The following is a 57,671-nucleotide window of genomic DNA, read 5'->3' on the forward strand; positions in this document are numbered from 1 at the left end:
AGGTAAAATTGAAGGCCGCAGCGCAATCATCAGTGGACCAGCAGATTTACAAGGTGCAGAAGTAGCAGCTACTGACCTTCGCGCAGCAGCAGCACTAATTATTACTGGACTTGTAGCTGAAGGCAAAACAACAGTAACTGAGCTATATCACTTAGACCGCGGTTACGTGAACTTCGAAGGTAAACTAAGAAGCCTAGGCGCAGATGTTGAACGCGTAGTTGAGGAAACGGACGAAATTGAACAAGTTACAGCCGAAGTTAAAAAATCATTAGCAAAAGCTAAATAATTGATTGACCGGCAATTATCATAAATTATAAGTCATCAAGATTAATATAGAAGCGACGCCTTTATGGGCGTCGCTTTTTCTGTTTTTGGGGCTGAGTCCGCAAATGAGGTCTGCGAGTGCGCATTTAGTCTCTATAAGTCAGCATTTAGTGTTTGCGAGTCCGCAAATAACATCCGGAAGTCCGCATTTAGAGTTTGTAAGTCCGCGAATAGGTGAAAAAAGTCTGTGAATTTCCTCTGAGTGTTAGGTATTTCAGTCTGAGTGATAGATAATCTGAACTGAATGTTAAATAACTCGATCTAAGTGTTAGATTAGTTCCTATATATTTCTAAAGAGACCACACAAATTGCTATCGGTATTAACATGCTTTGGGTCATTATCTATCATTGTCAGAATTCGAATAGTAGATTGTCCACCCCGCCCTTATCGAAGTCTCTCAATTTTTTTATAAAAATATCTCTTCCTAGTTCTACTAAATTCAAAAATGAATAACTATATTTATAGAGAGGTTGATCAAGGAAAGGGAGGAATATTCTAATAATGAAAAAGCAAAGCATCCTATTTATCTCAATTCTATTAGTGACCATTACATTGTTGCCTGCATTGATAGTGATGCCGTTTGAGGAGAATGCTGAAGATCTTGCGATGGATGGCAGGATTGCTCAAGGGGCGCCGAGTGAAATTTCCGAGGGTGAGGAGACGGTGATTACTGTCTACCGGGATCAACTGGGAACGACTGAAGAAGTACCGCTTGAAGATTATGTCGTATCTGTAGTGGCTGCAGAGATTCCTGCAGATTTTGAAATGGAAGCGTTGAAAGCCCAAGCGTTAGCCGCGAGAACTTACATCGTGCAGAAGTTACAGAAAAAACAAGGTGATCAAGAGTACGATGTGACAGATACTGTCGAACACCAGGTGTATAAGAATTTTGATGAATTGCGCGACATTTGGGGTGTTGAGTTTACGCGGAAATTCGACCGGATTCAGCAGGCGGTGAAAGAGACTGAAGGGGAAATTATCACTTATGAAGATCAACCGATACAAGTTGCTTTCTTTTCAACGAGTAATGGGTTCACAGAAAATGCTGAGGATTATTGGACGAATGAAATACCTTATTTAAAGAGTGTAGCGAGTCCTTGGGATGAACAATCACCAAAATTCAAAGAGCAGCAAGTATTTTCGAATCAAGAAGTATTTAATCGACTTGGAATAGAGACTTCTCTTGAGCTGAGAGTTGAAAACGTCGTACGTACTAAGAGCGAGAGGATCGATAAGCTTCAATTGAATGGAGTGGAGTTTAGCGGCCGTGAAATACGTGAAAAGTTAGGTTTGCGTTCGAATGATTTCGAGATTGAACGTAAGGGTGATCACGTGATTTTTACAACACGAGGATATGGTCACGGAGTTGGAATGAGTCAGTATGGCGCGAATGGAATGGCGAGTGAAGGGAAGAATTATGAATATATCTTGAAGCATTATTACCAAGGTGTTGAGATCAATTCTTTAGAGGAATTTTTAACCAACAAAGATAAAATTTAAAAAGGATGTATATATTTTTTCGTTTTCGTTCAGAATGTTGCTGAGGTGATGAAGATGAATGAAAATGAAAGAAAGTACATCCATCAATCTAAATGGAAGCGGCTGACGAGACAGCGTTGGTTCTATCCGACATTGTACATTACACTCGTAGCTGTTGTGTTGACGGGAATCTTGCTCTACCAGTTCCAGACGCCTGAAACGACAAGTAACGATACGGATGGCATGAGCTGGGATGAGGAACAAGATGACTTGATGGGTATGGGTGATTCTGATGAAGGTGAAGATGCCGAACCAGTTGTCGCTCAGCAAGAAGATTTAGTAATGCCAGTGTTACTCGGGGAAAATGCAGAAATCATGACAAAATTTTATGATGTCAATGCGTCCGAGGAAGATCAGCAACAAGCCCTCATCTTTTACAATAATCAGTATTATCAGAGCAAGGGCGTTGACATAACTTCCAAAGACGGCGAGACATTTGAAGTGATTGCTGCATTAAGTGGAACCGTGACAATGGTAGATGACGATGAACTCCGCGGGCAAGTAATTGAAATCGAGCACGAAGGAGAACGAACAACCGTCTATTCGAGTTTAAGTGAAGTGAACGTATCTGAAGGTGATGAAGTCAGCCAAGGGGACGTGATTGGAACTTCTGGCGAGAATGTATACGGTGAGCCTGATGTAACTAAAGTTCATTTCGAAATGATAGAAGACGGAACTTATGTTGATCCAGGATTTCATTAAGTTTTAAACAAGTATCCCTGCTTAGGCGGGGATATTTTTTTGTTAGGCTCTGTTTAAAGCTTAGTGTTGATATTTATAAAAAACAGAACTTCCTTATAATTGGAAGTTTTGTTGGTTTTATTGTCCTCTTCAACTAACGACCTGTTACTTTAAGTACATTTTTTTACAAGGTTTATTTTCCTATAAAATAAATAGTAAACATTAAGCCATTCATTATGAATACGGTTATTGGAAATAGCGAAGAAAATAATGATATTACTATTTTTGCTTTTACACGCTCAAAATTAGCCTTGAACAAAAAGTAAAATGAAGATAAGACTAAAATAAATGTTGATAAGGTTCCAAATAACAATATATTTCTATTCATTTCTCCTGATAATCTCGCCCATTCTTCCACATTAAATACAATTATTAAACCAATTAGTGCTAAAGATATTGAGACTATAAACCATTTAGTAAATTTATTCATACACTTTGCCTCCCCCTCTAAAATGCTTATCAAATAAAACTGCTTCATTAGTTGAATAAGTTAACTTTATGCAGTGAACTCAGATAATCTAAGCATATAATAATTTTCTATATATAGAACTATTTTACCTAATTATAGAACATTTGTTCTGTGAAATCAAATATCAACAACCAACTTTAACAGAGCCTTTTGTTAGAAAACATAACCCATTCGCTCATCAATGAAACTATAGTGGGCAACTCGAACATATTTCCCACCTGATGTGAATACAATTTACCATCTACACCTTTAGAGGCAATTCCATCAGGAGGCGAGAGGTTTGCACGATTACATCAAAGAGCGAACAATCAAGATTGCCAAGTACTTACTGGAGACGAAAAAGACAGTCCGAGTCATAGCGAAAGAATTCGGCGTTTCCAAAAGCACAGTCCACAAAGATCTAACAGAGAGATTACCCACCATTAATCCCATGTTATTTAAAGAAGTAAAAAAAGTATTAGAATACCATAAGTCTATTCGACATATTAGAGGGGGAGAAGCAACCAAGCGCAAATACTTAGAAAAGAGTCATTAAAAGGCACCTGGGAAATTTGCTGGTGTCAATTGTTCAGAAACATATTTCCCGGGAAATACAATTTACGACATCAATCGAGTTTTTGGGTTGGTGTTTTTTTGTACTTTAAGAATGTTTATCTTTGTTAAAGGATTAAAGTATGTGAAAAAAAAAGCATTAGGACTTGGCGATAAGCCGAGTTTTTCTCATGATTATATGGAAAAAAATTCATAATTGATGATACAATTATTTTAATGAAAATTCAGACAAAAAGGGTGCTAATTTGATGAGAAATTTCTATAAACAAGATTCTTTACTTCAAAAATTACTCAAAAAACATCTACCTGATGATTTCTTCGATTACGCAGACCGAGAATTGACTCACTTCGGTGAACGTGTAGCGGGAGAGATCGATGAGCGTGCCACTCATACAGATCGTGAAGGACAGCCGCGCCTGATCAAGTATGACAAAATGGGGAATGACATTTCGAAAGTCTGGGTAAATGAAGGCTATCAGGCGACGATCGATGAAACGTATGAAACTGGAATCGTTGGTTATGTTCATAAAGAAATACCTGAATTAGGACGGAAGGGAAATTATTTTTACTCCTACGCTCAAGGTTATTTGCTCTCACAATCTGAACCTGGCTTTTATTGTCCGGTAACATTGACTATGGCAACGGCTTATTTGATCGATCATTATGCTGAAGAAAAGTTGCGAGCAGAGTTCTTACCACATGTGATAGCCACTGGTTACACCGAACTCTATGAGGGTGCTACCTTTTTGACTGAGCGACAGGGAGGGTCGGATGTAGGTGCCAATGAAGTAGAGGCGGTAAAAGATGGGGATCACTATCGTTTGATTGGTGAAAAATATTTTGCAAGTAACTCTGGTACTTGTGGAGTTGCGATGGTGCTTGCAAGAATGGAAGGTGCACGTCCGGGGACGAAGGGGTTAAGCCTATTCTTAGTGCCATGGGAAGCAAATCGTTCATCGAATGGACTTACCATCAGACGATTAAAAGATAAACTCGGTGTTCGAGCTGTTCCTTCTGCTGAAATTGAATTACACGGAGCTAAAGGATATTTAGTCGGAGAAGCTTCACAGGGCTTCAAGTATATGATGGAAGCTTTGAATTTATCACGAGTTTGTAACGCGGTCGCATCGATTGGAATCATGAGAAGAGCTTATGTAGAAGCACGTGACTACGCCGAAGATCGTGAAGCGTTTGGTGCGCCTCTCACTCGTTATCCTATGGTTCAGGAAACGCTTGTGAATCTTGCGGTAAAACTTGAGGTTGAAACGATGGCTATTTTCGACATGATCAAGCTTTTCGATGAGGTCACGCCCCAAGGTATGGGGGCACCCGAGCAGGACAGGACACTTCTACGTTTATACATTGCTATTTTGAAAAAAGAATCTGCAGAGCAAGCGATTGAATTTTCTCATGAGGCAATTGAAATGCATGGAGGTAACGGCTACATTGAAGACTTCGTGACGCCACGCTTATTGCGCGATGCCCAGGTATTAACGGTTTGGGAAGGCACGGCAAATATTCTCGGACTTGAGGTGTTACGGTTAATTGAAAAATTCAACGCTCACGAGCCCTATCTCTCTGAAATGAGCCGTCGGTTGAAAGAAGTACAAGGTCCGGCGAAAGACCTGAAGCAACCAGTCGAGCAAGCGTTGGACGATTTAAAGCAAGCATTGGTTCAACTCGGCACCATGAGTGATTCAGCCAAATTAATGTATCCGAAAAAAGTGGCTGAAGATATGGCTCTTATCTTAGAGGCCGTCGTAGCACTGGAAGCAGTTGAAGATGACCGTTCACATGCTGTTGCAGAAATTTATATATCAGAAAACTTTGATTCCGAAAAATACCGAGCAGAACCACTTGCTTCAAAACACTATGAGAAAATAGTCCATGGAAGTTGAGGGTAAGATCTAAATGCAAAAAAAAGCGATTCACACTCCTGGTTTTTTTATTAAGAATCAGGTTTTTTTGTTGTTTGAAGTGGATTTTTTAAATAGATTGAGCAAGAAAATTTCCCAATGGTTACTTAAAGGAAAGATTTAACATAACGGTCTGAAAAAAGTGTGACAGGCTTCCGAAAAAGTGATAAAATATTACAATAGATATGTATATTTTCGTGTAGTAAATAAAATAGATCGTTAAGAACCATATTTTTAGTCAGGGGGAGACGTTGTAAATGTTCGCTAGAGACATTGGAATTGATTTGGGAACAGCGAATGTTCTCATTCATGTAAAAGGTAAAGGAATCGTATTAAATGAGCCATCAGTTGTTGCGATGGACCGTAACACGGGGAAAGTTTTAGAAGTTGGACTGGAGGCGCGCCGTATGGTTGGCCGTACACCAGGAAACATCGAAGCGATTCGTCCATTAAAAGATGGAGTAATTGCAGATTTTGACGTAACTGAGGCGATGTTACGTTATTTCATCGAAAAGATTAACGTCCGCGGCATGTTCTCGAAGCCGAGAATACTTGTGTGCTGCCCGACTAACATAACAAAAGTAGAACAAAAAGCAATCCGTGAAGCTGCTGAAAAAAGTGGTGGGAAGAAAATCTATCTTGAGGAAGAACCGAAAGTCGCTGCAGTTGGAGCAGGAATGGATATTTTCCAACCTAGCGGAAACATGGTCATCGACATTGGTGGAGGAACAACTGATATAGCTGTTCTATCAATGGGTGACATCGTTACATCTGACTCGATCAAATTAGCAGGTGACAAATTCGATCAGGAAATTTTGCAATACATAAAACGCAAATATAAATTATTGATCGGTGATCGCACAGCTGAAGATATTAAAATCAACGTTGCCACAGCATTCCCAGGTTCACGTAATGAAACTATGGATATTCGCGGGCGCGACCTAGTTTCTGGTTTGCCTCGAACGATTACTATCCAGTCTGAAGAAATCGAGGATGCGTTGCGAGAAACGGTTGGACTGATTGTTCAATCAGCTAAATCTGTGCTCGAAAATACGCCTCCAGAATTGTCTGCTGACATTATCGACCGCGGCGTAACTTTGACAGGTGGCGGTGCGTTATTAGACGGTCTCGATCGTCTGTTAGCTGACGAATTGAAAGTACCAGTTTTCATCGCTGAAGATCCGATGACATGTGTTGCCAAAGGTACTGGCATCATGCTTGAAAACATTGATAAATTACCAAAGGAACGAGCTATCTAATAAATAAAAAAAGGAGGCGTTCAAATGCTCAGAGGATTTTATACGGCAGGTTCGGCGATGATCGCGAACCAGCGCTATCAAGATTCACTCACGAATAATATGTCGAATTCATTGACTCCAGGTTATAAGCAGGATCGTGCTGCGTTCCGTGCGTTTCCTGAAATGTTGATCAAGAACATGGAGACACATGATGTCCCTACCAAAAACGGTTTGACGCTTCCTTTTAATCAAACGGTTGGTTCGATTAATTCTGGTATGTACATGCAAGAGGACATCCCTTTATTTACTCAAGGTGATGTTCAGCCAACAGATATCCCAACTGATTTGGCGATTCAAAATGGAAACCTTCCAGATGAGACGGGTTCAATCTTTTTCACCGTTCAGAACAATGAAGGTGAGACTCGCTTGACTCGTAACGGAAACTTCACGGTAGATGCTCAAGGTTATTTGACCTCTTCTGAAGGTCACTATGTCCTTAATCAAGATGGTGACCGCATTCAAACGGGCACAGAAAACTTCGAAGTTACAGAGAATGGAGAAGTCATTTCGCCGTTTGATAATACCTTGATCGGGATAGCTTATCATCCGAATGCGAACGATTTGACGAAAGAAGGGTCAAATCTGTATGCAGTTAACGAAGAAGCTCCAGTTAATGCTCGAGCTGAAGCGGGTGTTGGTTTCCAAGTTCTTCAGGGGAATCTAGAGCGATCCAACGTTGATCCTCAGCAAGTGATGACTGAGATGATGCGTTCTTATCGTAATTTTGAAATGAACCAACAAGTAGTGCGGATGTATGATCAAAGCATGGATTTAGCTGCCAACCAGGTTGGGCGTTTACGCTAGAGGGTAAAATATTTACTCAAAGTGTTAGTCTTTGATAAAAAAGTGCGTGGGTTCAATTCGATTGAGCTCACTTAAAACTTAAGGGCACGATATTTTTTACATAAAAAAGGTGGGGTTCGTAATGCGGAGTATGCTGACTGCTGCGACGACGATGAATCAATTGCAGAGCCGGATGGATTTGCAGTCGAATAATTTGGCAAATTTGAATACATATGGTTATAAGGGTCGACAGAGTAATTTTTCATCGTTATTGTTCCAGCAAGTGGATAATATTCAGGGGAATGATGCGGATTCGCCGCGTTTGACACCTGAAGGGATTCGTCAGGGTGCGGGTTCTCGTCTTGCGCATACGAACATGAATATGAACGTAGGGACCTTACAAACTACTGAGCGTGAGTTGGATGTCGCAATCCAAGACCGTAATCGTTTCTTCGTGGTCAATGCTCAAGTAGAAAATGGCGAAACAGAGCAGCGCTTCACTCGCTCGGGTAATTTCTATTTACAGCCTATTAATGGTGGAGAGCAGTCGATGCTCACAACTAGTGAAGGGAACCCGGTCGCAGGGCAAAACGGTCCGATACTAATCGATGAAGGGTTTGATGGTATACGCCTTACAGATCAAGGTGGCGTGGAAGTTACTCGTAACGGCCAAACAGCTGTTGAAGGGAACTTGCAAGTTGTCGACATCGAACGGACACGTGGATTAGAACCTGTTGGAGCGAACAGCTATAGACTGGACTTGGAAGGTTTAGGAGTGCCAGCAGATGAGCTAGTTGCAGCGGTGGCCCCTGCAGAAGCGAATTTAGCACCGGGAGCATTGGAAGCATCTAATGTGAACTTCGGACAAGAGATGACTTCGTTAATTGAATCTCAACGTGCCTATTCATTCAACGCACAAGCGATTCGTATGGGTGACCAGATGATGGGACTCATTGGAAGTATGCGCTCTTAAGTTTATTTTCAAATTGGACAAACGTATGCAGATAGCATTTGTTTTGATAGAGAATTGAGGTTTCTATGATGGCATCAGAATCTAATAACCAATCGAGTAAAAAAATGATACCTGGAACGAAGGTGTTTTCGCCTGAAGAACAAAAGCCAGTGTCAAAGGATACTGAAGAAAATTTAACGCCGATGGCAGAAGTACCAGGCATAAAGATGTTCGAACCAACTCAAGGCAACGAAGACCCGGGTGATCCGTGGAAGAATGCCGTTCACCCTACACAATGGCCAGATTCGGAGGAAGAAACGGATACTATGCAACAAGAGGCAGTAGAAGAAAAGCAAGAACAACAAGAGCAACATGAGGAAGAACAAGAGAAAAAGCCCCAAAAAGAGGGCAAGAAAAGCAAGAAACGTAAAGAAGTAAAAGAAGAGAAAAAAGAAGAAGAGTTTAAGCATAAAAGAAAAGGATTTATTCGAATCTTCCCTGTATGGCTAAGGGTAATTGTCATCTTAGCGCTGACTGTTGGAGCATTAGTAGCCGGATTGATGGTTGGTTATGGTGTTCTGGGCGAAGGTGATGACATGAATGACGTTCTTGATCGTCAATTATGGGAAGGTATTTATGACTATATGCGAGGTGAATAAACATGCTTGATATTGAACAGATCCAGAAAATCATTCCACATCGCTATCCATTTTTGCTTGTCGATCGAGTCACTGAGCTCGATGAAGGAAAAGGAGCGGTCGGTTATAAAAATGTGACTGCAAATGAACCATACTTCCAAGGCCATTTTCCAAATTACAAAGTGATGCCAGGCGTGTTGATCGTCGAAGCATTAGCTCAGGTCGGTGCAGTTGCCATTTTGAAATTGGAAAAAAATCAAGGAAAACTCGGGATGTTTACTGGCATCGACAAATGTCGCTTTAAACGTCAAGTGAAACCTGGTGATACATTGAAACTCGAAGTTGAAATGTTGAAATTAAAAGGCCCGATCGGAAAAGCCAAAGCAATTGCTACTGTTGAAGGTGAGACTGCTTGTGAAGCAGAAATCATGTTCGCAATCGTAGATCCAGAAGAATAATAAAATTTGAGCACTGTCTTCAGAAAATGGAGGCGGTGTTTTTGTTTTAGTAAAGATGTCTGCGTTTCAACGGGCGAGTCATCGGGCGGGTTTCTCCTTCTAAAGGGTGAGTTTCCATTCCAACGGGCGAGTTTCACGGTCCAACGGGTGAGTTTCGCATTCCAACGGGTGAGTTTCCATTCCATCCGGCGAGTTTCAGGATCCAGCGGGCGAATTTTGCATTCTAACCGGCGAGTTTTCACTCCATTGGGGCATTCGCTCGTTATAATAAACAATTTACTTTTAGTGTGGCCCATTAATAAAAAACCTCTCATCTTTTTGAAATATTTTAAATCAATCTGGGTAACACTATGTGCGATGATGAAAATGATGGGAGGTAAAACAATGAAATTGCACCTATTGAAATCCTTATTAATTTCTATGATGGTTCTTGCTTTATTCACTGGTTGTGCTACTGATGGTGGCGATAATGGTGAAGATCAACAGCAAGAGGATCAACAGCAAGATGACCAGCAACAAGATGACCAGCAACAGGACGATGAAATGCAAGATGAGATGGATGAGGACATGAATGAAGACAACGGCGATGACCAATAGATAACTGATTCTCATGAAAAAAAGCTGACCTCTCTTCACACAGGTCAGCTTTTACTCATTTTAAGCTTTAAAATCTACTGAATTACCCAAGTTCGGATCGATTTGAGCAGCGTCGAGTAACTTTTCCAACCCTTCACCTTGTGTGCTCATTTGATCTTTCACCTGGCCAGCCAAGCTCACCCCAACATTTTGTTTTAATTGCGCTTGGCTCATGGCGATAGATGCTGCAGCCACGTCCATAGCTTCACCTCACATTCCCTTTTCCTTTTACATCGACAAAAAAATACATATATTAACCCTTAAAAAGGAAGCTCACTAATGCTATTCACGGAATGTTCACATTTACAATTAGGAACATTATTCCTATATAATATAAAATATTGTAAAATAAATAGGTATAAATACTATTTTTAAGGGGGACCTTTATTGGAAGATTTTATTGTGAACAATTTCTATCGAATAACGAAAAAGACGAAAATGATCAAACCGTATTTTAAACTGAACTACTGTAGTAAAATAATAGATACTGACGGAGAATACATATCAAAAGCTAAACCTATCGACATCATCGATCTCTCTTGCAAAGAAGAGTGTGCCTCTTATGATGCTCGAAAAAAAGGTGTCAATTATCTTTTCAATTTCCGAAACAAAGCCCCGATTCCGATTAACCCTAACAAGGGAATCGTATTTTTTCCCACCAAAGCACATAAAGATTCTGATAATGTTTGGGTCTCCTATTGCCAAGTTAAAGATTGGAAAATTCATGATAAAGATCCAGAGAAAACGATTATCGAATTCCAAGACGGCACGTTTGAAGCCGTCGATGTAACAGCTAGTACCTTTAGAAAGCAATATCTTCAAGCTGCACAGATTTTCGCTCATTTTACTAAAGATTCATACATTTAAATGATGAGCTACGCCAGTACTGTAGAAATACGGTGTCTGGCTTTTTTGTTCAAGGTAAACTTAAATTAGACCCATATAATGAGCAACCAATTTTCGCATCTTTCTAACCTACCCTGTGTCACCGAAAATTCACAAGTAAAATAGTTGTAGTTAGGGCTTAAGAGGGATATAGTATAAAGTGACTGACTGGTCATTCTAATGACTGGTTGAAGGAGCGGATGTTATGCAAGATAAGAAAAAAACGATCATAGAAGCGAGTATTGAGCGCTTTGCGAAGCAAGGTTTCCACGCGACCTCAGTTCAGGAAATAGTTGATAAAGCGAAAGTTGCAAAGGGATCCTTCTATAATTATTTTGACTCAAAAGAGGACCTGATCGTATCGATTTATGATTACTATTATGCATCCATCCGAAATAAGATGGAGAATGCAACTCAATCAACGACGGATCCAAGGGAATCACTCGCCAAGCAATTAGACATATATTTTCAATTCATTATCGAAAATCAATCATTGATCATCATGCTCCTCCGTGACCAAGTACCTCTCGGAAAAGATATGGAGTCTTTCATACTTAAAATGAAACAGCAGGACTTTGAATGGACGAGTGATAATGTCCGTAAAATATATGGGGAAGCTATTGAACCGTACTTGATCGATGTCGCAGTTATCCTTGATGGCATGCTTAAAAGTTACTCCAACTGGCTCGTCATTAATAGCGAATCTGTGAATATGGAGCATTTATCCTATTTTATCATCGAACGGTTGGATGACATTTCACTCTCGATGATCAACAACAAAGCAAAACCTGCTATCGCGGAAGTACCCAAATTTTTGAAAGAAAAAGAATTGATAATCAATAAAATTCGGCAGAAAATCCACAGTATGGTCAACACTGGTACTGAGAAGGCAACTGAAGCTCTGGATGTTCTGGACCAAGAACTTGCGAAAAGTGAACCACAAACAATCGTGATCGAATCGATGCTCGAGCATTTGCAACAATTCGACGCTTTAAAAGAAGATATCGATCAACTGAAGAGAAAGATCGGACAATAAAAAGGGAGTGTATGGAATGAAGAAAAAACTATGGCTATTAAGCCTTATCTCATTAGCAATGATACTTACTGCTTGTAACGGCGACTCGAGTGATAACGAAGAAGAGCAGGTTGAAACAGAAACCCCTGTTGAAGTGAGCCAAGTGGAGGTCAGAGATTTTACAACAACGAAGTCATTTACAGGACGCACAATGCCGAGTGACCAATCACCAGTCATCGCTCAAGCCCCGGGAGAAGTTGAAGAGCTTTTTGTTGAAAAAGGAGAGAGCGTCTCAGAAGGTGATGTGTTGGCTGAAATTTCATCGCCTCAACGTGGTGTTTACGAACTAGAAGCCGGAATGGACGGAATCATTCAGGAGTTGAATATGCGCGAAGGTCGTGGTGTGACTAGTGAAGAACCCGCAGCTATGATCATTTCGATTGATCCTTTATCAATGGCGTTCTCCGTAACTGCGCGTGATGCGAATAAATTTTCAGTAGATGATGAAGTGGAGTTCTCGATTTCACAGCTTGATTATGAAGGAACAGCGACAGTGACACACGTTCCAGCAACAGCAGGTGAAAATGGGATGTTCAATATAGAAGCCGAAGCTGAATTACCTGAGGATTCCGAGGTGACTGCAGGAGTGACGGCCCAATTTTACTTAGAAGAGGTTGTTGAAGCGGACGCTATGGTCGTACCGACTGAAGCGGTAGTCGATCGTGGTGGAGAGCGTTATGTTTTCAAATTGGAAGACGGCGAAGCAGTTCGTGTACCAATGGAAATCGCATCGATGCAATCGAGTGAAACTGCAATTTCGCTAACTGAGGAAGACACGTTATCTGAAGGTGATGAAGTGATTGTTCGCGGACAGTTGACGTTGTCCGATGGTCAACAGGTCCGTATTGTAGAGGAGGCTGAATAATGCGCCTCGTCAATACATCCATCAAGCGACCGGTTGGGGTGACGATGATCATCTTAGCGATTTTAGCGCTAGGGTTCGTGTCATTCAGAAACCTGTCGGTAGACTTATATCCTGAAATCGATTTACCGATTGCGGTCGTCGCCACGTCATATGATGGCGCAGCGCCGCAGGAAGTCGAGGAACTCGTGACAAGACCGATCGAGTCCTCGGTCAGTACGATTGAAGGGGTCGAAACGGTGCAAGCTCAATCCTCACCAGGAAGCTCGCTTGTCATCATGATGTTTTCGACTGATACGAATTTAGATAATGCCTTATTGAACGTGAGGGAATCGGTCGACCAGGTGAAAAGCTTTTTGCCCGACGGAGCCCAGGACCCGAATGTTCTGAGGTTCGACCCACAACAACTACCGGTCATGTGGGTTGGCTTGACTGGGGAGAATAAAGCTGATTTACAGAGTATAGCTGAAGACGATATCCAACCGATGTTAGAACGACAAGAAGGTGTCGGTTCGATTAACATCGAGGGAGGTATATCTGAGGAGATTCAAGTCGAACTTGACCAAGAAAGCTTGAATCAATATGGACTCAGCTCTCAGCAAATCTTACAAGCGATTGGCGGATCGAATCAATCGGCTTCGGCTGGCGTCATTGACCGGGGAACTCAAGAGCTCCAGCTCCGAATTCCTGGTCAATACGAATCGATTGATGAAATCCGCGAGACCCTGATCCAAACACCGAGCGAACAGTTTGTAAGGTTAGCCGATGTTGCTTCGGTAGAACGCGATACGACAGGTGAGTCCAACGTTTCACTCGTGAACGGTCAAGAAGCCGTTGTTATGAGTGTATTGAAAAAGACAGACGGAAACACAGTTGCCGTATCTGACGAAGTATTGGCTGCGATGGAAGATATCCGAGCAGAATTGCCCGAAGGCGTCGAACTGAATACCGTCTTCGATACATCGGAGTTCATCCGCATGTCGATTGACTCTGTGGTGCAAAACTTGCTTTTAGGGGCGGCTTTCGCGGTACTCATACTGTTACTATTTTTGAAGTCTTTCAGAGCTACACTAGTAATTGCGCTCTCGTTACCGATTGCCGTCATCACAACGTTTACGCTCATGTATTTTACCGGAGAAACGGTGAATATCTTGACGATGGGTGGACTCGCGCTCGGGATCGGGATGATGGTCGACAGCTCGATCGTCATACTCGAACACATCGTGACCTACCGGGAGCGGGGATACTCGATAGTAGAGGCGTCGAAGAAAGGTGCGTCTGAAATTGCGCCTGCCGTGATCGCCTCGACGACCACGACCTTGGTAGTATTCCTGCCGATTGTGTTCGTTGAGGGAATTGCGTCTGAGATCTTTACGCCACTCGCGCTTACCGTATCGTTTGCGTTAATTGCCTCGTTGGCCGCATCTGTGACACTAATTCCGATGTTGTCCTCGAAGCTATTGACCAAAGCGTTGCGAAAAGATGGACACCGTTACTGGTTCGATCGTGTCCTAAATGGAGTAGTGAAGGTTTATCATAAGATGCTCCGCTGGGTGTTGAAGTGGAGAAAAACTGCGATCTTATTGACGATTTTGACGATCGCGGCAAGTGTGCTTTTGGTACCACGACTTGGTACTGCATTCATTCCAGAAGCGGATCAAGGACAAATTGAAATTAGTGCTACGACTCCTTCAGGAACCAATTTGCAAACGACAGAAGAAGTCGCTAGAGAAATCAACGACGTCATTAACACAGATAGTGACATCGTTGAATCGAATTACGTGTCGATCGGTGGAGGCGGTGGGTTCTCCTTCGATTCGGGATCGAACGAAGCGACTTATATGGTCCAACTGGTACCGGAAGATGAACGGGATATGACGACCCAAGAAGTCATGCAAGCCTGGGATGCAGAAGTACAGGATATTGCAGGAGCTGACATCGTCGTCCGTACAATGGGCGCGAATATCAGTTCAGGAGACCCTGTGCAGATTCAAGTACGCGGACCTGATTTTGAAGTACTACAACAACTATCCGACCAGTTCGTAGAGGTTATTTCGGAGGTTGATGGTGTCTATAATCCTAGTACCTCTGCAGATGAAGGTCGACCGGAAATGCAGATCTTGATTGACAGGGAGGTCGCCAGTGGGTACGGACTGACATTCGATCAAGTCATGGGGCAGGTTACCTCGCAGTTGAACGGCCAGGTAGCTACTCAATATAGGCAATCCGGGGAAGAGCTTGATGTAAGAGTGATGCTACCAGAAGATGAGCGCTCCACAATCGAGGATATTGAAGACTTGAAAATTCAATCGCCTAACGGGGCGTCCGTGAGCTTGATGACACTTGCTGATGTCGTTCAGGACCAAGGGCCAGTGACCCTGTCTAGACAAAACCAGCAACCACAAGTCAGCGTATCCAGTGAGATCATCGACCGCGACTTAGGAAGCGTGTCAGCCGATATCCAGGAGCGCTTGGACGGACTAGACTTGCCGGACGGTTATAGCTATTCCATGGGCGGGGAAGCTCAAGACATGGCTGAAGCATTCGGAGACCTAGCGTTGGCGTTAGTGTTCTCAATCTTCCTTGTATATGCAGTCATGGCGGTACAATTTGAGAACTTCTTATATCCATTCATCATCATGTTCTCGCTGCCAGCGACAATCGTCGGTGTCATATTAGGACTATTCGTTACTGGCATGCCATTCAGTATTCCAGCCTTTATAGGGATCATCATGCTCGCCGGGATAGTCGTCAATAACGCCATCGTGCTGGTAGACTATATCAATATTTTACGCCGGAACGGCAGCGAACGTTGGGATGCAATCATGGAAGCAGGCGCGACACGTTTACGCCCGATCCTGATGACATCACTGACTACGATGCTTGGTATGATCCCGTTGTCGTTGGGCTTAGGCCAAGGCGGCGAAGCACAACAACCAATGGCAGTCGTCATCATATTCGGACTACTCGTATCCATGTTCTTCACACTACTATTGATTCCAGTAGTGTATACACTATTCGATGACTTAAGTGGAAAGATTACAAGAAGAAAACGCAAGAGGAAAGATGCAGTAGAAGCATAAGATAAGAACGTTTTCGACGAAGGTCGAAAACGCACATTCTTGAAGAATTAGAGAGGAAGCTCAACGCTCGGCGCGTTGAGTTTTCTTTATTATGTTTTTAGTTTTGGGCTTGTGTTTAATCCTCCACGTCGGGGTCTGAATCCGTCACGTGAGGCTTCAAATCCTTCACGTCGGACCCCGAACCCTCCACGTCAGAAGGCGAACCCGTCACGTGGGAACCCGAATCCTCCAAGTTAGGCTCCAAATCCTCCACGTCGAACCCTGAACCCTCCACACCACTACATCCTCCTTCTCAAATAATTAAAATCATTACCAAAGTCAAAAGTCATCTTAAAAGCACTACTTTTTCCTCTTCTTATATGTTCAGTCCCTATCTTCGTCAGCAGTCTTCGTGTAGTGCTATCGGATTCAACCCCGAGCCACCACCTCGCTTGTCTATTAGTAATCTGATCTCCAAAAATCAAATAAAAGTCCTTCAAAGATTCAACAAACGCCCAATGGCTGGCATAACCGCAGCCACAACAAACCCAATTTTTCAACTTGTAATCTCGAAACATCTTCCTAGAACACTCAGCGCACTTCACACCAGGCTCAAAATCACCGTAGTTCAACTCGAAGTATTGCAACCATTTATAATCCTTAGGAATAATACTCGACTCCAACATTTCCGCGAGATAAGCAATATTCCAATTGACCTCCACACCAGAACTATCCCTCTTAATCTCTTGAAACGTCGCCGGAAACTTGTAGGCCGATATGATTCGATCATCCAACTTCTGGTCATCGTACCCTTTGAAATGAACATTCCGGTTCACAAATACAACCAACTGATGAATCGGCGGAAACCGAACACCCTTTTTCTTCAGAAAATACTCCAATTGCTTTGCCTGGCTATCTACCTGCAAGATCGGGTCCCGATATCTTTTCTCTTTACTGTTAATGTGCTGGAACATCCGTCCTGAACGGTGATCGATCAAGACCACTCCCGTCAAATTCTTTACCTCTGTCACTAACATAAAAGTAGGGGTTAGAATCAACAAATCAATCTCAAAGAACTTCCCCATCAAACTCAACCTGACATTCCTCAAAGCAATTAATTTCTCGTCCATTAACATATCTAAATAATAATTCATTTCATTCTCACCATGATAACCTGCAGATAATACCCCGACTTCATTACGAATAAGTGATGTTCTAGGGTGATTACCCTTCAAGTTTTTCTCGATTGCTAACAATTTCAATAACCCTGATGGGACCCCCTGAGCATCTTTCAATCAAAATCTCTCCTGTCATAATCAATTGATACTAGTAAACAACACCACTCAATCCCCGTCAAACCACCCTTTTTTCAAAAGGAGATAATCCCATTATCAATAACAGATAATCGAATTACCTCCCAGGCAAAACAAGTTTTTCAAACACTCGTAAAAATTTTTCGAAGAATATATGCGTATAACAGTGTCCATAATGGTATTAAAAAAGAGATGTGTTTACGATGAGACGATTGATCAAAAGAATCCTGTCTATTTTTTGTTCGTTAATAAAGATTAAGCCTTCTACATTTCTAATTATAGAATCATCTTTTCCGTCTGGCTCTAACACAAAAATATTGGCGGAAGAATTGTGGAAGCATTACACAGTTGATACTATCCATATTGACGAGCTCTATTACAAGAAGAGAGACTATATAAAATTCCTCAAACAGATCATTAAAATTTCCCAATATGAATTCATTGTCACGTCGCATGGCTTTAAAAAGTATAATCCGAAACAAATCGTCATTGATTTGTGGCATGGCACGCCTTTGAAAGCAATGAGGTACATGGAAAAAAATGAGCAGGTTTACGAGGAAGAGGGGTTTGATCCAGACCACCTAATCACTTCCTCAAAACTGGAGTCCTCATTACTGGCAGCTTGTATGCATGTCCATTTCTCGAAGCATGAAATACTAGGAAGCCCAAGGAACGACTATTTATTTAAGAAAACAGAGAACGAGTTTACCAATAAGCTCTCTGACTTCAATAAAGTTCTTTTATATATGCCGACTTTCAGAAGCGGTTATTTAAATCGGAAGGAGGGGGAGGTGGACCAATCATTTTTAGAGGAAAAAGAGTTCATTTCTTACCTTGAAAGTAATAACTACTTATTAATCACTAAATTTCACCCGTTAGAGGAAAAATCCATAAAGTACTCGAGTGACCATATAATGAACCTGACTTCAGAAACGTTACTAAGTCTTAATATAGATTTGTATCAAGTACTACCGCATACTGACTTGCTAATCACTGATTACTCAAGTATTTACTTTGATTACTTATTATTGGATCGACCGATCATTTTTTTGAACAAAGATATCGATCAATATCGAAAAACTCGAGGTCTTTTACTTGAACCATACGACTTCTGGACACCTGGAATCAAAGTCCAAAATGATCAGTTGATCTCCTCTGCGATTAATCAATCGTTTGATAAAGACGAATATAAAAAAAGAAGGGAAGAATTACGAAGTGTGTTTCATTTGCATCAGGATGGAAAATCAACTGAAAGAGTGGTCGACTTTATTAGTGATCTAGTTGCGAAGAGAGGACGCTGACCTTACCAAATCAACCCATCCCAATCAAAAATCTTCCTGAAAAGGTCAGCGTCAGTAGTCGTGAAATATAAATATGTAATGATGATTCCAAATAGTATGTAACCCAGACAACCTAGGGTTACTTTTTTCTGTTTATCCATCTCAACATCCCCTTTGTACTCCATTCATATTTTAAGAGAATTCCTCACTGATGTCGAGTTTCTCATGGATTTCTAATGAAACTCTAACATTGTTTAAATGGCATTCAAGTAGCAGAACATAGTATAATAAATTTGTAGAATTTAAACAAAATGAGGGATTTTATGGAGTCTAGAAAAGAACGTCGTGAACAACATACCGAAAAAAAATCACGCAAAAAGAAGATTATCGCAATTATAATTATACTCCTCTTGATTATCGGAGGACTATTGGCTTATTTATATTATAAGGTCGGCCAAACAGTTGATGAAATGCATACCCCTGTAGAAGCAATCAATCAAGAAGAAGTGAAAGATGCAATCGATAATAAAGAGACAATCAACATCCTATTACTTGGAGTTGATGAACGAGAAGGGGATGTAGGACGATCAGATACGATGGTATTGGCATCACTGAATCCACACACCAACGAAATGCTGAGATTTAATATCCCAAGAGATACCTTTGTTGAAATCCCAGGTCGAGGAATGGATAAGATCAACCATGCATATGCATTCGGAGGTTCTGATCTTTCCGTTCAGACAGTTGAGAACTTCTTAGACACTGAAGTCCACTTTTATTCACGAATCAATATGGAAGGATTACAAGATGTAGTGGATGCAATTGGTGGAGTAACAGTGACCAACGATCAAGCATTCAGTCACGGGGGTCATGATTTCCGTGAAGGTGAAATTGATTTGAATGGCGAACAGGCACTGATATTTTCAAGAATGAGAAAACAAGACCCTGAAGGTGATTTAGGTCGTAACGACCGTCAGCAACAAATCATAGACGCATTTATGGATGAAGCGGCTTCATTTGACTCTGTCGCAAGAGTGAATCCATTGTTAGATGCTGCGGGTACGAATGCTGAATCCAATGTAGAGATGGACGATATGCGCAATCTTTTCCTACATTATCGTGGGGCTCGTGATGAGACCATTAAGGAAGAAATTCAGGGATCAGGCCAGAGAATGAACGGCCTTTGGTATTACGTCGTTTCAGATGAAGAACAACAGCGTATTCGGTCGCTATTGTCCGAACATATGGAAGCTAGATAATATATTTATCTTAATAGAGGGTGTTCCAGTGGAGCACCCTCTTTTCCTATATACTCTATTCAAGAGATGATATAATCTACCTAATAACTTGAGCAAGGGTGACATAATTGATAAGAAAATATGAACTAGAAGATCAACCAAAACTGATAGACCTCATAAAAGAAAATAGCGATTACTCCGTAGAGTACATCAAATGGAAGTATTTCGGAAAACGAATGTCTCACATCTTTATATATGAAAAAAACGATCATATCGTCTCAGCCATTTTTACTTGGGAAGAAGAGATGACCGCTGTTAATGAGAAGATGAAGGTTCTCGTTAGAAATGAAGTGTTTAATTTTACTTCTGAGGAATTAACGTACTTGTTGAAAGATTGTATTAAAGAGTATGCCGAAAAGAACAAAATTGAATATATTTTAAATACAGAATCAGAGCAAGGAACAGAAATATCCACCTTTGACCGTTCTGCCATTATTTATCGACCGATCAAGCTACTAGCGAAAAAAATGTTCATTTTATGGCCTCTGACACCATTTGACCGAATATTTGTCCGTCACAAACGTATCCAAGCAGAAGCTGTTCAACCAAAAGACGACACCTATCAACTCAAGAACATAGATCAATTCGATAGCGAGGCAGATAATCTTCAAGAGAACCCCGAAGAAATAAGAATAAAAAAAGACCATCATTATCTCAATTGGCGTTACATGAATCATCCTACTCAAAAATATGAAGCCTCAGGGATCTATGAAGATAGTAAATTGAAAGGGTACGCGATCATACAAATCAATAACAAAAAAGTAACGATTGTGGATTATCAAGCCGTTCCTGAAGAGGATATATTACTTAGCCTGCTTACTAATATAGTTATTCAATATAAGAAATATGATTATCTCCAGGCGAAGATATCATCCAATCCAGATATCAACGAACAGCTATTCAAAGTGGGATTCATAGTCAAAGATCAGCCATCACAGCTTTTTGATGAACTGGCTAATTCTGCGACGAATAAAACTTCTAACTGGTTCATAAACTTAGGTGATATTTACTTCTAAAATAAGTACAAAAATTTCCACATTCTCTACTTAAATTAATTGTCGTTTGTTGTATAATAGATTTATTACACATTTAAACATGTTTTTTTATAGAGAGGGAAATTAAATGGGATCGAGAAAAGAACTAAGAAAACAAAAAAGCGGGAAGAAAAAATGGCTATGGATCATCCTTAGTCTGCTTGGGCTAATCATATTAGCTTTAGGTATTTACTTCATTTATTTATACGATAAAGTTGGAGACACTGTAGAAACGATGTATACACCTTTGGAATCTGATTTAGAGAAAAAGGATGAAATTGACACGCGTTTAGACAATGAAGATCCGATAAACATCCTATTACTTGGCGTAGATGAGCGAGAAGGAGATGTTGGTCGATCAGATACGATGATATTAGTTTCTCTGAATCCAAACACTGATAAGATGTTGATGTTCAATATTCCTAGAGATACTTATGTAGAGATTCCAGGTAGAGGAATGGATAAAATTAACCACTCATATGCATTCGGTGGCTCAGAACTATCCGTAGAGACAGTAGAACAGTTTTTAGATACTACCGTACACTTTTATTCCAGAATTAATATGGAAGGCTTACAAGACGGAGTAGACGCTTTAGGAGGCGTTACCGTCAACAACGATCAGGCTTTCAGTCATGGAGGTCACGATTTTCCGACTGGAGAAATTACTTTAAATGGTGAGCAGGCACTGATCTATTCCCGAATGAGAAAAGAAGACCCTCGGGGGGATCTTGGACGTAACTCAAGGCAACAGGAAATCATCGATGCCATGATTGATGAAGGTACTTCATTCGATTCGTTTACCAAAGTAGATAACATGTTAGACGCAGTAGGGTCGAATGTACAGACAAATATGCAGATGCCTGAAATGCGAAAAATGTTTTCAGACTATCGAGATACTAGAAATGAAACCATCAAAGAAGAAATAGATGGCTCGGGGCAGATGATGGATGGTGTTTGGTACTACATGGTTCCTGATGAAGAAGTGAACAGAATCAGAACATTACTAGATGAACATATGAAAGAATAATTGAAAAAGGAAGTAGAACTGAAAATCAGTTGCTACTTCCTTTTTTATAGATTTCACTTATTAATTTTTGAGAAGCATGCCCGTCGTTATACTGATTCCACTTATCTGAGAAGTGTCGAAGCTCCTCCAAGTCGAAATCATTCTCTTTGATTAGACGTATGATATCGTCAGTGTTATCTGCAATGGGCCCAGGTACAAGAAGGTCATAGTCCTCCCAAAATCCTCTGGACTGTTTGTATTCATCTAAATCGTATGGGTAGAAAATCATTGGCTTCTCTAACAGTGAGAATTCAAAAGGAATAGATGAATAGTCCGTAATTAAATAATCCGTTATAAATAATAAATGATTCGCATCCGGATATTCTGATACATCAATGATAAAATCAGGATAATTGTTATTGTAACCTTTTAAAATGGCTGGATGAAGCCGAATGAGTAGAACGTGATCTTCCTTAAGTTCTTGGTAAATCTTCTTAATGTCAAGTTTTATTGAATGCTTCTTGAGCTGTTGATCTCTAAAGGTGGGAGCGTATAAAATCACTTTATTGCCTGAAATCATTGGATATTTTTCATTTAACTCTTCACTAATTTTCTCTTTCAAAGGTTCATCATAAAAAATATCAGTTCTAGGTATACCTGTTTTCAGCATTACTTCTTTTTCTACATAAAAAGCTTCTCTGAAAATGTCTTCCATTCTGTCCGACCCCACGGTAATATAATCGAATCTTTTGTATACGCTGCGAAACCTCTTGTAAGCCTTCTCACTTCGAAATCGAATGGAAGGATCCTTTAACCCAAACCGTTTAATGGCTCCATTAGCATGCCACAATTGAATACACTTTACATTTTCTTTGAATGGAGTAGCAGCTAATAAACCATAGTAGTTATCAATAAATACAACTTTGCAAGTGGCTAAATGATAGACCCCCTTGATGAAGCCTCTGAAGTTCTTTGCAAAATCAAATTTAATTACTGAAGTACGCCTATCCTCTTCAAATTCACCCTTGGTTCCAGGCAATTGTAAAATTACAGTTTCATGATCTGTTTCTCTTAATACTTTTTCCCAAACGAAAAAAACATTATCCCCAAAAGAAGAAATGAAGACAGTCTTCTTCCTCTGAGGGGATAATTTAAATAGTATAAACGTTATTTTCACTGAAAAAAGATATAAGATTATAGCTAACTCTCTAACCATTGTTCACCTTATTATTTAAGTCATCTTTTATTTTAGTAGTAGAAATTCCGTCAGTACGTGGTAGATAGATAACTTCACAATGTTCTTTAAGGAAGTCGAATTTCCCCTCCCAGTCATGTCCCATTACAAACAAGTCAATATTGTGTTTACGGACGTCATCAATCTTTTGCTCCCAGTTATGTTCAGGGATGACTTCGTCCACATATTGCACTGCTTCAAGAATAGTTTTTCGATCTTCAAATGAGTAGTAAGCTTCTTTGTTTTTAAGAGCGTTGAATTCGTCTGATGAAACTGCGACGACAAGGTAATCTCCAAGCTCTTTAGCTCTTTTTAATATATTTATGTGACCTACGTGTAATAAGTCAAACGTTCCGTAGGTAATTACCTTCTTCATTAAGACTTCCTCCTAGGATAATGGAAATATTTTTGTTAATCTTATTCTAATCATTTTACATTGGTTTAGCAAATTACACACGAGTTTTTCACGCATTAAAATTATAAATTCATCAAAAAAGGAGTGGATATATATCCACTCCAAAAATTATCTAGTAAACTATTTAACTATATTCACAAATTCCCCTGCTACCCAAACAGTTTCATTTTTGTATTGAATTTTGTACCAAGTATATTCAGTTCCGCTTAATTCAGCTTTTTCAGTGATGAAATTATTATCAGAATCTAGTTCTGCAACTACCAAATCACCATCAGAAAGTTTTTCCCCTGTTTTTTCACCAGCTGGGGCATTTCTGACAGTTAAAGTAGGATCAACATCTACCTCAAGTAGATTCATAATCTCTACGTAATTTCCATGTACCCAACCTTCAGTGCCATCATAAACGATTTTTAACCAGCTACCTCCATTATCACCAATTATAGAGATATTTGATCCATTAGGAATTTTACCAATAGGGTCTTTCGTTGTATTTGTTTCAGACCTTATGTTTAAATTACCATCGGTATTGGTTACACCAAACGTGTTTTTAGGGTATTCAGTCTGTAACGTGTCACTTTCGCTACTGCTATCACCACTACCTGAAGACGGTTGACTTGGCTCACTTCCTCCGTCAGGTTGACTTGCGTATTTTGGTACATCGTAAATTTGAACATAATCGTTCAAAATTTTGTAATAGTCAGCAATTAAATCAGTTTGAAGTTCCGCCCAGCGAACATGTGTTGCATATTGATGAACTCCGGGGTTATCAGGGTTCCATCTCATTTTATAAAGAGTGTCTTGCCCGCGGTGAATCCAATTTTGACCAATAAATTTCGCGCCACCAATAATTGCTTGTTGTGGAGTGAACCAACCTTCGTTGTAGGCTTTTTCGGATCCGCAAGACAATGGACAAGAATCAAAAGCATGAATCCCGTACATGTTATATACGGTTTTGCCTTTGTATTCCACACCTTGAGCCAGTTTTGATGTACCATTGCCGGTCTCATGTACCGCATGAGCTATTAAATACAATTCGTTAACCCCGTAGTCTTTCGCCCCTTGGATGAATGCTGAACCGGTGCTATCTAAAGTTCCTTTATTAGCTAGGATTTTTTGGTTAAGTTCATTTGCATTTACGCCTGTCGGTTGTGAAAGGACGAGGAATTGCAAGTATTCATCAGTTCCTCGTTCAAAGTTTGATGGATTTGAATAATATTCAACTTGTTCACGTGTGGCACTTATTGTTCCTGAACCATTTGCTTTTGGAGTGCGTGTCATTTGAATATCAACCATATTATTAAAAGTAATATCGTAATTAGTAGTCTGGTATAAAATATCAGTGTTTATATCATCGTGGTGAAAATAAGCCTTGCGTTTCTTCCCACCAGTAATCACATCAGCTTCATACCAGCTTTCAGAAAAAGTCTTAATTCTTAAAGCAGAACCTTTGTCATAGGTTTTTAATGCTTTTGAATTTCTTGATGCTCTAGGATAAGCATTTGTTGGTTGTTTCAGTGAGATGCCATTCAAGCTTTTCTGTTCTTTAAAGGCATTTTCAACTTGATCCCTGTGAATGTATACCTTTTTACTTTTTCCATTGACTATATTAATTGCTTCATTCCAATTTGTACTTAATGACTTGTATATTAATACGGTACCTTCACTATAAGTTTTTACCTTATTTGAATCTAATGAAGGGCTCTCATAAGTGCTTGTCTTACCATTTACAGCGATACCTCTTAGACTTTCAGGTTCACTTACTAGATCGTCTACGGCGTTTACTGGTAAATACCCAGTACGAGGCTTGCCATTCAAATACACTATCGCTTTATGCCAACTATTACTATAAGTCTCGTATTTGAGAATAGTACCACCTGAATAAGATTTAAGGGCATTCGAACTTTCGTTTGGTTGAGCAAAAACGGAAGTACGTTTTTTTGCAACACCTTCTAACTTAGTCGGTGATTTTAATAGTCGGTCGACATCATTCTTACTAATATAACCTGTTCGAGGTTTGTTATTAAGAATTACGGTTGCTTTATACCAGCCAGAAGTATAGGATTGGAACTTCAGTACACTCCCCGAATCATAGGATTTGAGTGGCCTTGACTCTTTAGATGCTTCCGAAAATACTTTAGTACTGGTTTTAAGTGCAACACCTTCGTAATCTGACGGTTCTTGTGTAGCATTTTCTACATGTGATTTATGTATATATCCAGTACGAGCTTTATTATTTAGGATAACGGTCGCTTTGTACCAGTCAGATGAGAAGGTTTCATATTTTAATATAGTGCCTTTATCGTAAGATTTAAGGGCATTAGAGTTTGTGGATGCTCTCGAGAAGACGCTTGTTGTGCTTTGAAGTGCAACACCTTCTAAGCTTTCAGACTCAGCGTTGGCATTCTCTACATCACTTTTATTGATGTAACCAGTAACTCTATTATTATTAATAATTACTGTCGCTTTATACCAATCTGAAGAATGAGATTCGTATTTTAGGATAGTGCCTTCCTCATAATCCTTTAATACACTAGAATTTCTAGATGTATCTTCGTAAACATTGGTCTTGTCCTTTGAAGCTATTCCTTGATAATTTTCTGTATCCGCAGCTGTTGGCATAACGATCATGATTGTTGATAATAGGGTGAATAAGAAAGCTACACACATTGTAACGGACACTCTTGAAAATTTATTCACTTTAAAATCCTCCTAAGTTGTTTTGTATGGGTTTTAGGAATTTTTTAAAATGTGAATATAATAGTTAACTAGTTTTATTCTGTTTTATAAATGACCGACTACTAAGTAAAGGTTGGCAGTTCCAAAAAACACCTCCAATTGATTTATTTACTTATCCTAATTCAGATTATAATAGCATAATTATTCGACGTTTCATACCAATTTTAGCTAAAATATGCCAATAGTCTAGGAATTTTTAATACTTGTACTAACCCCTATTGAAATAAGGAACCAGTGCAAAAGGCCAATGGATGGCATGTTAAAAAACAACGAAATTTCAGTATTTTGATAAACTAATAGTCCTAGAAAGATGAAGGCGGACCATTGAACTATTTGCAAGTGGATATTTTTCAATAGATATCGCCATATAACGATAATAAGAAAGATAAATAATGCTAAACCTATAAATCCACTCTCTAAAAAGATTTGCAAATATTGATTGTGTACATGAACATAGTGACTTTCAGGGAGAAAATCTTGTGGTGAAACTCCCACGCCATGCCCGAAAAAAGGAGATTCCAAACCATATTCAATGGCTTTATTCCAAATGGTTTCTCTTCCTGAAAAGAAGTTCTTATTAAAATATTCTCTTGATAGTTCATTCAGGTAATTTGCTTGTTCAGAATTAGCTAATAGACCATAGCCATATAAAAATACAAGATTGAATAACAATACTATATAAATAAGGTAGGGAAACAGTTTCCTTGAAAGTTTGAACAGTACCCAAGATGCTATAATAGTTAATATAGCAAGTAACACTGTTCTGCTTGAAGTTACATAGGCGAGCAATAAACTCATCAGTATCCCTGCAATAAAAACTATTTTCAGAACTATAGATTTACGGTTAACAGCATATATTTGAAAGCAGAGAAGGGTGAAAAAATAGACTCCTGCCAAATTTGTGTTTGTAAACAGTCCGCTATATTTAATCATTGGCTGGCCATTAATCGACCAATGATAAATATACAAACAGTTCATAATGAAAGTGACGAATCCAATTCCAGTAATTAATTTTTGGTTCCATTTCAAATGAATAATTGCTAACATAAAACATAGTGTAAGTATAAAAAGTAGTAAGTCTTGATTATGTGCGAAATTATTATTTATGAAATGAGATAGCACGTATAAAAGGACAAATAACGAAATACATAAATATAAAAAATTATATTTATTCCAAACATCCTTGTTGATGTAAACCAAAGTCATTAAGATGAAGAATGAGATATAAAGGGTCCAATGATCCGTTATTCTCCCGTAACCTCTGAAAGGCTCTGCAGTCATCAACCCTAGGGTGTTGAAAAATAAGATTAATATAATGAAAATAGCTATCAAATAAGTAATATTTAATTTATAGTTTTGATTCATATAGGTTCTCCTTAATCGCTTTATTCAAATAATATTATTATATCAAAAGATAGGATTGATTTAATGAATTTCCTAAAGAAAAAAATTTTCAATTTTCTCAGAAGTAAACGAGCATTAAAATATTTTAAGTTAGTTTTTAAAACAGTAGGGAAGTTACCTAAAAAGAAAGACTTAGTTGTGTTCGAAAGTTTCCATGGGAAACAGTATAGCGATAGTCCACGGGCAATTTATGAATATATGAGGGAATACAATAAAGAAGCAATACTTATTTGGAGCGTTGATAGGAGGAGTTTGAAACTATTCGAGGAATTGGGCTTACCTCATGTTCGCCGTTTTTCTATCAAATGGTTCTTAACTATGCCAAGAGCGAAGTATTGGGTTAACAATGTAAGACTTCCGAACTGGTTACCAAAACCTAATGATACGATTTATGTACAGACTTGGCACGGGACGCCTCTAAAAAGATTAGGGATCGATATTGAGGAAGTGCATATGCCCGGTACGAATACTGATAAATATAAAAGGAATTTCACGAATGAGTCTAAGAATTGGAACTACTTGATATCTCCCAACAGGTATTCTACTGAAATTTTCAAACGAGCTTTTGACTACAGTGGGAAGGTTATTGAAAGTGGTTACCCAAGAAATGACTTTCTTTCGAACCATACTGACCAAGACATTTATGAAATAAAAAGTAACTTGGGTATCTTCGAAGATAAAAAAGTTATTTTATACGCCCCTACATGGAGAGATGACCAATTTTATAGTAAAGGTAAATACCGTTTTGATATAAAATTAGATTTGTCGTTACTTCAAAAGGAATTAGGTAATGATTATGTAGTGTTATTGAGAATGCATTATCTTATTGCTGAAAATTTAGACTTAGCTGATTTTGAAGGTTTTGCATTCGATGTATCCAAACACCTAGATATAAGAGAGCTATTTGTCATTTCAGACCTATTGATCACAGATTATTCTTCGGTATTTTTTGATTTTGCGAATCTAAGAAGACCGATTTTGTTTTATGTATATGACTTGGAAAGATACGAGAACACTTTGAGAGGGTTCTACTTTGACTTTAAAAATGAAGCTCCTGGTCCGTTAACAATGACCACACGGGAAACTATTGATGCAATAAAAGGTTATGAAGCAAATGGTTTTGAGCTGGAAACTCATTTCGAGGAATTTTATAAACGTTTTTGTTACTTAGAAGATGGAAAAGCGACTGAACGTGTAGTTCAAGAATTTTATCAGTACTAAAATCACTTGAAAAAGCTTTGAAAATGTTAGATAATACAGTTTGCTAAACTTATGAAATGTTTTATATGCGAGAAAGAAGGAGTTTTAATGCGTTCAGCAATAACAGTCTTTTCCGAACAGATCAAGTACTTTTATTTAGTGAGAAGGTTATCTGCATACGAGCTTAAAAGTAATAATTCAAGTAATTATTTAGGAATTTCTTGGGAGATAATACAACCAGCTATTCAAATAGCAATATTCTGGTTTGTTTTTGGGTACGGTATCAGGCAAAGAGCCGATGTAGGAGACGTTCCATTCTTCCAGTGGATGCTTGCGGGTATTGTAGTTTGGTTTCTGATTAGCCAAGGAATATTGAAAGGTACGAAATCGATCCATCAAAAGGTTAAAGTTCTATCTAAGATGAACTTTCCAATGAGTGTTATTCCTAATTATGTAATATTTGCTCAATTTTATCCACACCTTCTTTTACTAGTAATTGTGTTGATACTAATGCAGTTCATCGGTTATCCGATTAGTATATATTATTTGCAATTGCCTATATATACATTTGGTGTGATAGCAATTTTATTCAGTGTTACGTTAATTACCTCTACACTGGCGACAATTGCTCAAGATGTTCAAATGTTCATTCAATCTATAATGAGAATGCTTCTTTACTTATCACCGATTCTATGGCCACCTCAGGTTTTACCAGATTGGTTATTAACAGTTATGAAAATCAATCCATTCTTTTATGTTGTAGAAGGGTATAGACAATCCATATTAGGTGGGGAATGGTATTTCATCACTAATTGGGAGTATTCGATTTATTTTTGGTCCATGGTAATAGTTCTCTTTATAATGGGCTCATATTTACACGTGAAGTTCAGAAAACATTTCGTGGATTTCTTATAAGAAAATAGGTGTAAGCATGTCAAAAGCAGTTATAGTGGAAAATATATCAAAGAAATATAAGTTATATGGAAGAAAGTTGCATAGGTTATTAGATTTAATTATCCCTGGTAAATCTTATGGTGACGATTTTTATGCGCTTAGGGACGTATCCTTCGACGTAGATAAAGGTGATATAGTTGGTTTTATAGGTGTGAATGGATCTGGTAAATCAACTTTATCTAATATAATCGCTGGAGTAGTGCCACAAACATCAGGGGAACTTACAGTTAATGGCCAAACAGCTTTGATAGCTGTGAATGTAGGCCTCGATCGTAAGTTGACTGGTAGGGAAAATATTGAGCTTAAGCTTCTGATGCTAGGTTTCAGCATGAAAGAAGTAAAGCAGATGCAAGACTATATTATTGAGTTCTCTGAACTAGGAAAATTCATTGATCAACCAGTAAAGACATACTCTAGTGGTATGAAATCGCGTTTGGGATTCTCAATATCTGTAAGTATCGATCCTGATATATTAATCATCGACGAGGCATTATCGGTTGGAGATAAAGCTTTTTCAGAAAAAAGCTTTGCCAAAATGAGAGAATTTAAAGAGGCTGGTAAGACGATGTTCTTTGTCAGTCACTCGATGGGACAGATGAAAAAGTTCTGTGAGAAAATTGTGTGGCTCGAATTTGGTAAAATCAAAATGTACGGAGATGCCTCAGAAGTATTACCAAAGTACGAAGCTTTCTTAGATGACTATAAAAATATGAGTAAAAAAGAGAAAAAAAAGTATAGAAAGAAAGCCGAAAATTAAATTGATTGCATTTAGATTCTAATTTCTAATGAGAGAAATGAGTGTAGTGAAAATGAGGAAAACAATTTATCTGCATTTGGGATATCATAAAACTGCAACGACCTTTTTACAGAAAAAGATATTCTCCAAATTAAAAGAAGTTAGATATATTAAGCATAAGCCAATCAAACAAGAGCTTTATGATTTAAGAGTGAGAAAACTAAGTGAAGATCGAGTAAAAGAAATACGAAATAAGTTTGACTCTTTAGGCAAAGAAAATCGCCCTACCTTAATTTCTTATGAGGGGTGGTCTGGAAGTCCCTTTAAAAGAGCAAAACCCAAAAAAAGCGTTAAAATATTAAAAGATCTAAGAAGAGTTTTCCCTGAAGATTTATATGATGTCAGAATCATTATAGGTATCAGAGAACAAGTCCAGTTAATTACATCTTTATATATCCAACACTTGCACATGGGTGGAACACAGAAAGTAGAAGATTATATCCAGAAACTAGAAGATCATGAGGTGTTGGACCAATATAAATATAACGAATACTTGAATAGTGTTGAAAAGGTATTTGGTATGAAGCCTTATGTACTCATATATGAAAATCTAAGAAAAGATGAAAATGAGTATCTACTGCAGCTCCTTAATTATATGGGTGTCAATAAAATACCCAAATATACTCAGGATGAAGTGAATAAAAGTTATGGTGTTCTGCAGGCAAAGCTAGCAAGAAGACTGAACAAAGTTTTCAAAACTAAACAAAATCCGGATGGGAAAATTAGAGTAAAAAAATCTAAGCGCTTTGGCAAAAAAATCTCTCCTAGGACTTTGTTGCAAAATAAGATCAGTTTTAAAATCCATTATAAAAGATATACACTTCCAAAAGAAATACAAGGAGATTTAAAAGCTAGATACTTGGAAGATAACCTTAAGCTTAACGAGAGAGATGAGATAAGTTTACCGGGAAATTACTTTCATAATTGAAAGGTGTGAAAGAACCAGTTAGATTACTGGTTCTTTTTGTATGCGAATAAATATTCCTCAGCCACTTTTTCAACGGTATGATTAGATAATACATGTTCATATGCATTGTGAGTTAATTTTTCCCTCAGTTCTTGATCATTCAATATTGAACGGATATGAACAGCCAACTCTACAATGTTTCTGTCTGAGAATAGCAGGCCATTCTCATTGTGAGTTATTAACTCCTTCAACCCTCCGACAGCTCCCGCAATTACTGGAGTTTTTGAAAGCATCCCTTCTAGTGCTGAGATCGATGTGGCTTCCTCTACACCCTTTGAATGTATGCTCGGCACTACCACGATGTTTGATAATTGGTATAGACTGGGCATTAATTGATGAGGGACGGAGCCTAGTAAACGTACTTGTTGTTTTAAATCCAACTGGAAAGTTAGTTGTTTAAGTTTATCCATCATTTCACCTGTACCAGCATAGACTAGCAATATATCCGGGTATTCGGTAATCAACTTTTCTAATGCTAGTAACGGGTAAATCACCCCGTTCTTTTCAGTCAATCTTCTCGGTACAAGAATGATTTTTTTGTTGTCAGGGAGGTTGTATTCGACCCTTAATTTGTTTGTTACATTGTTAGTTGATGTAAAACCTGATGGATCTATGAAGTTCTTTATTACGGTTGGTTCAATCTTAGTATTTCTTTTAACATGCTCCTTGAGTCTGTTGTCTACACAGATAATTTCACCAGCTGATTCATAGGCTTCTTTTTCATAGTCGATTGCTTTCTTGAAAAATGGACTTCCTTCTTTCAGTGCCCCTCTGCTCGTTGCTTCATACGAGTAATACCCGTGAAGAGTCAGCACGACATTGTCATGAATTCTTTGCGCAGCAATTGTCGCGAAGATATCTTGAGTGTTAATCACATCATAGCTTCCAGCGATTTTTCTCAAGGCAAGTTTCAAGGCATTCATTCTGCCTAGGTCTCCATATAGTTGACCTGCACCAACAGACAGTCTGTTCATAAGATAACCACAGCCTTTAATAGAGGTTTGAATAACCTTATTTATGTCACTCGAAGATAAGACAGTTACCTGATGGCCGGATTTTTCCAATCCCTTTTTTAACATGGAAATATGCGTGGACATTCCACCTTCATGTGGATACTGGAAAATAGTGGTTAATAATATTTTCATTATTATATACCTCTCAATTCATGGATAGTGTTATGAATTTCATTCTTGAATGTGAGATAAAAAAAGGCTGATATAGCTATTCCTGTCAAAATAATGGAATAGTAGGCTGGAAATGAGATCATCGCTTTTAATCCGGTTAAAGTCACCGTTACAGAAAGAGTATATACACAAACCTTCAAGAAGAACCTATGACGGTAAAACGTCAAAAAATGGGTTGTGCTAAAGAAGTAGTAAATAACTTGAATAGCCATTGAAACTGATGTTGCCAATGCTACTCCTTTAATAGCAAAAAATTGTGCTAACGTTATACTTAATATCAGATTAGAAATCAGACCCAAAACACACCCAGCCAATAGAACTTTGTAAAGTTTGTATGCATAGAAATGCTGGGTAAAAAATTCTCTCAAAGCAATGAATACAATTCCGAACGCATAGTAGAACAATGCTTTACTTGTAAGTGTTGTGGCATCAGTATCAAAGCTTCCTCTTTCATAAATGAGAGTAACTAAAGGGGTCGCTTCAATCAGTAAGAATATTGAAGTTGGAATTGACAGAAGAACGATAAGCTTTACTCCAACTTTAATTAATTTTTTATATAATGCATTTGCCATCCGGTTTTTAGCAAGCTTAGGGAAGAATATAGTTGATATTGGTATCATCACTATACTGAGAGGTAGCCATAACAATCGATAACTATAATTCAATGCAGAGACGCTTCCTGGATCTAGTGTTGATGCAACCATCCTGTCAATGATCATATTCAGCTGAATTAATAATGCTGCTATTATAATCGGGTAGGAGGGTTTTAATAATTTAGCCACTAACTTAAAAGCATCCATATTAATTGTAGGTAAATAGCTTTTGCTTTCTATAGGTGAAAATGCTAGTTGAAATACCATTTGATTGAGCACCCCAAGTAATATTGCAAAAGGAAAGGCATAGTAACCCAAATGTGGGAAGCCCAAGATTATAAAGCAAATCACACTCAAGTTATTGATGACTAACCCAAAAGCTGGTGAAGCGAACTTCTCATTGGCGTGAAAAACTAAAGTTGATAGAGATATCCCTGTCATGAATAATATATTTGGAGCTAAAATTGCAACGATGAAGCTGGCTGTTTCCTTTTCAGTCTGGTTAAAACCAGGGGCGACCAGCTGAATAAGTGGAAGTGAAAAAACAATCAGTAATAATACAATTATTGATGATAATGAGAAGAAAAAACCTGTTAATTTACTAAGAAGCTGTTTATGTGATGAATCTTTTGTCTTATCTATATAAATAGGTAATAACCTACCGTTAATTACTGTTCCAATCAAAGTAAAAGATAATGTAGGTATGATTAAAGCGATGTAGAAAATGTCTGCAACGCTTGAGGTACCTAAGTAATTTGCTATAAGTGCTTCTCTCGCAAACCCCAAAATCTTACTTAAAATGATAAACAAAGCCATAGCTGAAAAGGATTTTAAAAACAATGGCTTACCAGTCATGGTCAGCACCTAATTGAATGAGGAAACCCAATAAGCTGTAATAAAATATCATAAAGGTTTTATCTTCCAAGGTATTATAAAAGAGCGACGAAATCAGAAGCACTATTGTGGATGAAATAAAAACATTCACATAAAGTCTAGGTAAAGTTAAAATCAATTTTTTAGTTAAACTGACTATGAACCAAATTAAAAGAAAGTAACCGATGACACCAGTAGAAACAAGTAAGTAAATATACTGGTTATCAGCATATACCTTTTCGGGAATACCATACTTTTCATATATAGGAGAAGAATATTTTAACGTAGCGGCATCACCGAAAGTAGCAAGTCCAACGCCAGTTAGTGGATGATCTTTGAAGATCTCAATTCCTTTTAAGATGATATAAATTCTACCCCATTCAGTACTATCACTTATAGTTTCTTCATCAATGGCCGAACGTATTCTTTCTAGAAAGCTTTTATTATTTGGTGAGTGTTCAGGTTCATAAGACACTTCTTCTTTACTGTCAGTCGATGCGCTTTGGTCTGCTATCATGTTGGTAGGATAGTAAATCATAACTATTGAAATAACCCCAACCAACAATACCCGTACGAGAAACTTCCAATTTTTTGATACTATGATGTATACTATTAACCCTAATAAATATGCTAAAAATGCCCCCCTAGAGTAAGTCAATAGCGCGGTTCCTAGGATGACTGTTCTTGAGATATACAGTAGAACTTTGTTAGGTTTTGTGGCATAGTGTTCAAAAGCGAAAGTCAGGAAGAAAATGAAGAGAAGATACATAGCTAGTACATTCGGGTTACCGACCATACCGTAAACTCTATCAGTGTTCACATCTGATAATTTCCAATTTGTCCAAGCATTTGGTACAAGCATAGTCCTGTGGAAGGTTTTTTCTATAATTCCGTGTAAACTAAGAATCATACCTACTATAATAGATGTAACCAATAAGTACATCTGTTCAATTCGTTCCCACTTAATCGTCAAGAATAAGAAAACCATTAATAAAAGTAATCCGAGAGAACGTAACTGAGTAACTACAGCCACTGGTCTTACTTCATTTATCAGAGCAATTATCGCACCTAGAAGGAAGACTCCTCCAAAGTAAAAGAATGGCTTCAGTTCTAGTAGAATTTTTGTGAACCTAGATTTGTTCTTCCAAATCATTATGAGTGAAGATAGTATGATGATGAGATCACCTAACCAAAGTAAAGTAGGATTTAACTCAACTATCAAAGGTCGCATAGGAAAATATAAAAATAAAAAAACAATGTTTGTTTTAAGGAAATAAAAATTCATTGTCGTAACGAATAGTATGAAAAGAAAAGAAATTAATGGGTCAGAATAGAAAAAGTTTATGATTAGTAATAAAGTATATATTGATAAAATTACAACTGAAAATCGCATTTAAACACACTCCAAACATAAATGAAGGGATTTTCTTATGGAAAAACTAAACCATGTTGAAATATTAGGTGTCCCATTCCTAAAAAGTACTAAAAATCATTTTCTAGAAAATGAAATAGTACCTGCTATCAAAAGTGATGAAAAACGTTTCATCATTACTGCTAATCCGGAAATCGTCATGCATGCATATAATGATGAGAGCTACAAAACCATTATGAATCAGGCTGATTATGTAATTGCTGATGGAATTGGTATTATTATTGCCTCAAAAATCAAAAAAAATCCCTTACCGGAGCGGATTCCTGGTTTTGAATTAATGAATGATTTGTTGATTTTCGCTAATAAGGAAAAGCTAAAAGTATACTTCTTCGGTGGAAAAGAGAAAGTTCTCAATCATTCAGTTGAAAATATAAGAAATAAATTTTCAGATCTTAAGGTGGTAGGGTCTCATCATGGATATGTAGATTTGGATGATGAAGAAGTTATAAACCAAGTAATGGATGCGAGGCCAGACATTGTTCTAGTAGCCCTGGGGTGCCCAAAGCAGGAAGAATGGATAGATCAAAACAAGGACAAACTACAAAAAGGGATTTTGATGGGAGTTGGAGGAAGTTTTGATGTTTGGGCTGGAGAAACACGAAGAGCGCCTGAATTTTGGATTAAGCTGAACTTGGAATGGTTATACAGATTGATCAAACAACCAAGTAGGATGAGGAGAGTGCTCAAACTGCCACAATTCATCATACATGTTTTAAGGGGAAAATAATTCAAAAAGGAAGACCTTAATGCGTGTATTACATTTAAATGCAGGAAATGAGACAGGAGGCGGTATGGTTCATATCCTCAACTTATTTTCTCATTTTGATCAAAGTGAAATTACATTAGGATTGTTTCAAAAAGGTGAATTTTATCAAAATGCGTTAAAAAAACAAATTCCAGTTAAATTGTTTTCGAGTAAAAACACCAAGGATTTAAAGGTGTTACACAAGCTCATTAGATATATCAATGATTCGGAATTCGATTTCATTCATACTCATGGACCAAGAGCAACTTTTTTCTTAGCTATTATTAAGCCATTCATAAATACTCCTGTAATAACTACTATTCACAGTAATCCTAGCGAAGACTTTGTGGGGAAAGGGTTTAAGGGGAAGATATACCACTCTCTACACCGTTTTTCATTTCGTTATGTAGATCATTTTGTAGTCGTGTCAGAGGAGTTTACGCGGATGATGAAGAGGAACTTCAACCTAAACGACCATCAACTTAATACTATATATAATGGTATTGATTTTGACCAACATCTTTTATCTGTTAGTAAGGAAAAATACGGGTACAATAGAGATGATTTTTTAATTATGATGCCTGCTAGGCTAGAGAAAGTGAAGCAACATCATTTAGCGATTAAAGCGGTGAAGAGTTTAGTGTTAAAGTATCCACAAGTTAAATTGCTTCTCCTAGGTGATGGAAGTGAAATGGGTAATGTTAGCCGACTTATTTCCGATTTAGGGCTATCTGAGAAAGTTCACCTTTTAGGCTATAGGGAAGATATTCAAGAATTCCTCTCATGTGCGGACCTTGTATTGTTAACATCCAAAAGTGAAAGCTTCCCTCTTGTTCTACTTGAAGCAGCAAGAGCCAAGGTCCCGATTGTTACGACAGATGTAGGTGATGTTTCTAAACTTATTCCTGATAAGAAGTTTGGATGGGTTGTAAAAGATCATTCTATAGATGGAATCGAGGCTGCAATTATCGAGGTTATAAATGAGAGCAAAAAGGGTATATATAAGCCACAGTGCATAAAATTATATGAGTATGCATCAAAACGTTTTTCGATGAAACATTTTTGTGATTCATATCGTCATATATACAGGGAACTCCACTCTCATTATAACAAGAAATTACTTTGAAAAATGTTAAGACATTGTAAAGAAATATATACAGAAATCGACATTTATTGTGATAGAATGTTCCTTAGGACTGAAAATTGAGGTGACACACATGTCCTTTTTAGATATGATCATTGCATTTATAATTACATTCATAATTACTATTATCATTACCCCCTTGATAATCAAGGCTAGTAAGAAATTTGGGGTAGTCGACAGACCTAATGATCGGAAAAAGCATAATGGTGAAATTCCTTTATTAGGAGGCTTAGCCCTAATTCTGCCGATAACCATTGGGCTTATTTGGTTACAGCCAGAACACCCTCAATTATTTGCTATTTCATTAGGCGCCTTGTTAATCATAACGATAGGTGTAGTTGATGATTTATATTCAGTTAAACCAGTTGTTAAATTATTTGCTCAGATTACAGCTTCTATAATGGTGATTGCTGCTGGGTTAAAAATTGAATTTTTAACGATCCCTTTTATGGGGAGTGTGGACTTGGGAGTCTGGAGCTACATCATTACCGTACTTTGGATTGTCGGAATCACTAATGCAATCAATTTAATAGACGGATTAGATGGTTTGGCTGGGGGAGTATCTGCAATTGCCTTCCTAAGTATGTTCGTTATGGCCATCACTGATGGTGTAACCATTGTCATAATCCTAAGTATCTTATTCATTGCTGCATTATCCGGTTTTCTAATATATAATTTTTATCCTGCAAAAATCTTTTTAGGGGATACTGGTTCTCTTTTTATAGGTTATTCGATTGCGGTAGTGTCCATGTTGGGACTATTTAAAAATGTAACGCTTTTCAGCTTCATTATTCCAATTGTTATGCTATTAATTCCGATTTGCGACACAATTTTTGCGATCATACGAAGAGCTATTAATAAACAGCATATAATGACGGCAGACAGGAAACACATTCATTACGTATTATTGGAAATGGGCTTTAGCCACCGGGCCACTGTCCTAATGATGTATGCATTTAGCGCGTTTTTTGGGGCTATGGCAATAATCTTTACCAATGCTACGATGATTCTGTCGTTATTCATCATGGCCTTTGTGATACTAGCTTTACATCTTTTGGCTGAGCTGACGGGTGTAGTCCAAGGGGGCAGGACACCAGTTCTTAACCAGCTGAAAAGGTTGCTTAACCCAAAATAAGAATAGAATTTATATTTGAATTACCCATATAATTTAGGGGCTATCTGTTTTAGTACAGATAGTCTCTTTAGGTTAAAAGGATATTTGTTAAATTAAGGAGAGAACACCATTGAATATCAAAACAATTTTGAAGAGAGTTTACAGAAAAGCCGTTGCCTTAAAAAAATCTAGAAATCAAATCTCAGTTGAAAATGTCTACCTTGAAAATGGTATATATTTTATTCAAGTCAAAAAAAATAAATTCAATGGAAAGATTTTTAAGAAGAATTCTTCACTTATTTTTTCCGACAAAGTAAAAGAGGTAGAGTTGCCGCTTATTCTAAAACACATTAAAGATAATTCATACGTACTTCCGGTCAAATTGAAAGATTTACCTGAAATAAAAAAAGACGAGACAAATTGGCATATAAAATTACTTTATCAAAAGTCTAAACCTAAGAAATTCTCATTTGTAGTAGGTAAAAAATTGAAGCGGTACTTGCATACACAAAAATTCTTTGAGGATGGACAAACCTATTCATTAAAAGCTACACGCCATAATAAATTGATGATTAATCATTTTGATCAGAAAAATACAGAAGACATCAAGCACCTAATCAACAATGTCCATAATTTGAGGGAGGAAGAGGGTTATCTATTAATAAGTGGAGACTTCATCGGGGAACAATTCCTGTTCACTCAACCATTTGACGGAATCAAACTAGTTTCTCATTCCAGAGGATCCAGAATGAAACAGGAGTATAGAGTAGAAATGATTGGTGATGCCCAGTGGACGGTAAGAATCCCTTATGAAGATTTTCCTAGTTCTAAAACTATTCTGGATTTTTATTTCCTTTTATTCAAAAATAATCAGGAATTTAGGTTCAGGGTGAAACTGATTGATGATTTTGGTGTCTCAGATAGAAAGTTCATAGTCGACCACGATAAAAAAGGAGCTATTGAATATACACCTTATCAAACAGAGCTCTACTCATTGTCCATCAAATCTGATGTTAAAACGATAAAACTTAACAGCCTCGAGGTAGATGAGAGCCCTGATTCATATATTATTACTGGGCGTATCAAGAAGAAGTACAATCTGGTTCGACCAGAAGTAGTATTTAAAAACCGCGATAGCGAAAACTTCATCAGCTTTACTGCTGAATTAAGAACTGATCAGAATTTTCATTATTTCTCTGCGGAAGTATCTAAAGAAGTACTGTTTAATGATGAATTAGTTATATATGATATATACATGTCAGATTTTGTTGAAGGGAACAGGATTAAATTCCGTTTAAAACGAAAGTCCACAAATTTAAAATGGGACACTATCAAAGAGTTTTTCGACGGCAACAACTTTTATCAATCTTTTTTCTATTCCACTGAATTCGGAAACCTTTCATATGGGATAGTGAAACCTTCAATATCTAAAAAGGTAGATCATGCAATTATAAAAGATAACAATGTAAAGATTAAAGGTGAAGCGTATATAGAACGTGAAAACGTGGAAGATATTTCTCAACAGCAGCTAATGGTAGTCTTTATGAATAGGGAATCTGAAAGAGAAATAATATGTACTCAAGAAGGAAATAAAATTGATGTCTCCTATCCATTAGAAAAGATATCTGATCTTATCGCACAACCCAAGGATATTGTTGACATTTATATAAGGGTACAAATCAACGGGTTCATGAATCAAAGAAAACTTGGCTTGGACGAGTATGATTACTTAAAGGATGATTACCTTGCAAAGGGTTTTATTGAGGGTGCTACAAACTCAATTCAAATGTTCATGACACTGACTCCCTACGGGAACGTTAAATTAGAAACTCAAAGCTATCCTAATGAGTATTTCCAATTACTCGAGCAATCATCTTTAGATGGCACATCAGGTGATATTTGGTTGATAGGGGAACGACCGGATACCGCTCAGGATACAGGTTATCATTTCTTTAAGCATTTGAGAGAACACCACCCTGAGATTGAAGCTTATTATGTAATTGAACAGGATTCTGAAGATGAAAAGAATGTTGCTCGCTTTGGTAATGTATTACACCTCGGAACTGATGAGCACATCAATAAGAGCCTTCAGGCTAGTGCGTTCTTCTGCTCGCATGACATTGAATACATTTTGCCGTTCAAGGGCAAAGACATGGTCAATTACAGAAACGGATTGAGAGTCTTCTTACAACACGGTGTCTTAGGTAGAAAGAATGTTGAGTATCATAAAATTTATTATAAATACCCTTTTAATATGGTGTGCGTCAGCTCGGAACCTGAGAAAGACCTTGTAGTCGAAAAATTGAAATATGAAGAAGAAGAAGTTGTTGTAACTGGATTGTCAAGATTCGACAACTTATTTGAAACCACTGAAGAGAATAGAATTCTTTTGATTCCGACATGGAGGCAGTGGCTTAATACCACTGAGACATTCAAAGAATCGGAGTACTGGTCAAGATATCTTTCGCTATTAGCGAATGAGAGGTTGTTATCACTGTTAGAGAAACATGATTTAATTCTTGATTTTTACCCTCACTACCGAATGCAACAATTCATTGAGGAGAGTAACATAGTTCTCGATTCCAAAATTAATTTAATAAGATTGGGTGAGGTTAATGTTCAAGATCTATTAAAGCGGAGTGAACTAATGATTACTGACTTTTCTAGTGTGTCATTTGATTTTAATTTCATGCACAAACCTGTCATGTTCTATCATTTTGACTTCAGAAGGTTTTTCGCAAGAGGGATTCTTCGTCCTAAAAATGAAACATTTCTAGGGGATATTGCTACTTCAGAGGAAGAGTTAGTGGACCGAATTCAAGAGAGTATTGAAAAAGGTTTCCAGGAAAAAGAAGAAGTTGAAACAAAAAGGGATCAGATTCTTGCGCATACAGATAATGAAAACAGTGAAAGAATATTTCGAGCAGCAAACAAATATTTATAATCACAGATTTTATATGCTCCTCTTTGAGTAGCCAGATTAAAACTAAGATCTGTTACTTAAGGGGAGTATTTTTTTATTTTCGGCTCTAGAATAATTGTTGGGGTAAGGTCGTTTTCTGACAATAAAAAACACGCAAACTCCTACTTTTGTTAAACTTCATTTGGAGTTGGAACGTCAACCTCATCACTGTCCTTCTTGTGGGACATTGACAACGAAGGTTCATGATTATCGACAACAGAAAATCCGACATATTCAGATTTTTGGTCTCGAAACAAAGACTTTTTATTGAAAACGACGCTATATATGCATTGATAGTGACTGAGGTAAACGCTTCTATGAAGGGAATCGGTTGGTGGAAAGGTACCAACGGCAGTCAAGAGAGTTTAACCAAGCTGTTGGGATCGGTCTAATTATTGGAAGAATTTTGAATGTGAGGCTACTATATTTGTTACTTCTTCTGCCACCGTGATACGCGAGTTTGATGAAGTTTCTTCGAAAAAATTAATGCAAGCCAAGGAATTACTAGAGGTGCCTGCCATTTATCAATACAATGGTGATGAAGGGGGAGAAAAAAGTATCAGACTGTTATTGCAGATCCGGTGAATCGTCAACCTTTAGATGTTTTTAAGGGCCTTAAGAAAGAGTATTTACGCAAGCATGGTTCGAAGGTCTAGACTGTCGTCATGGATATGAGCCAATCATTTAAAGCAGCAATGAATCAAGCCTTAAGGCGACCCATTGTCGTAGCCGATCGTTTTCATTTTTGTCGTTTATACTTACTGAGCCCTTGAAAAGGTTCGACGCTCTGTACAAAACGAATTTGATAACTATGATCGTCAATTAAAAGAAGCCTACCGAAATGGTTTGAGTCTACTAAACAAACTGGTCCAGAGGACCTTGATGATACAAGGAATCGTTTATATGGCTACTATGAGTTAGTTCAATCATCAGGAATCCATGAATTTGCAGCAGCGATTAAAACGTTTAAAAACTGGCAAAAAAATATCATGAGCAGCTTTGAATTTGACTTACACAATGGCTATGTAGAAGGCATCAATAACCATGGAATTGATTATCGACAAATAACACATTTATAGATGAATTACTCTTAAAAGAAATTGTAATAAAGAGGGAAAAGTATTATAATTGACAACAGAGTTCAGAGATGGGGAGGCATATAATGACACAAACAATCAAAGCTCACGGTGGCTCATTAGTTAACCGTGAAGTAAAAGGAACTAAGAGAGATAAAGCATTAAATGATGCTAAGAATCTTAAATCATTAACAATTTCAAACTGGGCAATCTCAGATTTGGAATTAATCGGTATAGGCGGGTTTAGTCCACTTGAAGGTTTTATGGGAGAGAGAGACTACAAAAGCGTAGTCAATAACATTCGTCTTGCAGATGGTTCTGTATGGAGTGTTCCTATTACATTATCCGTAACAAATGAGCAGGCTAAAGAATATGGTCTAGGCGAAGAAATCTCACTTAAAGGTGAAGATGGGATAACATACGGTACTATGGTTGTCGAAGAAAAATATACTTATGACAAAAAATTAGAAGCAAATAATGTGTACGGAACTACAGATGAAGCTCATCCCGGTGTGAAGAAATTGTATGAGCGTGGAGACATTTATCTAGGGGGACCTATCACATTATTGAACCGTCCAGACCATGGGGATTTTGATGAGTTTTACATGGACCCAGAAGAAACACGAAATATGTTCAAGGATCTTGGGTGGAAAACGGTTGTAGGTTTCCAAACGCGTAATCCGGTTCACCGTGCCCATGAACATATTCAGAAAACGGCTTTAGAAGCGGTAGATGGCTTACTTCTTAACCCATTAGTGGGGGAAACTAAATCTGATGATATCCCGGCTGACGTTCGCATGGAAAGCTATCAGGTTATTTTAGATAACTATTATGTTAAAGACCGTGTACGCTTAGTAATCTACCCTGCAGCGATGCGTTATGCCGGGCCTCGTGAAGCGATTCTACATGCGATTGTGCGCAAGAATTATGGTTGTACACACTTCATTGTTGGTCGTGACCATGCTGGTGTGGGCGATTACTATGGAACATATGATGCACAAGATCTGATTGCTCAGTTTGAAGAGGAATTAAATATGACGATTTTTAAATTTGAACATGCTTTTTACTGCACAGTTTGTGAGAACATGGCTTCAGCTAAGACATGCCCACATGATAAAGAGAATCACGTTCACCTGAGTGGTACAAAAGTTCGTGAATTACTACGTAATGGAGAGCGTCCACCGAAAGAATTTTCTCGCCCAGAAGTGGCTGATGTTTTAATTAAAGGTATGGAACAAAACTAAAGGGGATTCTCCCATGACTTTCGAGATGGTATTCGTATCAATCATCATACTAACCATGTTAGTCGGGCTGCTGTTAGAGGTTGCCCGACCTGACATGGTTGTTTTTTCAGCATTGACATTATTTTTGCTAACTGGAATTTTAACACCTGAGCAAGCCCTTAAAGGTTTTTCTAATGAAGGGATGCTGACGATCGCACTATTGTTCATAGTTGCTGGAGCAGTTCAAAAGAGTGGAATGGTGGACCGGTTGATGAAGAATTGGCTGGTGAATACAAAGTCAATTAAGGGCATGACTGGTAGGTTTTTTGCGCCGGTTTCAATGTTTTCAGCATTTTTGAATAACACACCGATTGTTGTGACATTCACTCCGATTATTAGAGATTGGTGCGAGGAAAAGGGAATAGCTCCTTCAAAGTTTCTCATTCCTTTATCTTATGTGACTATACTAGGTGGAACGATCACTTTAATGGGGACCTCAACGAACTTGGTCGTCCATGGCATGTTAAAAGACTATGGATTTGAAGGTTTTGCATTTTTTCAGTTAGCTATAGTAGGAGTCCCGATTACACTTGTGGGTTTAGTCTACTTATCTACAATTGGCTATAAGTTGTTGCCATCGTATAAAGGTTTTCATGAAAGAGTGAAAGAGGATTCTAGAAAATATATAGCAGAGCTAACTGTGGAAGATGATTTTCCCTACCTGAATCAATCTGTAAAAAAAGCGGGATTAAGAGATTTAAAAGGCTTGTACTTAATTGAAATTATGCGATCAAACGAAATTGTTTCTCCTGTCAGATCAACAACAATCATTCAATCTGGAGATCGATTAATTTTCACCGGTCTAATTTCAACAATTGCAGACCTAGAAAAAATCAGAGGTCTTCATTTAGAAACTGGCTCACATTTGAAATTAGAAGATTTGAAGAATGGTAATGGGGAAACGCAATTGGTTGAAGCAGTGGTCTCCCATCAATCATCCTTACTAAGTAAAACGATTAAAGAATCCAAGTTTCGATCAAAGTTTGATGCAGGGGTTATAGCTGTGCATCGAAATAATGAGCGAATCAAAAGTAAGATCGGTGATATTCGGTTAAGACCTGGCGACACACTTTTACTGTTAACAGGGGCGGATTTTGTAGCTAAAAACCAACAATCAAATGATTTTTATGTGATATCTTCTCTTGATACTCCCAAAGAGTTGAATGAAGACCCCCTTAAAGGTTGGCTTGCAATAGGCGTCCTCATTAGTATGATTTTGTTAGTGACGCTTGGTTTCTTGAGCATGTTCAAAGCGATGGTCTTAGCAGTTTTGATTCTTTTAGTTGGTAAGATTATAAGTCCTGAAGAAGCGAAGGGCTACATCCAATTTCACGTCTTATTACTGATTGCAAGTGCAATAGGTGTTGGAGCTGCAATAACTAGTACTGGATTAGCAGACTTCGTAGCTGAGAATGTTTTATCTTTTGTCCAACCACTAGGGATATTAGCTGTTATTCTTGTCGTATATTTCTTGACGAATATCTTTACTGAAATGATTACAAACGTTGCAGCTGCAGTTTTAATGCTGCCAATAGGATTAGAAATGGCTAATCAGTTAAATGTGGACCCTATGGGTTTTGCTGTTACTATAGCCATCGCTGCTTCAGCTAGTTTCATCACTCCCATTGGCTATCAAACCAACCTAATAGTGTATGGTCCGGGAGAATATAAATTCTTAGATTACTTTAAAGTGGGGTTCCCTTTAAGTATAATAGTAATGGTAGTAACTACATTAATAATTTACCAAGTATGGTTTTAGGAGGATTAAAATGAGTAAAGCATCAAATATAGTGTGGCACGAATCAAACGTAACAAAGGAAGAAAGACAGAAAATGAAAGGTCATAGTAGTGCAGTGATTTGGTTTACAGGGCTCTCTGGGGCTGGGAAATCCACTGTATCAGTTGATTTAGAAAAAGAGCTTCATAAATTAGGGGTACATACATACCGTTTGGACGGAGATAATGTACGTCACGGATTGAACAATAACTTAGGGTTCAGTGCAGAAGACCGTGCGGAAAACATCCGTCGAGTAGGTGAAGTATCAAAACTCATGGCTGATGCCGGCCTGGTAACTCTATCTGCATTTATTTCTCCATATCGAGAAGACCGTGATAATGTTCGAAAAATGATGAACGAACAAGAATTTGTTGAAGTATACGTAAAGTGTGATTTAGGTGTCTGTGAGGACCGTGACCCTAAAGGCCTCTATAAGAAAGCACGTGCTGGTGAAATTAAAGGGTTTACAGGGATCGATGACCCATACGAAGAACCGAATAAACCCGAAATAACTGTTGAAACAGACAAGCATTCCGTAGAAGAATGTGTGAAACAAATTGTCGATTATTTAAAACAAAACGGATATTTGGGAGAATAACCATGAAAGACAGTATTCAGTTAGAGAAATTATTCCATGTTGTTTTAAAAGCAGGGCAAGAGATCATGGGGATCTATCAAAAAGATTTCAATGTGGAGTACAAAGAAGATGACTCTCCATTGACAGAAGCTGATCAAAAAGCTCATCAAGTGATTGAATCAGAGTTGAAACAACATTACCCAAGTATACCTATATTGAGCGAGGAAGGGGCCAGTGTCCCTTTTAGTGAAAGAAAAGAATGGAGTCAATTCTGGTTAGTCGATCCTTTGGATGGAACGAAAGAATTCATTAAAAAGAATGGTGAATTCACTGTAAATATTGCCCTGATTGAAGAAGGTTACCCTTCAATTGGATTTATCTATGCTCCCGCATTAGATACTGCATATTTTGGGGTGGTTGGCCGAGCTTCATTTAAACTCGAACAAGCATCTAAACATAACGTTCTTTCAGAGTTAGATTTAATTGAAAAAAGTACAAAACTACCGTCCGTTCAAAACAAAGATGAAGTCTTTGTTGTTGCTAGCCGATCACATATGTCTAAAGAAACAGAGGACTTCGTTAATCAATTAAAGGAAGAGCACCCATCAGTTAATACGATTTCATCAGGTAGTTCACTTAAATTCTGTTTAGTTGCTGAAGGGAAAGCGGATTTTTACCCAAGATACGCTCCTACGATGGAATGGGATACAGGTGCTGGCCAAGCAATAGCAGAAGCAGCTGGAAAAGAAGTTGTTCGCTATGAAGACGGAGAACGTTTTTATTACAATAGAGAAAACCTGACAAATGGTTGGTTTTTAGTGAAGTAAGAGCTAGAATCTAATGAAATTAACAAAAAGTGGCAGAATCATTTTATGCCATTTGGTACTGCACCGCAAGAGTTAGAGTAAAAAATCTAACTCTTGCGGTGTTTTTATATGGCCAAATATAGTAAAGAATTTAAATTGAAAATTGTAAAAGAATACCTGAAGGTCCCTTGGCTTCCCCATTGTTGGCTAAAAGATATGGGGTTCCCAATTACGAACAAATAAGAAGATGGGTGAATGCCTGTAAGGGCTTTGGTAAAGAAGGGTTAAAGAGAAAGCGTTTGAATCAGTTTCCCCTGTTCAATTTAAGTTATGTATTAAACTTTATGAAACAAACGGGCGCTTCTTACCGAGACACCGCAATAGAGTTTAAGTTGAATAATCCATCTCTAATTGCGACATGGAACATCACTTTTCACCAAGAAGGGATTGAAGTGCTCAAAGAAAAACCGAAAGGACGGCCCCAAATGTCTGGAAAAAGAAAATCAAAACCATCTAACCAAGAAAAAAGATGGCCCTTGTGGAACTATTAGCCCATGAAGATGAGCTACTTCGCTTAGAAAATGCTTACTTAAAAAAGTTAAAAGCTTTTCAGGAGAACCCGGATGCCTTCCTCGAAAAGCACAAGTAGTGCTGGAGTTCTAACTCAAAGAAGAGGGATTCAAATTAAAAAATGTTCTATTGATTGTAGGCATACCAGAAGCCACTTATCACTACCACATTCATCAATTGCGAAAGGATGAAGATTCTGATGCCTGATGGTGAATTAATAGAAACAACTCATGAGTTGTTTAAGAAACACGAAGGAAAATTCGGCTATCGTCGTATCCATTTAGAATTACAAAAAAGGGTAATCAAGTGAATCATAAAAAGGTTCAACTTACCATGAGGGAACAAGGTCTGAAATGCACGCAGATCCCGTTACAAATCGTATAAAGGGACTATCGAAAAGGTCGAGAAGAATCGTTTGAATCGTCGATTCAATACATCTATCCGATTACAAAAGCTGGTCACAGACCTAACGGAATTCAAGTGCGTAGGAAAAGAAAAGTTTATTTAAATACGATGTTAGACTTATATAAGGGCGAGATCATATCTTATGGTATTTCGAATAAACCAACATTAGATATGGTCCTCCAACCACTTGATCAAGTGGTTGACATAATCAAACATGAAGCCGAGTATCGAACAACCAGCCATTCGGACCAAGGGTGGCATTAACAACATCATAAATGTGTGAAAACCTTAAAAAAGAACAGAATCTTTCAAAGTATGTCTAGGAAAGCAACCTGTCTAGATAATGCAGTGATAGAGAACTTTTTTGGCATTATGAAGCAAGAAATGTATTACGGGGAACCCTTAGTATCTTACACTGAATTAAAGAAGCAAATAGAGAGGTACATAGATTATTACAATCACTAACGCATAAAAGAAAAATTGGCTGGTTTAAGTCCAGTGCAATATTGAACTCAAACCAGCCAAACAATTGCATAAATCAAAACTCTGACTTTTGGGGGTCACTACCCTTTTGCATTTTTTAACAATACTCATTTTTGTTTTATGTGACAACTAGTTAATCGAATGATTCATTTGTTGAAAAACGCTAAGGAAGTCGAACGACTCGGAGATGATATTAAAAAGTGTGAAGAAGCCCATCGGTTGGCTTCTTCACCTAAAGAACAATTAAGGGATTAGAACCGATCCAACAAATTTACTTTAAATCCTGAATGTTAAACACTTTGCGACTTATCAGCTTCTATATTCGTTTGATATTAACCTAGGTGAGTATTTGGCTCATTCCTAATCTTGACTCAAAACGAATTTACTCTAAAATAACCCTAAAAACTTTTTTTTGGTTTTTATTACTTCAGGTGGATCACCGATCACCATCTCACTGTTCATCAAAATCTCAGCGTTCTCTTTCAGCATGATAGAAAGGTAAGCACCATACTCTTTTTCAATATAATCATAAGCTTCCTGCATAAAAAAGCCTCTTGAGGTAATGTTATGGGCGTCTGAAGCTAAGAAGTGAACTAGGTTTGCTTCTAGTAACTGATGACTGACTTCTTGTACTTTTTTTCCAAATTTTCCTAACAGGCTTCCTGCAGTCAATTGTGCTAAGCAGCCGTTATTAACAAGATCAAAAAGCTTGTTGGGTTCTTCCATTATTTCTTTGTTCCGCTCAGGATGCACGATTATCGGAGTGTATCCGTTCCTTCTCAAATCAAATAGTAATTTATTGGAAAAACGTGGAATATGACTGTGAGAGAACTCTATCAACAGATACCCTCCACCATTTCCCAGTGTCATAGAGTCTCCATCATGCATCAACTCTAATAGGTCACCGTTAATTCTTAATTCTTGTCCTGCTATGACGGTGAGTGGGATATGGTTGTGTTTTAGATGTGCGTTAAGCTTCTCAACTTCATTCAAGACAAATTCTTTGTCATTTTCATAATGACCGTTCAAATGGTGAGGTGTAGCATAAATGTGGGTGATTCCTTCTTCTACAGCTTTTTCAGCCATCATTAAGCTATCTTCAATTGAACGGGCGCCGTCATCGACGTTGGGTAGAATGTGACTATGTATATCAATCACCATGATTCCTCCTTACATAAATAAACATCTCATGATGGTAGTATATCATGAGATGTTTTAATTTTTATCAATTAATTTCCGTAATAATATTCTTTGCCTTCCATGTCTTTGTCATTCAAGACAACACCTAATATATTAGCGTTCGCTTGTTCAAGTAATTCTTTCGATTTTATAGCAGATTCGTTTTCGGTTTGTTTACTTCTAACAACCAGCAAAGCACCATCCACATAATTTGATAGTACCTGGGAATCTGTCACTGCAAGTACTGGGGGTGTATCGAAAATGATTAAATCATATTTGCTTTTCGCATCCTCTAACAACCTCTTCATTTGTTTAGAACCTAGCAACTCGGATGGGTTAGGTGGAATTGGACCACATGAAAGTACATCGAGACCAGGTATTTTAACGTCTTGCACTAATTTTTCAAGCGGATGTTCACCAATCAAGTAATTACTTAGCCCGAAGGTATTATTCATCTTGAATGTGTAATGAACAGTCGGTTTTCTTAAATCAGCATCTACCAACAAGACGCTTTTTCCTTGTTGAGCGAATACTACCGCTAAATTCGCGGTGGTCAAACTCTTTCCTTCACCTGGACCAGAAGAGGTTACCAACATTGAACGCAAGTCTTTGTCCACTGATGAAAATTGTAAATTCGTACGGATCGTACGGTATTGTTCAGAAGTCGGTGACTTAGGCTGATCTCTTGTAATTAATGAACGATGCTGATTGGTGCGATTAATGGTAGATTTACGAGCCATATTGTACACCTCTCTTCGATTTAATTGTTTCCTTTTTCGGTGTAGTAGTCGAAGGCATGTCGATTGTTGCAACTACCCCCATAACGGGTAACCCTAATTGTTTATCTATGTCTTGCTCAGTTTTAATGGTTTTATCGAGAAATTCTAGCAAGAATGCTATACCAACACCGATCATCAAGCCTAGAAATAATGCAATGGCAACATTAAGCATCAAGTTCGGACTGACTGGAGATGGACTAGGTCCAACAGAAGCCGGTGATAAAATACTAACGTTATCAATGCTCATCAAGTTAGGGATTGTTTTTTCGAATACATCAAATGTTGTATTCGCAATGTTTGCTGCATGATTTGGATTCGCATCAGTAACTACTACATTTACTACTTGTGAATTTTGTGCGTTAGATACTTCTATTTGATTAGACAATTGGCCACTAGATTGATCTAATGAAAGTTCCTGAATAACTTGTTTCAAAATTGCAGGGCTTTTAATAATGACATTATATGTATTGATCATTTCTACATTCGTTCGAATACTATTGACATTATAATCAAACTCTTGAGCATCGTCTTGTTGGTTTACGATGAATTGCGTCGAAGCCTCGTACTTAGGTGTAATAAAAAAACTTGTAATAATGATACTTAATAAAACGACTGTGATGGTTATAACCGATATTATTTTCAACCGTTTTTTAAGCACTGCAAATATCTCCCGCAGCGAAATGGTATCCTCCATTTAATTCCCTCCAATTAAATTATATAAAAATATAGAAACATTATATCACAAGAAAAAATAGAATAAATAGGTAGTTCGACAAATTCCCCCCCTACAAAATCTTGTCTGAATATGGTAACATATGTACAAATACTAAAAAATATCCTTAACAAGTCTAACATAAACACTTTTGTACTTCAGCAAAGTTTGTAAAGTTTTGTTGGAAGTGTACAGATATGCCTTTATAATGTATGCAAATAAAAACATTCCAAGAAGACACCGTAGACAAAAAAAGAGGTGGATATATAGCCTCTTTTTTGTTTTCTTCAATAGAAAGGAGTGAAAAATCATAAAATATCATCAAAGATTATCTTTATTAATATTATTAGATTCAGTAATTGTACTCTCAGCTATATACATAAGCTCCTATTTACTCTACAGTTCGCCGACACTTACTACAAATATCGTTTTTTTATCATCTATTATTCTAGTTCTAGCGCATCATCTGTTTGCAATTTATCTGAAGCTCTACCAAAAAGCATGGGAATACGCAAGCATCGGTGAATTAATCACGATTTTCAATGTCGTCACTTATTCGGTGGTCCTTACAGTGATCGCTCAATACATCTCTTTCGGAATGGTCATGACAAGGGCTATGGTCATCACGTGGATGCTTCACATTTTGTTGATTGGTGGTTCAAGGTTTGCATGGAGAGTATTCCGAGACCATTATTGGAACCCGACACAAGGGAAAAAACGCACACTCATCATAGGTGCGGGTTCTGCAGGTGTCATGGTAGCGAGGCAATTATTCAATAGTATTGATACAGAATTGAAACCTATCGCATTCCTTGATGATGATCCTGCGAAAAAGAAGATGCAAATATACGGAGTGTCTGTTGCAGGTAAGATCAAACACCTTGAAAAAGTAGTCGAAGAGATGAGCATTGAACATATCATCATTGCCATCCCTTCTTTAGATAACAAAAGGCTGAAAGAAATCTTCAGTCATTGTTCAAAGACGAAAGTGAAAACACAGATCATCCCGATGTTAGAAGATATCGTCACGGGTCGGGTGTCGATGAATGAGGTTCGCGACGTGCAAGTGGAGGACCTACTTGGACGAGACCCAGTAGAACTAGATATCCAAGGCATATCCGAATATATTACGGAAAACACCGTTCTCATTACGGGTGCTGGTGGTTCGATCGGTTCTGAAATCTGTAGACAAATATCAGTTTTCGAGCCTAAACAATTGATTTTACTCGGACACGGTGAGAACAGCATTTATCAAATCGAGAGAGAGCTTCGAGGACGCTACCAGAATCGTTTCGAAATTATCCCGATTATAGCTGATGTACAAGACCGAAAGCGCATTTTCGAAGTCATGGAAACGTACCAACCACACGTCGTTTATCACGCAGCAGCACATAAACACGTTCCATTGATGGAGTACAACCCGATGGAAGCTGTAAAGAACAATATCTTTGGAACAAAGAATGTGGCAGAAGCAGCGAAAGCTATTGAAGTCAACACATTCGTGCTCGTCTCCACAGATAAAGCAGTTAACCCAACGAACGTTATGGGGGCGACTAAACGAATTGCAGAAATGGTAATACAAAGTTTGGCACAAGATTCCAAAACTAAGTTCTTAGCGGTTCGATTCGGCAACGTCCTTGGAAGTCGAGGAAGTGTAATCCCGCTGTTTAAAGAACAGATCAAGATTGGTGGCCCGGTAACGGTTACCCACCCTGAAATGACACGTTATTTCATGACTATTCCAGAAGCCAGTCGATTGGTGGTTCAGTCAGGACCCCTAGCTCGTGGAGGAGAAATATTTGTGCTTGATATGGGGGAACCAGTTAAAATAGTGGACTTGGCAACTAATCTAATTAAGTTATCAGGTCATTCGTTAGACGATATTGAAATCGAGTATTCAGGTATACGCCCTGGAGAAAAAATGTACGAGGAATTACTCGGTGACGATGAAATTATGAAGAAACAAGTCTTCCCTAAGATCCATATCGGTAAGTCTACATTCGATGAATTTCAAGGCATATTAGATGAGGTCAATTCTTTACCTAAAATAGAGCAAAATAGATTGAAAGAGCACTTATTCAAATTAATATCAACAGAACATAAACAGGCAAAAGAAACAGTATAATGAATTACTTTTGGACATCGAGGTAAACCACTTAAACATGGGGAAAGATACCTTTATCAAAAAAGGAAGTTCGATAATTTGAAACACGTACAACAATCTTCTGATATAAGCGTCCATTACATTTGTCAGAAAGAACCAGAAGGGTTAGGGCATGCAGTATGGTGCCCACGTAAATTCATCGGGGGGACACCGTTCCGTTTGCGGTATTACTTGGTGATGATATTCTAAGAGCGGATAAACCGGACCTTAAACAATTAATTGAATAGTATGAACGACACGGGGAAATTGTCGTTAGTGTGCAATCGGTTGCGAAGGGAGAAACGGACCGTTATAGAATCATAGATCCATTGAGCAGGATGGCGTGTTTTGTAAGATAAAAATTTTTGTTGAAATGCCAAAGCTAATCAAGCCATTATGGAATGATATGTTTTTAACTCTGAAATCATGGTTTAGAGTACCAGAAAATTGGTACAAGATATAAATTCGGTTCAAGGATGCATTTCAAATGTTGAGCGGTATACAAGAAGTCTTTGAGTATGACTTTGAAGGTCGCTGTTATGATGTAGGAGGATATAAAACCAACGCTTGAAATGGTTTTGTAATGAGAAGACTTACTAAGCGACATGCTGGAGTACATGAGAACTATTTTAGAAAAAGAAGTGATACGTTTGCTTCAAAATTTAATATAATAATGAGGATTTAATTGGGGAAGGAATTTTAATAATGGCAGATCGAATTTTTCTTTCATCGCCACATATGAGTGATGAAGGTTATGAAATGGAATATGTTAAAGAAGCTTTTGATACGAACTGGATTGCCCCACTTGGGGAAAACGTAAATGGGTTCGAAAGAGAATTATCAGAAAAGGTTGGTTCTAAGGCAGCGGCAGCGCTTTCTTCCGGAACAGCAGCAATCCATCTAGCATTGAGAGCCGCAGGAGTTAGTGATAACGACCAAGTATTCTGCCCAACCCTTACATTCTCAGCTACAGCTAACCCAATCATTTACCAGAATGCTAAACCTGTTTTTATAGATAGTGATTATGAAACGTGGAACATGTGCCCTAAAGCTTTAGAAAAAGCGTTTCAATTGTATCCAGAAGTTAAGGCAGTAATTGTGGTACACCTCTATGGTTTGTCAGCTGATATGGATAAAATAGTAGAACTCTGTAAGAAGTATAATGTTGTTTTAATAGAGGATGCTGCAGAAAGTTTGGGTACTTACTATAATGGTAAGCATACTGGGACTTTTGGTGATTATGGCGTATTCTCTTTTAATGGAAATAAAATTATCACTTCTTCTGGGGGTGGTATGCTAGTTTCTAATAATGAAGATAAAATTGCAAAAGCTAGATTTTGGGCTACTCAATCCAGAGATCAAGCAAGGCATTATCAACATAGCGAATTAGGGTTTAATTATCGTATGAGCAATGTGATTGCTGGGATTGGCAGAGGACAACTAAAAGTGTTAAATCAAAGAGTTGAGAAGAAGAGGTGTATTTTTGAATTCTATAAAAGAGAACTCAGTGAGCTTGAGGGTGTTGAGTTCATGCCAAGTAATGACTGGGATGCACCGAATTATTGGTTAAGCTCGATGACTTTGACGGGCAAGATAAGGCCAATTGACATTATGGAGGCTCTTGAGAAAGAGAATATTGAGTCAAGGCCAGTATGGAAGCCGATGCATATGCAACCATTCTTTGAGAAATATGATTTCGTTGGTACTTGTATATCGGAGAAGTTGTTTGAGAATGGTGTATGTTTGCCATCTGACACAAAGATGACCACTGAGGATTTGGAGAGAGTTGTAAAGATTATTAAAGGGTTGTGGTTGAAATAATACAAAATTCTAAAGATGGTATTTATAGAAGATTTTTAAAAAGACTAATGGATTTCACACTTTCTTTAATCGCTATTATCACACTTAGTCCAGTCCTTTTGATAATGGCTATTCTTGTAAGGATTAATATTGGTAGCCCAGTGCTATTTAAGCAAAAAAGACCAGGGCTAAATGAGAATATCTTTATGATGTATAAATTTAGAACGATGACGGATGAAAGGGATGGGAATGGAGATTTACTTCCTGACAGTCTTAGGTTAACGCGGTTTGGAAGGTTCCTACGTTCCACATCGCTAGATGAATCTCCGGAGCTTTTTAATATTCTTAAGGGTGATATGTCTATTATAGGACCAAGGCCATTATTGGTTCAGTACCTTCCTCTTTATAATGAGCATCAAAAACGACGTCATGAGGTTAGACCAGGTTTATCTGGCTTGGCTCAAGTGAGCGGTAGGAATGCTATTAGTTGGGAAGAAAAATTTAATCTCGATGTAAAATATGTTGATAGTGTCAGTTTTATTGGAGATTGGAAGATTATTCTTATAACTATGAAAAAGGTTTTTGTTAGAGAAGGAATTAACTCAGTGACTACGGCAACAATGGAGCCGTTTAAGGGAAGTAAAAAGGAAAGAATAGAACCATGAAAAACAAACTTCTTATTATTGGTGCTAGTGGACATGGTAAAGTTGTAGCTGATATCGCATTGAAAATGAATAAATGGCAGAGTATTGCTTTTTTAGATGATGACGAAAATGTCAAATCATCAATGGGATTAGAAATTGTTGGAAAGTCTAATGAAACTATTAAATATATAAATGATTACGACATTTTTGTAGCTATTGGGAATAACGAAACCCGTAAAAAAGTTCAAGAAAGGCTTGAAGAGGAAGGTGCTAAAATACCCACATTAATTCACCCAAATGCAGTACTTGGAGAAAAAGTAGAAGTTGCATCTGGAACTGTGGTCATGGCCGGTGTAGTGATTAATTGCTGTACCAAAATTGAAAAAGGATGCATTATCAATACGGGGTCTACGTTAGATCATGATAATATAATTGAGGAATTCGTTCATATATCACCTGGTGCCCATTTAGCTGGGACGGTGAGAGTTGGTAAAAAGTCTTGGTTAGGTATTGGTAGCGTGATAAGTAATAATGTCGATATCGCTAGCAGTTGTATGTTTGGTGCAGGAGCCGTAGTCATTAGAGATATAAATGATTCTGGAACTTATACAGGTATTCCAGCAGAAAAGGTAGATTAATAAAAAAAATGGATGCGTTTGAGGTGGGTTCAGGGTGAAGAAAAAAAATATTTGGTTATGGAATCACTACGCAACTGATATGTATAAAAATCGTGGCGGGCGTCATTATTGGTTTGCGGAGAACTTAATTAAACAAGGATATAAAGTTACTGTATTTTGTGCAAACACATTTCACAATAATTTAGATAGTATTGATACTGGAAAAAGGAAATATACTACCGATATTGTTGATAATATCCCGTTTGTGTTTGTAAGGACTACAACTGCTCTTGGAAATGGATTTGATAGACTTAAAAATATGAGTCTTTTTTATTTTAATTTGTTTTCAGTGGCAAAAGAATATGAAAAGTCATGTGGAAAACCAGATGTCATTCTTGCCTCCAGCGTACATCCCCTCACGATGGTTGCAGGGATACAAATAGCTAAAAAACTTGGCATTCCTTGTATCTGTGAAATACGAGATTTATGGCCGGAAGCTATTTTCGCCTTTAACAAAGCAAAAGAAAAAAGTCTACTAGGACGTGGGCTTAAAGCAGGTGAACACTGGATTTACAAAAAATCAGATGCTATAATTTTTACAAAAGAGGGAGATACCGATTATATAAAAGAAAAGAAATGGAATACAGAACAAGGTGGAAGTGTAAACCTTGAAAAATGTTACTATATTAATAATGGTGTAGATATAGAATCCTTTGAAAAATTAGCTTCTGAAAATAACTTAAATGATCCGGATTTAAAATATGATAAGTTCAATGTAGTTTATGTTGGAGCTATTCGCCCAGTCAATAATGTAGCTAACCTTCTTGATGCTGCTTCAATATTGAAAGGCGAAAAAGATATCCAGTTTTTAATATATGGTGATGGTAATCAAAAGAATATGTTAGAAGAAAGAGTTATTGAGGAGAACCTGACTAATGTAAAGTT

Annotated in this window: 55 protein-coding genes and 1 pseudogene (2 of these 56 only partly in view); 42 read left to right on the forward strand and 14 right to left on the reverse strand. The window is 37.9% G+C overall.

From position 1 onward, the window contains the following. The 3 genes from murA to CEY16_RS07460 all read left to right on the forward strand — a co-directional run. Nucleotides 1-286: the final stretch of a UDP-N-acetylglucosamine 1-carboxyvinyltransferase gene (murA, locus tag CEY16_RS07450; protein ID WP_101331366.1), read on the forward strand. It extends 1,034 nt beyond the left edge of the window; only the last 286 of its 1,320 coding nucleotides appear in the window; its start codon lies beyond the left edge, outside the window; it ends in the stop codon at nucleotides 284-286. Between the two features lie 540 nt (nucleotides 287-826). Continuing rightward, nucleotides 827-1,825 (forward strand): stage II sporulation protein D, encoded by a 999-nt coding sequence (gene spoIID / locus CEY16_RS07455; protein WP_101331367.1) that lies wholly within the window; start codon nucleotides 827-829, stop codon nucleotides 1,823-1,825. Between the two features lie 54 nt (nucleotides 1,826-1,879). After that, entirely contained in the window at nucleotides 1,880-2,566 is a 687-nt protein-coding gene (locus CEY16_RS07460; RefSeq protein ID WP_162297887.1) for a stage II sporulation protein SpoIIQ, read from the forward strand. Between the two features lie 172 nt (nucleotides 2,567-2,738). Here CEY16_RS07460 and CEY16_RS07465 read toward each other — a convergent pair whose 3' ends face one another. Next, a complete protein-coding gene (locus CEY16_RS07465; protein ID WP_101331369.1) occupies nucleotides 2,739-3,035 on the reverse strand; it encodes a hypothetical protein in 297 nt (98 codons plus the stop codon). Between the two features lie 319 nt (nucleotides 3,036-3,354). On the opposite strand from CEY16_RS07465, the gene spoIIID reads away from it, so the two are divergent. From spoIIID to CEY16_RS07505, 8 genes are all read left to right on the forward strand, one after another. Beyond that, on the forward strand, nucleotides 3,355-3,609 hold the full coding sequence (spoIIID, locus tag CEY16_RS07470; protein WP_101331370.1) for a sporulation transcriptional regulator SpoIIID: 255 nt from the start codon (nucleotides 3,355-3,357) through the stop codon (nucleotides 3,607-3,609). Nucleotides 3,610-3,874: 265 nt separating this feature from the next. Beyond that, entirely contained in the window at nucleotides 3,875-5,524 is a 1,650-nt protein-coding gene (locus CEY16_RS07475; protein WP_101331371.1) for an acyl-CoA dehydrogenase family protein, read from the forward strand. Nucleotides 5,525-5,799: 275 nt separating this feature from the next. Then, the gene (mreB, locus tag CEY16_RS07480; protein ID WP_101331372.1) at nucleotides 5,800-6,801 is read left to right on the forward strand and encodes a rod shape-determining protein; all 1,002 of its coding nucleotides are present in this window, start codon (nucleotides 5,800-5,802) and stop codon (nucleotides 6,799-6,801) included. A 24-nt stretch (nucleotides 6,802-6,825) separates the two neighbouring features. Beyond that, nucleotides 6,826-7,644 carry a flagellar hook-basal body protein gene (locus CEY16_RS07485; RefSeq protein WP_101331373.1) on the forward strand — a complete coding sequence of 273 codons (819 nt, stop codon included), beginning with the start codon at nucleotides 6,826-6,828 and terminating at the stop codon, nucleotides 7,642-7,644. Between the two features lie 121 nt (nucleotides 7,645-7,765). Next, entirely contained in the window at nucleotides 7,766-8,596 is an 831-nt protein-coding gene (locus tag CEY16_RS07490; RefSeq protein ID WP_101331374.1) for a flagellar hook-basal body protein, read from the forward strand. 68 nt (nucleotides 8,597-8,664) lie between these two features. Continuing rightward, nucleotides 8,665-9,234, forward strand: coding sequence for a DNA-directed RNA polymerase subunit beta (locus CEY16_RS15425; RefSeq protein WP_238378795.1), 570 nt, complete (start codon nucleotides 8,665-8,667; stop codon nucleotides 9,232-9,234). A 2-nt stretch (nucleotides 9,235-9,236) separates the two neighbouring features. Continuing rightward, nucleotides 9,237-9,671, forward strand: coding sequence for a 3-hydroxyacyl-ACP dehydratase FabZ (fabZ, locus tag CEY16_RS07500; RefSeq protein ID WP_101331375.1), 435 nt, complete (start codon nucleotides 9,237-9,239; stop codon nucleotides 9,669-9,671). A gap of 384 nt (nucleotides 9,672-10,055) precedes the next feature. Further along, on the forward strand, nucleotides 10,056-10,268 hold the full coding sequence (locus CEY16_RS07505; RefSeq protein WP_101331376.1) for a hypothetical protein: 213 nt from the start codon (nucleotides 10,056-10,058) through the stop codon (nucleotides 10,266-10,268). Between the two features lie 60 nt (nucleotides 10,269-10,328). On the opposite strand, the gene CEY16_RS07510 is transcribed toward CEY16_RS07505, so the two are convergent. Next, nucleotides 10,329-10,508, reverse strand: coding sequence for a YjfB family protein (locus tag CEY16_RS07510; protein ID WP_101331377.1), 180 nt, complete (start codon nucleotides 10,506-10,508; stop codon nucleotides 10,329-10,331). A 186-nt stretch (nucleotides 10,509-10,694) separates the two neighbouring features. Between CEY16_RS07510 and CEY16_RS07515 the strand changes: the two genes are divergently transcribed. The 4 genes from CEY16_RS07515 (at nucleotide 10,695) to CEY16_RS07530 (ending at nucleotide 16,212) form a co-directional block, all read left to right on the forward strand. Next, nucleotides 10,695-11,174: a competence protein ComK gene (locus tag CEY16_RS07515; RefSeq protein WP_101331378.1), complete on the forward strand. Its 480-nt coding sequence runs from the start codon at nucleotides 10,695-10,697 to the stop codon at nucleotides 11,172-11,174. Between the two features lie 223 nt (nucleotides 11,175-11,397). Next, nucleotides 11,398-12,228 carry a TetR/AcrR family transcriptional regulator gene (locus CEY16_RS07520; RefSeq protein WP_101331379.1) on the forward strand — a complete coding sequence of 277 codons (831 nt, stop codon included), beginning with the start codon at nucleotides 11,398-11,400 and terminating at the stop codon, nucleotides 12,226-12,228. A gap of 16 nt (nucleotides 12,229-12,244) precedes the next feature. Beyond that, the gene (locus tag CEY16_RS07525) at nucleotides 12,245-13,132 is read left to right on the forward strand and encodes an efflux RND transporter periplasmic adaptor subunit (protein WP_101331380.1); all 888 of its coding nucleotides are present in this window, start codon (nucleotides 12,245-12,247) and stop codon (nucleotides 13,130-13,132) included. Then, the gene (locus CEY16_RS07530) at nucleotides 13,132-16,212 is read left to right on the forward strand and encodes an efflux RND transporter permease subunit (protein WP_101331381.1); all 3,081 of its coding nucleotides are present in this window, start codon (nucleotides 13,132-13,134) and stop codon (nucleotides 16,210-16,212) included. The genes CEY16_RS07525 and CEY16_RS07530 overlap by 1 nt, the downstream gene beginning before the upstream one ends. 278 nt (nucleotides 16,213-16,490) lie before the next feature. Here the strand turns inward: CEY16_RS07530 and CEY16_RS07535 are convergent, their stop codons facing one another. Further along, complete coding sequence (locus tag CEY16_RS07535) at nucleotides 16,491-17,486, reverse strand: nuclease-related domain-containing protein (RefSeq protein WP_101331382.1); 996 nt, start codon at nucleotides 17,484-17,486, stop codon at nucleotides 16,491-16,493. Between the two features lie 221 nt (nucleotides 17,487-17,707). On the opposite strand from CEY16_RS07535, the gene CEY16_RS07540 reads away from it, so the two are divergent. Beyond that, nucleotides 17,708-18,805: a CDP-glycerol glycerophosphotransferase family protein gene (locus CEY16_RS07540; RefSeq protein WP_101331383.1), complete on the forward strand. Its 1,098-nt coding sequence runs from the start codon at nucleotides 17,708-17,710 to the stop codon at nucleotides 18,803-18,805. Nucleotides 18,806-18,807: 2 nt separating this feature from the next. Here CEY16_RS07540 and CEY16_RS15200 read toward each other — a convergent pair whose 3' ends face one another. Beyond that, nucleotides 18,808-18,945, reverse strand: coding sequence for a hypothetical protein (locus tag CEY16_RS15200; protein WP_162297888.1), 138 nt, complete (start codon nucleotides 18,943-18,945; stop codon nucleotides 18,808-18,810). 162 nt (nucleotides 18,946-19,107) lie between these two features. On the opposite strand from CEY16_RS15200, the gene CEY16_RS07545 reads away from it, so the two are divergent. From CEY16_RS07545 to CEY16_RS07555, 3 genes are all read left to right on the forward strand, one after another. Further along, nucleotides 19,108-20,043 carry an LCP family glycopolymer transferase gene (locus CEY16_RS07545; RefSeq protein WP_101331384.1) on the forward strand — a complete coding sequence of 312 codons (936 nt, stop codon included), beginning with the start codon at nucleotides 19,108-19,110 and terminating at the stop codon, nucleotides 20,041-20,043. 107 nt (nucleotides 20,044-20,150) lie between these two features. Continuing rightward, complete coding sequence (locus CEY16_RS07550) at nucleotides 20,151-21,098, forward strand: hypothetical protein (RefSeq protein WP_101331385.1); 948 nt, start codon at nucleotides 20,151-20,153, stop codon at nucleotides 21,096-21,098. A 106-nt stretch (nucleotides 21,099-21,204) separates the two neighbouring features. Continuing rightward, nucleotides 21,205-22,143, forward strand: a complete 939-nt coding sequence (locus CEY16_RS07555) for an LCP family glycopolymer transferase (protein WP_101331386.1) — start codon at nucleotides 21,205-21,207, stop codon at nucleotides 22,141-22,143. A 25-nt stretch (nucleotides 22,144-22,168) separates the two neighbouring features. Here CEY16_RS07555 and CEY16_RS07560 read toward each other — a convergent pair whose 3' ends face one another. The 4 genes from CEY16_RS07560 to CEY16_RS07575 form a co-directional block, all read right to left on the reverse strand. Beyond that, nucleotides 22,169-23,338, reverse strand: coding sequence for a CDP-glycerol glycerophosphotransferase family protein (locus CEY16_RS07560; RefSeq protein ID WP_101331387.1), 1,170 nt, complete (start codon nucleotides 23,336-23,338; stop codon nucleotides 22,169-22,171). Next, on the reverse strand, nucleotides 23,331-23,732 hold the full coding sequence (gene tagD / locus CEY16_RS07565; protein WP_101331388.1) for a glycerol-3-phosphate cytidylyltransferase: 402 nt from the start codon (nucleotides 23,730-23,732) through the stop codon (nucleotides 23,331-23,333). The genes CEY16_RS07560 and tagD overlap by 8 nt, the downstream gene beginning before the upstream one ends. Nucleotides 23,733-23,891: 159 nt before the next feature. Beyond that, the gene (locus CEY16_RS07570) at nucleotides 23,892-26,468 is read right to left on the reverse strand and encodes an SH3 domain-containing protein (protein ID WP_101331389.1); all 2,577 of its coding nucleotides are present in this window, start codon (nucleotides 26,466-26,468) and stop codon (nucleotides 23,892-23,894) included. A gap of 225 nt (nucleotides 26,469-26,693) precedes the next feature. Then, nucleotides 26,694-27,872: an O-antigen ligase family protein gene (locus tag CEY16_RS07575; RefSeq protein ID WP_101331390.1), complete on the reverse strand. Its 1,179-nt coding sequence runs from the start codon at nucleotides 27,870-27,872 to the stop codon at nucleotides 26,694-26,696. A 75-nt stretch (nucleotides 27,873-27,947) separates the two neighbouring features. Between CEY16_RS07575 and CEY16_RS07580 the strand changes: the two are divergent. From CEY16_RS07580 to CEY16_RS07595, 4 genes and pseudogenes are all read left to right on the forward strand, one after another. Then, nucleotides 27,948-29,132: pseudogene (locus CEY16_RS07580) on the forward strand (CDP-glycerol glycerophosphotransferase family protein); the annotation flags it as partial. A gap of 87 nt (nucleotides 29,133-29,219) precedes the next feature. Beyond that, nucleotides 29,220-30,026: an ABC transporter permease gene (locus tag CEY16_RS07585; protein ID WP_101331392.1), complete on the forward strand. Its 807-nt coding sequence runs from the start codon at nucleotides 29,220-29,222 to the stop codon at nucleotides 30,024-30,026. Nucleotides 30,027-30,042: 16 nt separating this feature from the next. After that, nucleotides 30,043-30,822, forward strand: a complete 780-nt coding sequence (tagH, locus tag CEY16_RS07590) for a teichoic acids export ABC transporter ATP-binding subunit TagH (RefSeq protein ID WP_101331393.1) — start codon at nucleotides 30,043-30,045, stop codon at nucleotides 30,820-30,822. A gap of 52 nt (nucleotides 30,823-30,874) precedes the next feature. Then, nucleotides 30,875-31,789: a hypothetical protein gene (locus CEY16_RS07595; RefSeq protein ID WP_101331394.1), complete on the forward strand. Its 915-nt coding sequence runs from the start codon at nucleotides 30,875-30,877 to the stop codon at nucleotides 31,787-31,789. A 23-nt stretch (nucleotides 31,790-31,812) separates the two neighbouring features. Here the strand turns inward: CEY16_RS07595 and CEY16_RS07600 are convergent, their stop codons facing one another. The 3 genes from CEY16_RS07600 to CEY16_RS07610 are packed head-to-tail and all read right to left on the reverse strand — an operon-like array spanning nucleotide 31,813 to nucleotide 35,511. Then, entirely contained in the window at nucleotides 31,813-32,973 is a 1,161-nt protein-coding gene (locus tag CEY16_RS07600; protein ID WP_101331395.1) for a glycosyltransferase family 4 protein, read from the reverse strand. Nucleotides 32,974-32,975: 2 nt separating this feature from the next. Then, nucleotides 32,976-34,460, reverse strand: a complete 1,485-nt coding sequence (murJ, locus tag CEY16_RS07605) for a murein biosynthesis integral membrane protein MurJ (RefSeq protein ID WP_101331396.1) — start codon at nucleotides 34,458-34,460, stop codon at nucleotides 32,976-32,978. After that, nucleotides 34,450-35,511, reverse strand: a complete 1,062-nt coding sequence (locus tag CEY16_RS07610; RefSeq protein ID WP_162297889.1) for an O-antigen ligase family protein — start codon at nucleotides 35,509-35,511, stop codon at nucleotides 34,450-34,452. The genes murJ and CEY16_RS07610 overlap by 11 nt, the downstream gene beginning before the upstream one ends. Before the next feature lie 397 nt (nucleotides 35,512-35,908). Here CEY16_RS07610 and CEY16_RS07615 point away from each other — a divergent pair, with 397 nt between their 5' ends. The 13 genes from CEY16_RS07615 to CEY16_RS15595 all read left to right on the forward strand — a co-directional run bounded on the left by CEY16_RS07615 (nucleotide 35,909) and on the right by CEY16_RS15595 (nucleotide 48,834). Then, nucleotides 35,909-36,637 (forward strand): WecB/TagA/CpsF family glycosyltransferase, encoded by a 729-nt coding sequence (locus CEY16_RS07615; protein ID WP_101331398.1) that lies wholly within the window; start codon nucleotides 35,909-35,911, stop codon nucleotides 36,635-36,637. 19 nt (nucleotides 36,638-36,656) lie between these two features. Further along, complete coding sequence (locus CEY16_RS07620; RefSeq protein WP_101331399.1) at nucleotides 36,657-37,781, forward strand: glycosyltransferase; 1,125 nt, start codon at nucleotides 36,657-36,659, stop codon at nucleotides 37,779-37,781. A gap of 91 nt (nucleotides 37,782-37,872) precedes the next feature. Beyond that, nucleotides 37,873-38,934 carry an MraY family glycosyltransferase gene (locus CEY16_RS07625; protein ID WP_101331400.1) on the forward strand — a complete coding sequence of 354 codons (1,062 nt, stop codon included), beginning with the start codon at nucleotides 37,873-37,875 and terminating at the stop codon, nucleotides 38,932-38,934. Nucleotides 38,935-39,043: 109 nt separating this feature from the next. Further along, on the forward strand, nucleotides 39,044-41,857 hold the full coding sequence (locus CEY16_RS07630) for a CDP-glycerol glycerophosphotransferase family protein (RefSeq protein WP_101331401.1): 2,814 nt from the start codon (nucleotides 39,044-39,046) through the stop codon (nucleotides 41,855-41,857). A gap of 166 nt (nucleotides 41,858-42,023) precedes the next feature. Beyond that, nucleotides 42,024-42,146 carry a transposase family protein gene (locus CEY16_RS15580; protein ID WP_162297890.1) on the forward strand — a complete coding sequence of 41 codons (123 nt, stop codon included), beginning with the start codon at nucleotides 42,024-42,026 and terminating at the stop codon, nucleotides 42,144-42,146. 400 nt (nucleotides 42,147-42,546) lie between these two features. Further along, complete coding sequence (locus CEY16_RS15585; RefSeq protein ID WP_420795527.1) at nucleotides 42,547-42,648, forward strand: hypothetical protein; 102 nt, start codon at nucleotides 42,547-42,549, stop codon at nucleotides 42,646-42,648. Between the two features lie 48 nt (nucleotides 42,649-42,696). Beyond that, nucleotides 42,697-42,954, forward strand: a complete 258-nt coding sequence (locus CEY16_RS15590; protein WP_101331404.1) for a transposase — start codon at nucleotides 42,697-42,699, stop codon at nucleotides 42,952-42,954. 83 nt (nucleotides 42,955-43,037) lie between these two features. Beyond that, a complete protein-coding gene (sat, locus tag CEY16_RS07650; RefSeq protein ID WP_420795520.1) occupies nucleotides 43,038-44,195 on the forward strand; it encodes a sulfate adenylyltransferase in 1,158 nt (385 codons plus the stop codon). Between the two features lie 13 nt (nucleotides 44,196-44,208). Next, a complete protein-coding gene (locus CEY16_RS07655; RefSeq protein ID WP_101331406.1) occupies nucleotides 44,209-45,993 on the forward strand; it encodes an SLC13 family permease in 1,785 nt (594 codons plus the stop codon). 10 nt (nucleotides 45,994-46,003) lie between these two features. Then, nucleotides 46,004-46,609 carry an adenylyl-sulfate kinase gene (cysC, locus tag CEY16_RS07660; protein ID WP_101331407.1) on the forward strand — a complete coding sequence of 202 codons (606 nt, stop codon included), beginning with the start codon at nucleotides 46,004-46,006 and terminating at the stop codon, nucleotides 46,607-46,609. A gap of 2 nt (nucleotides 46,610-46,611) precedes the next feature. Beyond that, entirely contained in the window at nucleotides 46,612-47,415 is an 804-nt protein-coding gene (gene cysQ / locus CEY16_RS07665) for a 3'(2'),5'-bisphosphate nucleotidase CysQ (protein WP_101331408.1), read from the forward strand. A gap of 230 nt (nucleotides 47,416-47,645) precedes the next feature. Continuing rightward, entirely contained in the window at nucleotides 47,646-47,945 is a 300-nt protein-coding gene (locus CEY16_RS07670) for a hypothetical protein (RefSeq protein WP_143484601.1), read from the forward strand. A gap of 703 nt (nucleotides 47,946-48,648) precedes the next feature. Continuing rightward, nucleotides 48,649-48,834: an IS3 family transposase gene (locus CEY16_RS15595; protein ID WP_101331410.1), complete on the forward strand. Its 186-nt coding sequence runs from the start codon at nucleotides 48,649-48,651 to the stop codon at nucleotides 48,832-48,834. A gap of 405 nt (nucleotides 48,835-49,239) precedes the next feature. Here CEY16_RS15595 and CEY16_RS07680 read toward each other — a convergent pair whose 3' ends face one another. The 3 genes from CEY16_RS07680 to CEY16_RS07690 all read right to left on the reverse strand — a co-directional run bounded on the left by CEY16_RS07680 (nucleotide 49,240) and on the right by CEY16_RS07690 (nucleotide 51,504). After that, the gene (locus CEY16_RS07680; protein ID WP_101331773.1) at nucleotides 49,240-50,010 is read right to left on the reverse strand and encodes a tyrosine-protein phosphatase; all 771 of its coding nucleotides are present in this window, start codon (nucleotides 50,008-50,010) and stop codon (nucleotides 49,240-49,242) included. Nucleotides 50,011-50,081: 71 nt separating this feature from the next. Next, nucleotides 50,082-50,771, reverse strand: coding sequence for a CpsD/CapB family tyrosine-protein kinase (locus CEY16_RS07685; RefSeq protein WP_101331411.1), 690 nt, complete (start codon nucleotides 50,769-50,771; stop codon nucleotides 50,082-50,084). After that, nucleotides 50,761-51,504 (reverse strand): YveK family protein, encoded by a 744-nt coding sequence (locus tag CEY16_RS07690; RefSeq protein ID WP_101331412.1) that lies wholly within the window; start codon nucleotides 51,502-51,504, stop codon nucleotides 50,761-50,763. The genes CEY16_RS07685 and CEY16_RS07690 overlap by 11 nt, the downstream gene beginning before the upstream one ends. A 328-nt stretch (nucleotides 51,505-51,832) precedes the next feature. Here CEY16_RS07690 and CEY16_RS07695 point away from each other — a divergent pair, with 328 nt between their 5' ends. From CEY16_RS07695 to CEY16_RS07715, 6 genes are all read left to right on the forward strand, one after another. Next, nucleotides 51,833-53,647 (forward strand): polysaccharide biosynthesis protein, encoded by a 1,815-nt coding sequence (locus CEY16_RS07695; protein WP_101331413.1) that lies wholly within the window; start codon nucleotides 51,833-51,835, stop codon nucleotides 53,645-53,647. A 78-nt stretch (nucleotides 53,648-53,725) separates the two neighbouring features. Next, nucleotides 53,726-53,875: a hypothetical protein gene (locus tag CEY16_RS15205; RefSeq protein ID WP_162297891.1), complete on the forward strand. Its 150-nt coding sequence runs from the start codon at nucleotides 53,726-53,728 to the stop codon at nucleotides 53,873-53,875. 495 nt (nucleotides 53,876-54,370) lie between these two features. Further along, a complete protein-coding gene (locus tag CEY16_RS07700; RefSeq protein WP_101331414.1) occupies nucleotides 54,371-55,486 on the forward strand; it encodes a DegT/DnrJ/EryC1/StrS family aminotransferase in 1,116 nt (371 codons plus the stop codon). Further along, nucleotides 55,486-56,130 (forward strand): sugar transferase, encoded by a 645-nt coding sequence (locus tag CEY16_RS07705; protein ID WP_101331774.1) that lies wholly within the window; start codon nucleotides 55,486-55,488, stop codon nucleotides 56,128-56,130. Before CEY16_RS07700 ends, CEY16_RS07705 begins: the two co-directional genes overlap by 1 nt. Beyond that, on the forward strand, nucleotides 56,127-56,747 hold the full coding sequence (locus CEY16_RS07710) for an acetyltransferase (protein WP_101331415.1): 621 nt from the start codon (nucleotides 56,127-56,129) through the stop codon (nucleotides 56,745-56,747). Before CEY16_RS07705 ends, CEY16_RS07710 begins: the two co-directional genes overlap by 4 nt. A gap of 34 nt (nucleotides 56,748-56,781) precedes the next feature. Continuing rightward, on the forward strand, nucleotides 56,782-57,671 hold the 5' portion of the coding sequence (locus CEY16_RS07715) for a glycosyltransferase family 4 protein (protein ID WP_238378796.1). Its footprint extends 373 nt past the window's final position; 890 of the gene's 1,263 nt are visible here — the first part of the coding sequence; the start codon lies at nucleotides 56,782-56,784; its stop codon lies beyond the right edge, outside the window.

The sequence above is a fragment of the Halalkalibacillus sediminis genome, assembly GCF_002844535.1.
Classification (GTDB): Bacteria; Bacillota; Bacilli; order Bacillales; family Alkalibacillaceae; genus Halalkalibacillus_A; species Halalkalibacillus_A sediminis.

Bases quoted from the DNA above. Each gene is read 5' to 3' on its own strand.
- sat (WP_420795520.1), top strand. From the start codon at position 43,038: ATGACACAAACAATCAAAGCTCACGGTGGCTCATTAGTTAACCGTGAA.
- CEY16_RS07585 (WP_101331392.1), top strand. From the start codon at position 29,220: ATGCGTTCAGCAATAACAGTCTTTTCCGAACAGATCAAGTACTTTTAT.
- CEY16_RS15425 (WP_238378795.1), top strand. From the start codon at position 8,665: ATGGCATCAGAATCTAATAACCAATCGAGTAAAAAAATGATACCTGGA.
- CEY16_RS07615 (WP_101331398.1), top strand. From the start codon at position 35,909: ATGGAAAAACTAAACCATGTTGAAATATTAGGTGTCCCATTCCTAAAA.
- CEY16_RS07525 (WP_101331380.1), top strand. From the start codon at position 12,245: ATGAAGAAAAAACTATGGCTATTAAGCCTTATCTCATTAGCAATGATA.
- CEY16_RS07625 (WP_101331400.1), top strand. From the start codon at position 37,873: ATGTCCTTTTTAGATATGATCATTGCATTTATAATTACATTCATAATT.
- CEY16_RS07655 (WP_101331406.1), top strand. From the start codon at position 44,209: ATGACTTTCGAGATGGTATTCGTATCAATCATCATACTAACCATGTTA.
- CEY16_RS07530 (WP_101331381.1), top strand. From the start codon at position 13,132: ATGCGCCTCGTCAATACATCCATCAAGCGACCGGTTGGGGTGACGATG.
- CEY16_RS07600 (WP_101331395.1), bottom strand. From the start codon at position 32,973: ATGAAAATATTATTAACCACTATTTTCCAGTATCCACATGAAGGTGGA.
- CEY16_RS07520 (WP_101331379.1), top strand. From the start codon at position 11,398: ATGCAAGATAAGAAAAAAACGATCATAGAAGCGAGTATTGAGCGCTTT.
- CEY16_RS07595 (WP_101331394.1), top strand. From the start codon at position 30,875: ATGAGGAAAACAATTTATCTGCATTTGGGATATCATAAAACTGCAACG.
- tagD (WP_101331388.1), bottom strand. From the start codon at position 23,732: ATGAAGAAGGTAATTACCTACGGAACGTTTGACTTATTACACGTAGGT.
- CEY16_RS07685 (WP_101331411.1), bottom strand. From the start codon at position 50,771: ATGGCTCGTAAATCTACCATTAATCGCACCAATCAGCATCGTTCATTA.
- CEY16_RS07620 (WP_101331399.1), top strand. From the start codon at position 36,657: ATGCGTGTATTACATTTAAATGCAGGAAATGAGACAGGAGGCGGTATG.
- CEY16_RS07555 (WP_101331386.1), top strand. From the start codon at position 21,205: ATGGGATCGAGAAAAGAACTAAGAAAACAAAAAAGCGGGAAGAAAAAA.
- CEY16_RS07475 (WP_101331371.1), top strand. From the start codon at position 3,875: ATGAGAAATTTCTATAAACAAGATTCTTTACTTCAAAAATTACTCAAA.
- murJ (WP_101331396.1), bottom strand. From the start codon at position 34,460: ATGACTGGTAAGCCATTGTTTTTAAAATCCTTTTCAGCTATGGCTTTG.
- CEY16_RS07690 (WP_101331412.1), bottom strand. From the start codon at position 51,504: ATGGAGGATACCATTTCGCTGCGGGAGATATTTGCAGTGCTTAAAAAA.
- mreB (WP_101331372.1), top strand. From the start codon at position 5,800: ATGTTCGCTAGAGACATTGGAATTGATTTGGGAACAGCGAATGTTCTC.
- CEY16_RS07560 (WP_101331387.1), bottom strand. From the start codon at position 23,338: ATGGTTAGAGAGTTAGCTATAATCTTATATCTTTTTTCAGTGAAAATA.
- cysC (WP_101331407.1), top strand. From the start codon at position 46,004: ATGAGTAAAGCATCAAATATAGTGTGGCACGAATCAAACGTAACAAAG.
- cysQ (WP_101331408.1), top strand. From the start codon at position 46,612: ATGAAAGACAGTATTCAGTTAGAGAAATTATTCCATGTTGTTTTAAAA.
- CEY16_RS07460 (WP_162297887.1), top strand. From the start codon at position 1,880: ATGAATGAAAATGAAAGAAAGTACATCCATCAATCTAAATGGAAGCGG.
- CEY16_RS07485 (WP_101331373.1), top strand. From the start codon at position 6,826: ATGCTCAGAGGATTTTATACGGCAGGTTCGGCGATGATCGCGAACCAG.
- fabZ (WP_101331375.1), top strand. From the start codon at position 9,237: ATGCTTGATATTGAACAGATCCAGAAAATCATTCCACATCGCTATCCA.
- CEY16_RS07545 (WP_101331384.1), top strand. From the start codon at position 19,108: ATGGAGTCTAGAAAAGAACGTCGTGAACAACATACCGAAAAAAAATCA.
- CEY16_RS07490 (WP_101331374.1), top strand. From the start codon at position 7,766: ATGCGGAGTATGCTGACTGCTGCGACGACGATGAATCAATTGCAGAGC.
- CEY16_RS07510 (WP_101331377.1), bottom strand. From the start codon at position 10,508: ATGGACGTGGCTGCAGCATCTATCGCCATGAGCCAAGCGCAATTAAAA.
- tagH (WP_101331393.1), top strand. From the start codon at position 30,043: ATGTCAAAAGCAGTTATAGTGGAAAATATATCAAAGAAATATAAGTTA.
- spoIID (WP_101331367.1), top strand. From the start codon at position 827: ATGAAAAAGCAAAGCATCCTATTTATCTCAATTCTATTAGTGACCATT.
- CEY16_RS07575 (WP_101331390.1), bottom strand. From the start codon at position 27,872: ATGAATCAAAACTATAAATTAAATATTACTTATTTGATAGCTATTTTC.
- CEY16_RS07700 (WP_101331414.1), top strand. From the start codon at position 54,371: ATGGCAGATCGAATTTTTCTTTCATCGCCACATATGAGTGATGAAGGT.
- CEY16_RS07505 (WP_101331376.1), top strand. From the start codon at position 10,056: ATGAAATTGCACCTATTGAAATCCTTATTAATTTCTATGATGGTTCTT.
- CEY16_RS15585 (WP_420795527.1), top strand. From the start codon at position 42,547: ATGAGCCAATCATTTAAAGCAGCAATGAATCAAGCCTTAAGGCGACCC.
- CEY16_RS15200 (WP_162297888.1), bottom strand. From the start codon at position 18,945: ATGGATAAACAGAAAAAAGTAACCCTAGGTTGTCTGGGTTACATACTA.
- CEY16_RS07710 (WP_101331415.1), top strand. From the start codon at position 56,127: ATGAAAAACAAACTTCTTATTATTGGTGCTAGTGGACATGGTAAAGTT.
- CEY16_RS07465 (WP_101331369.1), bottom strand. From the start codon at position 3,035: ATGAATAAATTTACTAAATGGTTTATAGTCTCAATATCTTTAGCACTA.
- CEY16_RS07540 (WP_101331383.1), top strand. From the start codon at position 17,708: ATGAGACGATTGATCAAAAGAATCCTGTCTATTTTTTGTTCGTTAATA.